Source organism: Legionella micdadei, assembly GCF_000953635.1.
Classification (GTDB): Bacteria; Pseudomonadota; Gammaproteobacteria; order Legionellales; family Legionellaceae; genus Tatlockia; species Tatlockia micdadei.
Genome location: NZ_LN614830.1, coordinates 230,686 through 288,356, shown reverse-complemented (window position 1 = coordinate 288,356; position 57,671 = coordinate 230,686). Strand labels below are relative to the sequence as shown.

Below are 57,671 nucleotides of genomic sequence, written 5' to 3'. Positions count from 1 at the left end.
AGGTTCTTTGCCCAATACATTCACTAGTACATTTAGGCGGCCACGATGTGCCATGCCAATGACAATTTCTTTGACCTTATCTCTTCCGCCCATACGGATGATTTCTTTCATCATCGGAATAAACGCGTCTCCCCCTTCAAGAGAAAACCGTTTTTGTCCCACATAACGCGTACCCAAATAACGTTCGAGTCCATCTGCTGCAATCAAATCCTTAAGAATTTCTAATTTTTTTTTCGTATCGAATTGAGGGCGGCCTCGAGCCGTTTCCATTTTTTGCCGCAGCCATTCGGTTTCGGCATTATCCGAAATATGCATGTATTCAATACCGATACTGCCGCAATAGGTGTCACGCAGCGCTTGGAGTATCTCCCGAAGCGGCATCTCTCCGCCGTTAAAATACTGGCCTGCAAAGAAAGGGCGATCCATATCATTTTCAGAAAGGTGATGGTAAGCTAATTCCAGGCTTGGTACCTGTGTACGTTCCGCCATGTCAAGAGGATCAAGCTTAGCTGCGTGGTGTCCTTGTGAACGATAAGCATTAATCAGATGAGCGACTTGAAATTGTTTACTGTCTGCGCCAGCTACTGCGGGAGCACGTCTTCTGTCTGCACCCTCCAAAAAATGATCTCGGATTGCGCGATGAGATACCTCTTCAGCAGCCCCATCCAGTTTGGGCAAAGCATCAAATGCAGCCCGCCAGTCCTCAGGGACGGAATTTGGATCCGCTAGATAATCTTCATATAAACCATCGACATAAGCCATGCTTCCTCCGGACAAATAGGAAGAAGCCCATTCTTTTTGCAGGTCAGTACCGCTCATTGTTATTCTCTCCAAAGGGACACGTTCCGATACTTAAGATCGGAACGATAAAAAATCGCTATCAAGTTTCCTCTGTTAACATTTGCCTACGTATTTCAGCAATCGCTTTAGACGGATTGAGTCCCTTCGGGCAAACATCCGCACAATTCATAATTGTACGGCAACGAAATACACTGAAAGGATCTTGTAATTTATCCAAACGGTGTTTTGTAGCTGTGTCACGGCTGTCTGCCAAGAATCGTCGAGCTTGTAAGAGCCCCGCCGGTCCGACATATTTATCTGGATTCCACCAATAAGAAGGACAAGAACTCGTGCAGCATGCACACAAAATACATTCATACAAACCATCAAGCTGTGCACGTTCCTCTGGAGACTGTAGACGCTCGCGCGCAGGAGCCGGTGTATCATTTTGCAGATAAGGTTCAATGCGCTCATATTGTTGATAGAACTGGCTCATATCGACCACCAGGTCGCGGATAACCGGAAATCCAGGAAGAGGACGCAAGACAATCTTGTCGGTCTTCAGTTGGGAAATCTTGGTAATGCAAGCTAACCCATTGGTTCCATTTATATTCATCCCATCAGAACCGCACACACCCTCACGGCAGGAGCGTCTATAGGTGATAGTGGAATCTTGCTCTGCTTTCAGCCGCTCAAGCACCGGAAGCAGCATTGGGTCACTTTTAGCCGGAATTTCGATTTCATAATCCTGCATGAATGGTTTGTCATTCACTGCAGGGTTATAACGGTAAATTGACAGGCTCAGAGTTCTAGTATCAGCCACGGCATATCCTCTCTAGTAAACGCGTTCTTTTGGCTCAAATGGCGCGATGTGTTTGGGTGATGTATTCACAGGCCGATAGTCTATGGTATCACCTTGCTCAAAATACAGCGTATGTTTAATCCAATTCGCATCATCCCGATTAGGATAATCTTCCCGACTATGCGCTCCACGGCTTTCCGTGCGAGCAATCGCTGAATGGGCAGTAGCATAAGCTGTTGCCATCAAATTATCCAATTCTAAAGCTTCCACTAGTGCAGTATTAAATATTTTTGATTTATCCTGCAAATAAGCACTAGGTAAGCGCTGACGTAACGCTTCTAACCGGTGCAACCCTGAAGCCATGACCTCCCCAGTACGAAATACACCAAAGTCTTCTTGCATCACGCGCTGCATCTCATCGTGGATTACTGCAGGGCTTTCGCCTTCTTTTGAATCTATCCAGCGATGATAACGAGATAGAGCTGCATCAACATCATCGTCAGAAACGTAAGGCATTTCAGGCATTTGATCTGACTGCCATAACTCTTCCACATGAAGCCCAGCTGCCCTTCCAAAGACAACTAAATCCAGCAGCGAATTGCCGCCTAAACGGTTTGCCCCGTGTACGGATACACAAGCACACTCGCCTACCGCATATAACCCTTCAACGATATGATCTCGACCTTTTTTGTGAGTCACAACTTGGCCATGCATGTTTGTAGGGATTCCACCCATGCTGTAATGGCAAGTAGGAACCACCGGGATAGGTTCAACAATAGGATCTACCCCAGCAAATTTAATTGATAATTCTCTAATGCCTGGTAAGCGTGACTTAATCAAATCAGCACCCAAATGATCGAGCTTTAATTTAACATGGTCAACACCTTTGGGATCAAAGCCTTTCCCTGAACGGATTTCTAGAGCCATAGCGCGTGCTACGACGTCGCGCGAAGCCAAATCTTTAACGCGGGGAGCATACCGCTCCATAAATCGCTCGCCGTCTTTGTTGATGAGATACCCGCCTTCTCCGCGACAACCCTCAGTGACCAATACTCCGGCTCCAGCGATTCCTGTCGGATGAAATTGCCACATCTCCATATCTTGTAAGGGAATACCAGCACGTAAGGCCATTCCAAAACCATCCCCTGTATTAATCAGTGCATTCGTGGTTGATTGAAAAATGCGGCCCGCGCCACCAGTTGCTAAAATACATACTCGAGATTGATAAAAGACAATTTCACCTGTCTCAATAGACATAGCAGTTACCCCAGCTATGCGCCCCTGGGCATCTTTTACCAAATCAAGTGCATACCATTCACTAAACACATGCGTCTTGGCTTTTAGATTCTGCTGATAAAGTGTATGGAGTAGTGCATGTCCAGTTCGATCAGCCGCGGCACAGGTACGTGCTGCTTGTGCACCACCAAAATTTTTAGACTGGCCACCGAATTGGCGTTGATAAATTTTACCGTTGTCCATACGCGAAAACGGCAAGCCCATGTGTTCTAATTCATAGACAGCCTCTGGGCCTGTTTTGCAAAGGTACTCAATACAGTCTTGGTCACCAATATAATCCGCCCCTTTAACTGTATCGTACATGTGCCAGCGCCAATCATCCTCATCTGCATTGCCCAATGCTGCTGTAATTCCTCCTTGTGCAGAAACAGTATGTGAACGGGTAGGAAATACTTTCGATAATAAGGCGACTTTTAAGCCTGAGTTGGCCATTTGTAGGGCAGCTCTCATCCCCGCGCCACCTGCACCAATAATTACTGCGTCAAATTTGTTTCGTGCAATTGCCATGCTCATCGTCCCCATACAATCATTATGCCCCAAATAAATTGCCCAAGCAGCCATAACATAACCAAAGACTGCACAGCAAGCCTAATAGCGGTACATTTCAGATAATCAGTCGTGACAGTCCAGACCCCAATCCAGGCATGTAAGCTCAAGGCAAACAAGGCGATTATAGTGGCTATTTGAAACCAAGCATTATGAAATAGAACATACCACTGCATATAGTTTGCTGGTGGGCTAAACAGCAAATAAACCAACATGAAGATTGCGTAAACCATAAAATAGACGGCAGTTAATCGCTGGATTAACCAATCTTTCAGACCATTACCTGTTAAACTTGTGACGTTAGTTACCATATCCAAATTCCCAGAAAAATTGTCAGAATCACAGCTAAAGCAATAACCCAGATGGCTGTCTGACGCCCTGCCTTAACTCCTTCACCAAAACCCAAATCATTAATCATGTGGCGGATACCAGCAAGTAAATGGTAAACAAGAGCGGCACTGAACGCCCAGAGGAGCAATTTATGAAATGGACTTTGCAAGAGAACTTGCATTTGCATGAACGATACAGCACTGCCAAGTGATTTACTGAGCAAATAAAGAATAAAAGGCAGTAATAAGAATAAAACAAGCCCTGATATACGATGTAAGATCGAGGCAATGGCCATAACTGGAAACCTTATAGTCCCCAGATCAAGATTAACTGGTCTTTTTTGATTCACTGTCAAAATCTTCCTTAAAAGAAAATATTATACCTTTCCGGACTGACAAGGCGGTTTTTTAAGACAAAGCCAATTTTGCCAAGTATTTTTGAAAAATGCGAGTCATAGACAACTTAATTATGACTAGTTTTCAAAAATGTCAACAAATTGCATAACCTAGCCTGAATTCAGTCATTGATGAATACCGCATAAAGAGCGTAAAAAAAACAAAACACCTGTGCAGTATAACACTCTGTTTTTTTGGCGCAAAGGATCAAAATTCATTGGTTTGATCCCTTCAGTTCGCTATCCCACTCAACCCATACTATTCTTTTACTAGAGAGGTAATAAGGACATACCCATGCTTGTTAAGCGCCCAATCTATAATCCACGACTTGAGTGTGTGGGCATAGAAATCATCGCCAATCGACATGCGAAGGAGCATCAACAGTTATTTGATCATTTTTCAGCGCTATTGCGCAATATTGAAGAGCACTTCCCACTTTTCATCCCCTATGCCTTTCAATTTTTAATTGAGCAACACCAACCCCCTATCAAGAACCTTATCATATTAAAGCTTCACGCAGCGGATATTAATCAATTGTGCCCTCAAGATGAACTAGAAGCTTCTAAATACCCTATCGCCTTGCTTATCGATAATCCCCAGCAACTTGCTTGGTTAAATTTTGCAGACTACATAGCCCTGACTGAGCACTTGATGTCGGCGGCGGATGTCACTCGGGTAGTGCAATACAGCCAAGCAAGAGAGCGAAAGGTAATCGCTTATGACATTAGTTCCCCCGTTAACTTTGATCGATGCAAAGCCATGTCAATGGACTATTATTGTGGGGATTTTCTTTTTCAACCCAAACAACACGCGCCTGAAACAATTGCCGCCAATAAATTAAATTTATTGGAATTAATCTCTAAACTACAACTTCCTGATACAGATCTAGAAAGTGTGGCTAACCTCATTCAAGCTGATCCCATGTTAAGTTACCGGCTGCTCAGTATTGCAAATTCAGTTGCTTTTTCGGGTTTTCAAGCAATCGAATCGATTCAGCAAGCGGTGATCCGGTTAGGAATTTTAAATCTGAAAAACTGGGTGATGGTGCTATCAATGACAAAGGTATCCAATAAACCAGCAGAACTCGTTGAATCGGGGCTTATTCGTGCGCAAATGGCGCAAAGAATTGCTGAAAATCAACCAGACATCTGCCCAAACAGTGCTTACACCGTTGGACTCCTCTCGGTTTTAGACAGCCTAATGGATGCCCCTATGGCAGAGTTGATTGATAAAATTACGCTGACTGATGAGATTAAAGCAGCACTGCTTTCCCATGAAGGCAAACTCGGCGAATTACTTTCTGTGGTTATTGCCTACGAGAAGGGGAATGTCGATGAGCAACGAGAAGCTACCTATTTAGACTTGGATTTAAATAAGATCTATATTGATTGCCTTGATCAAATTACTCAGAGCAAGAAAGCAATGCACGAGACAAATTAAATGGAGCAGCTCCTCTCTCTAGCGAGAGAAACTTGGGGCCACTGCCACGAGACGGGTTTCCCGAGGCGCAGGGGGTGGGTAACCATATCCCTTGTCGGCCAATCGTTTCACTATTCGTAGGTAATTCTCACCCCATTCACCTGGATCGAAATTCGTTACAACCACATTGTGGGCTAAGTTAATGACCGATTCGAAGGCCTTGCGTTGAGCAATAATATGCCCACCAAAGGCAACCTGTACTTCCGTTTCTTCATCAATGCCACCCGATTTTAGCCGTTCGATCAACAAATAAATCATTTTCTCGATGGTATTGAAAAGTTTACACATTGACATCCCACCCGTGTACATGTCTTCACTTTTAGAGGTAGTTAATTTAAATCCATGATCATGGATGTTATAAACAAACTCCCTTTCATTAGTGCCCGAGACAATTTCAGGTTCAATGATAATAGGTGGTGCAACTGGAGGTATCGAAGGACTGACTACATACAACTCGAAGTTAGCCCAATGCCACCACAATTGGTAGACACGCTCAACTATCGCAACAGGATCGCTGTCGATGTCGACTTCTAGACGGGCTTCAGGAATTTCGCTCACAACATCTGCCATATCAATACCTGCAATCAGCTTTTATACTATCTTAGCGCAAATTAGGTATCTGAGCACGGGCTTAAAACATCAAGAAATTGTAAAAAATGATTAACTTTGTGCCATTTGCCAGTTAAAATAACGATTTTATCAAATAGACTCCACCACTTGATAATAAATCGGAGGCTGTGCCTTACATTTAAAGCAGCTGCTTTGACAAACTGATTTTTCCTGGCAGCATGCGATTACGCCCTTGCGAAGCCAAAGATCCAACATGGGTTGTAACGCCTGAAGATCAATTTGAAACTCTCTGGCAATCTGCTGATTGCTTGCCACTCGTTGGCGACTTAAATAATCACGAATTTGTAACAGCATGAGCTCCTCCTAAATCCAGTGTTCTGTTACGCAACAATCCAAAAGCAATGCCGACCAAAAACAGCATCACCAGTATCCAGGTTATTGATTGCTGCGGGTGGGCAGAAAATGTCGCTATTTGATAAAATAATACGGCTGTGGCATAGGCAATAATAAATGACCAAATAATAGAAAACCACATGAGTTTGCGATTTGCTTCTTGGCGAATTACGGCCATTGTTGAAACACACGGAATATACAGCAAAACAAAGAGTAAGTACGCGTAAGCCCCCACCTTTCCATCAAAACGTTGAACCATCATGCCATAGACAGATTGAGAAAGCTCACTATCTGGGGCACTAGCGATAATTGGATTGACTAATGCTTCTCCTAATTGAGCAAGATTCTGGGGAATTGACCACAGAGCCGCTTGTAAAGAACCCCAAAAATCAAAATGAGCCATAGTCCCTTGTCCCACATGTCCAATTTGCGCATAAAGAGAATTCAAAGACCCAACAACTACCTCTTTAGCCAACATGCCTGTTAATAGACCAACAGTTGCTGGCCAGTTATCCTGATGTAAACCCATAGGTGCGAAAATGGGTGTTAACCACTGGCCTAATAAGGATAATAGAGAGTGGCTGTTAGCTTCACTTGCACTTACTCCTCCATCAACAGTTAACGCATTTAAGCCGCCTAAGATGACACATATTGGAATGATCAGGCGTCCGGCACGAAAAACAAAATGGCGCAGGCGCAAAGCGGTTTCTTTGACTAACCGCTTTAACGCAGGTCTATGGTAAGCGGGCAACTCCAGAATTAATGGTGAAGCTTGACCACGTAAGCTGGTCTTTCGTAAAACAAATCCCGTCAATACCGCCATGAGGATACCGATTAAATAAAGCGAAAAAACAATATTCTGGCCTCCAGTTGGGAAAAAAGCAGCCACAAACACAGCATAAATAGCCAAACGAGCACTACAAGACATGAACGGACTCATTAATACAGTAAGCAGCCTATCTCTTTCCGAATCTAGTGTACGCGCAGCCATAATTGCAGGGACATTGCAGCCGAAACCAACAATCATTGGCACAAACGATTTTCCTGGTAAACCCATAGCGCGCATGGCTTTATCAACAACAAAAGCGGCTCGCGCCATATAGCCAGATGCTTCGAGTAACGATAAAAAGAAAAACATCGACGCAATGACCGGAATGAAAGTCAAGGTCGTATTAATTCCCTTACCAACACCATTAGCAATTAATGCAATAAGCCAATCGGGTGTCTGGAAATAGGCTAACAACTTAGCACTCCCTTGAACAAAGATGGCATCAGTACTGATATCAAAAAAATCCTGAAAAGCGCCGCCAATGTTAATTGCAAACAAAAACATGAGGTACATCATGGCAAAGAAGATGGGAAAAGCCCAATAGCGATGCAAAACAATTCGATCCAATTTTGCAGTAAAATGCTCACTTGCATCACTTTGTTTTTGCTGCACATTTTTTACAATTTGATGTATTTTTTGATAGCGCGCATCCGCAAGAATAATATCGAGATCGTTTTCATCAATTTCAATTTTATCGTTGTTGCCCAAGAGTTCGTTGAGTAACTCCCGATCCCCCTCTATGATGCGTCGCGCATAGTAACTCGTATAATGCGAATCGATATTCTGGGCAAGCAGTTGTTGTTCTAAATGGGTTATGGATTTTTTGATTGATGCAGGTAGGTTTAAATTAAGCGGTTTCGCACCTTGAACAGGGTTAAGAATTTTTTGCCGTAACTCTGCAAACCCAACTTGCTTGTGAGCTTGGATCCCGAGCACAGGGGTATTTAACTCAGTTGATAACCTTTTAGTATCAATCTTTATGCCCCGCTGCCCTGCGATATCCATCATATTAAGCAGAATAATCACAGGCTTGCCTAACTCAAGAAGTTGACTAGTCAGGTACAAATGCCGTTCTAGATGACAAGCGTCGACCACATTGACAATGAGGTCTGCGTCAAGGCTGATAATCGCCTTGGCTGCGATTTGTTCATCTAGGCTTGAGCTTTGCCCAGAAGAAGCTAAAGAATAAATGCCTGGGAGATCAGTTACCTGTATTGTTTGCCCCTCTAAGGAAAAACTGCCAGTTTTCTTTTCAACGGTTACTCCTGGCCAGTTCCCAACTCGCTGGTTTGAACCGGTAAGTGCATTGAATAAAGTGGTTTTGCCGCAGTTTGGGTTACCCACTAATAAAAGCTGCGTCATATCCTTTCCCACTCCAGTAAGCCAGCTTCTTCTTTCCGCAAAGTCAATGAAGTGCCTCGTACTTCTACTTGAACAGGGCATCCTAAAGGCGCTACTCTTACGATTAATAATTCCACACCTCTTGTAATACCGAGAGATAATAACCGTCTTCGGTAGAGTAAATCAGTTCGACCAAAATCAACCAATCGTACTCGATCGCCCTTAACTAGTTCAGTAATTCGCATGATATCCAATCACAAAAGACAGATAGATTAAGTTTAACACAAATGATATCGATAATCATTCTCAATTTAGAAAAAATATGGCCATTCGATACTATCCCCCAATGAAATCATTATTTAAACTTTTCCTACAAGCCGCAGCTTGTCCCTTTGAATTTCCACAAAATTTGAACAACTCACATACGATAGCGTACTCATAGTTCAAATTCTGTGGGGAAGACAAAAGCAATAATAAACCCCACATTCCGCAGTAGAGTTTATTTTTGCTTATAAAGAGGCAAAAGCAATTCGAGCAGCGGAGAATCACTTTTAAGGAAGCATAAATAAAAAAACTACTGCAGAATGTAGGTTAAACATTCTCCTTGAACTTAATCGCTTCCTCTGAACCGGCTGTTGTATTTCCAGCGGTATAAGAGTGGGCGCCTGTCCCTGCAAGTTTCCCTTGATTAACAATCAAATAGACATCGCGAATAGGTCGACCCTCAAACCAACATTCTAATATTTCACGCGTACCTGCAGCATAACGCGCTTGTGCTGAAAGTGAAGTACCAGAAATATGTGGAGTCATTCCATGGTGCGGCATTGTCCGCCAAGGGTGATCTTTGGGAGCAGGTTGGGGAAACCAAACATCCCCTGCATATCCTGCAAGTTGGCCATTTTCACAGGCTCTGACTACCGCCTCACGATTACAAATTTTGCCACGTGCTGTGTTAATCAGGTAAGCACCTCGTTTCATTTTGCTAATCAATTGCTCATCAAACAGATTATCGGTTTCTGGGGTAAGTGGACAATGAATCGAGACTACATCACAAACACGCACTAAAGACTCCACATTGTCATGGAAAACAAGACCCAATTCCTTCTCAATCGTTTCAGGCAAGCGATGCTTATCTGTATAATGTAGTTTTACATCAAAGGGTTTTAGGCGTCTTAATACAGCCAAAGCAATTCGGCCTCCAGCAACAGTGCCAACCGTCATCCCTTCAAGATCATAAGATCGACTTGCGCAGTCAGCAATATTCCATCCTCTATCCACTACCCATTGGTGCGCGGGAAGATAGTTTCTCACTAGAGCCAAAATCATCATCACCACATGCTCAGCAACACTAATGCTATTGGAATAAGTGATTTCAGCAACCGTAATATTTTTATCAATGGCAGCTTGCAAATCCACATGATCTGATCCGATCCCTGCAGTAATGACTAATTTTAAGCTCTTTGCCTTGGCAAGGCGCTCTGCAGTCAAATATGCGGGCCAAAAAGGCTGTGAAATCACAACATCAGCATCAACTAATTCTTTTTCAAAAACCGAATTTGGGCCATCTTTATCTGAAGTCACGATAAAACGATGACCTCCATCCTCAAGAAACTTACGTAAACCCAACGCTCCGGATACGCTACCTAGTAGCTCGCCTGGTTTAAAATCAATCGTTTTGGGTGTCGGCAGGGTTTGACCATCGGGATAGCGTTCAATTTTAGGCAGATCATCTCGTGCGTAAATGCTTGGATAACCCTCGACCGGATCATCATAGAGAACACAAAGAACTTTAGCCATATTTTTTTCCTTAAAATAAGAGCAAGTTAAAAGGACCTCCGGTGAGCTATTACGCGGCAGAGCAACCCTTCTTCACCGGACAACTCACAGCACATTTTGTCGGGCAATTCCAACCACCTCCCAACGATTTAATGAGCTGGACACTTGCAAGCTGACGACGCGTGCGTATGTCCACTAACGAAAGTTCAGCTTGTAACGCAAGGTTTTCGTACACAATGACATCAAGGTAGTTAGTAATACCCCCCACATAGCGGTCATTAGCCTGCTTTAAAGCACGACTAGCGGCAGCAGTCGCAGCTATTTGACTTTGTTCTTCTTTATCAAGCCAACGAATTGCTGCTAGTCCATCCTCCACTTCTTGAAAAGCAGTAAGCACAGTTTGCCGATATTGAGCAACCGTTTCATAATAGCTTGCTTTTGCTGACTTTAATAATCCTGAGAGATACCCGCCATCATAGAGCAATACTTTTGCGAGAGGTTGAGAAAAAATCGCGTTAGGCGGCCCTAAAGACCAAAATATGCTTGGTTTAGTAAACAAATTAGCTAATGATCGGCTTTCAACACCGCCAACGGCTGTAAGTGTGATGGTAGGAAAAAACGCAGCACAAGCCACACCGATCTCAAAATTGGCAGCCTGCACACGTTGTTCGGCAGCAGCAATATCGGGTCTACGCTCTAAAAGAGTCGAGGGAAGTTCAGGATCCACTGAAACTAACTTCATTTTCCTTACCGCCGAAGGCATAGTAAAGTTGGCAGGGATTTCTCCCACTAAGACAGCAATAGCATGTTCAAGCTGGGCCCGATTTAAACGCATGTCGCTTGCTAAGGTTTTAGCATTCTCGAGTTGGGCTTGAGCTTCATCCACATCAGCAATGGGAGCTGCTCCCCCAGAATAGCGTTTACGGGTTAAATACAAGGCTTTTTCATAAGCGACTACGGTATCATCCAGAACTCGTTGGGCAGCCTCATCGCCCCTCAATCTAAAATAATCGGCAGCCAATTCAGCATGCATGCTCAGCGTTAATGCAGCAAGGTCAGAAGCACTCGCCTCCGCGGTGCTTTCACTCGCAGCGACCGTATTGCGTATGCGTCCCCAAACATCAAGTTCATAGCGCAAATCCCCTCCTACTAATAAGTCGCTGTAGCGCCTATGATTGTTAGGATTGGCCACATGCTTAGAGGTTTGCTGAGTGTTCGCATTCGTAAATCCCGATAACCAAGGCACATAGGCTGAACGCGCAACCTGGACTGCGGCTCGAGCTTCCTGGAAACGGGCAAAAGCGGCTTTTAGATCTTGGTTTGCAACGGTTAACTTATTTTCCAGGTCATTCAAGACTGGATCATCGAAAACTTCCCACCAGTGCTCTGCCTTATTTAATGCAGCTAATCCTAAACCAGGTTTCCAGCCTTTTGTTTCTTTATATTGGACTGGAATTGGCATGGGAGGACGCTGATACTTCGGTGCAAAAGAGCAACCAAGCAGTAAGCTGGTGATGAGGCTAAGTAGACTGAATTTTCTAATGCCGTATCGCAAACGCAATTCGCCTCCGTTGTAGAGTTTGCCAAGAAGTCTATTCATTTTGCCGCTGGCTCTTTAAGCCCATCATTATTATCGGGTGCTAACCTTACTTTCTGACCATCCATGAGCGAATCCGGCGGATTTAACACAATACGCTCTCCTGCTTGTAACCCCGTGCTAACTTCAACTTCATTACCAAAATCCCTACTCACAGTGATTGAGCGCAATTTCACGGTATTATTGCCATCAACCACAGCGACTTGCAAATTCTCAGATCTAAAGAGCAGTGCATTCACAGGAATACGAATCAATTTTTGCGAAAGCGGCATCTTAAAATGCATCTCTGTAAAACCGCCTGGCAAAAGCTCCCCATCAGGATTATCTGCCCAGAATTGCGCAAGCAGGGTAAGGGTTACAGGATTTATTGCGTCTGCTGTTTGGTAAAGTTTCGCAGGGAAACTTTTCCCAGGATGCTCGGAGAAATACAAAGAAACTTCCATATCCGGTTTGATATTTGCCACATAAGTTTGCGGGATTTGCACATAAGCACGTAAGCGATGCGCTTGCACAATATGGAACAAAGGAAATACATTTGTTCCACTTCCTGCGTTAATCAATGAGCCAATATCGATAGAGCGTTGGCTAATCACACCATCAAAGGGCGCAACAACCCTTTCGTAGCTGACAAGATCCCTTAAACGATCCCGGTTGGCTTGGGCTGCTAATTTCAACGCTGCTGTCGCTTGTTGGGTACTGATTTTTTCATCGGTTTCTTGTTTAGATACAGAAGCCGATTTCAGTAAGTTAACCCACCGTTTTGCGGTTATGGCTGCTATATTTTCATTCGCGATGGCAGTATTTAAATCAGCCTCTGCTTGATGCAATTGTGCATTGACCTCAGGGGCTTCGATTTCAGCAAGCAAATCACCTTCTTTAACTCGGCTACCAATATCAACATACCAGTTTTTGATATAACCATTTGTACGGGCATAAATGGTAGCATCGTGCCAAGCTTGGACGGTGGCTGGCAAAATGATTTCTTCTGCTGCAGGACCAGGCTTCGTTACGAGGGTTGCAACAACCAGGGTTGATTGAGTATTGGTATACTTTCGTAATTTTGTATTCGCTTGTATACGCGAAAAAATAATGAACAAAGCAAATAATAAAGCGAGACAAATGACCACAAGAATATTGCGCAAGAGCTTCGATTTCTTTGGCAAGTGACTTTCCTCAGTCATTCTTTTCTCCCAGCTCCTTTTTATGAAGATAATTATGAATAATATAAAAAATGGTGGGAACAAAAAACAAAGTAGCTACGGTGGCAAAAGATAAACCGCCAATGACAGCTCGTCCTAGAGGCGCATTTTGCTCACCTCCTTCACCCATGCCAAGTGCCATAGGCAACATACCGATGATCATGGCCAACGCAGTCATCAACACGGGACGCAATCGTGTTCTGCCTGCTTCAAGTGCAGAACTTAGGGGATCGTTTCCTTCCCTCATGTGTTGTCTTGCAAAGCTAATAACTAAAATACTGTTTGCTGTGGCCACTCCCATACACATGATTGCCCCTGTTAAGGCGGGAACACTTAGCGTGGTATGAGTAAGGAATAACATCCACACAATACCAGCAAGGGCAGCAGGCAAGGCGGTGATAATAATAAACGGGTCAAGCCAGGACTGAAAATTTATCACAATCAGTAAATAAACTAAAACGATAGAAAAGATAAGTCCAATGTATAAACCTGTGAACGCTTTTTCTTTCGTGTCTATTTGTCCCCGAACAACCACCGATGATCCCAGAGGGACATCCTTCTTTGTCTCGTCAAGAATTTTATTAATCGCTTTAGCCACTGTTCCCAGATCAGTATCTTGTACAGAAGCAAAAATATCAATAACAGGCTGAACATTGTAATGAGAAACAACCACCGGAACTGATAACCGTTTATTTTTGCTCAGCGCACCTAAAATCTGTGCCTGCACTCCTGTCGTTGCATTAGTAATGGGAATATTTTTTAGCGCTTGCAGCGAATCCAGGTAATATTGCGGTGCCTGTGTAGCAATCGAATAAGAAACATGATTTTTGGGGTTGACCCAAAAGTTGGGTGTTGTTTGGAAACTACCCGAAAGAGTAATCAACAAATTATTAGCAATATCAAATTGACTAAAACCTAGCTCACGCGCCCGGCTACGATTGGCTTCCACTAAAATATTTGGATAATTAAACGCTTGGCGAAAATGCGCATCGACAACACCAGGAATATGTTTTACCCGGTCTAATAACATCCTTGCGTGACGACGGTTCTCTTTTTCTTTCCAGCCGATTATCTGAATGTCGATCACGGAAGGCAAGCCAAAATTGAGGATTTGGTTCACGATATCCGCGGGCAAAAAGGAGAAAGTTACACCTGGAAATTTTTCCTGTAATTGCGGTCTTAGTTCGCGGATATAATCTTTTACTGGTTTATGGTTTTCCTTGAGAGAAATCAAAATATCAGCATCACTGGCACCATTAGTCGCTGAGTTGCTGTATGACAAGTTGATCCCGCTGGTTGGCAAACCAATGTTAGCAACAATACTGCTTAACTCATTTTTTGGAATAGCTTTACGGATTAATGCATCAATTTCCCCTGCTAAACGTGCAGTTTCCTCAACACGCGTACCTGTAGGAGCCTGAAAATGCAATTTAATTTGCCCGGCATCCACATCAGGAAAGAAATTGGATCCAAGCCAAGGGGCCAAAAGGATAAGTGAAACTAAAATGAATCCAAGAAAAGCAATCACAAATAATTTACTATGGCTTAAGGCTTTTTCCAGTAAAGAATGGTAACCATGACGGAACTGTTCAAACCGCTTTTCGAAACCTTGGTGAATACGTACAAGTGGATTGCGGATGCCGCTTTGCGATTCTTCAGGCTCATGTCGCTTAAGTAAGTATTTAGCTAATGTTGCAACAAGAGTACGTGACAAAATGTAAGACGCAAGCATTGCAAAAATAACAGCCTCAGCCAGTGGCGCGAATAAATATTGGGCAACCCCCCCAAGGTAAAACATCGGCACAAAAACAATACATATCGAGATTGTGGAAACCAAAGCAGGAATTGCGATTTGCTTCGCACCATCAAGTATTGCCGTATCCACATCCTTGCCCTGCTCCAAATTCCAATTGATGTTTTCAATAGCCACTGTGGCATCATCAACCAAAATACCCACCGCAAGCGCTAAGCCACCGAGAGTCATGATGTTAATCGTTTCACCTAAAGCAGATAAAACTGCAAGCGAAGCAAGAATCGATAATGGGATAGATAGGGTGATAATAAAAGTACTGCGCAAACTGCCTAGGAAGATGAGAATCATTAATCCAGTCAAACAGGCTGCGATAACCCCCTCACGAATGACCCCTTTAATTGCAGCAGTCACAAAGATGGACTGGTCGCCGAGCACTGATAGTTTTAATGCAGGCGGCATCATATCGCGCAACAAAGGAATGAGTGCTTTTACCCGATTCACTATATCTAAAGTTGACGCCTCACCTGTTTTAATCACTGACATCATTACTGCCCGCTGCCCATTCACAGTGACTACGTTCGTTTGGGGTGGAAATCCATCGCGAACATGAGCCACATCGCGAACATAAAGCACGCCGCCTGGAATTGCCTTTACAGGAAAATTATTCATTTCATCAACAGACTTAGGACTTGCATTCAAGGTCACATAATACTCATACAATCCTATTTTTTGTGTTCCTGCAGGCAAAATTAGGTTTTGTGCATTAATTGCCTGATTAATATCCTGCGCAGAAACGCCGTAGGTTTGCATTTTTTTAAGATTCAAATCAACTTGCACCTGCCTTAATTTACCCCCATAGGGGAAAGGCAGCGCAGCCCCCTGCACTGTAGCAAGTTGAGTGCGGATAAAATTATTCCCTAAATCATTCAGATCTTGCTCAGGTAGCGTTTTACTCGATAACACCAATTGCAAAACAGGAACCGAAGATGCGTTATAGCTTAAAATTTGTGGTGGCGTGGTTCCGGGCGGCATCATCTTTAGCAGCGTTTGACCAATCGCAGTGACTTCACTCAGAGCGTTTGCAATCTTGACACCGGGGTGGAAAAATAATTTCGTCACACTCACTCCAAGCAGTGACGAGGATTCTATGTGTTCAATATCGTTGACTGTGGTTGTTACCGCTCGTTCAAAAACACTGGTTAAACGATCAGCCATATCTTGTGGAGGCATTCCAGTATAAGTCCACAGTACGCTGACCACCGGGATATCTATATTAGGAAAAATGTCGGTGGGAGTCCGTAATATCGCTAACGGGCCAATAATTAACAGCATTAAGGCCAACACGATGAAAGTATAAGGCCTAGATAAAGCAACCCATACAAGCCACATAGCAATCCATGCAATGAAATAATAATAACAACTTAGGAACAGCTAAGCTTATCATTATACTCAGCAAATTTACAATAAACTCGTTAAATCATGTTCGTGCCGCCAAGGGTGGCGCCGCAAATAATCCACTGCCTGCATTTCTTGCAACCGGCTTAAAGTGCGCTTAAATTCCTCTTTCACCTCCCCCTGAACATACAAACTGTCTAAAGGTACAGCTGCCGAAATAATTAATCTTATGCCGCGATCGTATAGCACATCGACAAGATGGATTAACAAAAGCGCAAACACTGTATCTTTTTCACCTAGTTGGGGAATTCCGCTGACAAACACCGTATCAAAACGCTCAGCTATTTCTAAATAATCCAGATTACTGCGCGGCAAATTGCAAATCACTTTAAAATCGAACCATATTTCCTGTTTGCCACATTTGATAAACGGGATACCGCGATTTTGAATTTGCAATACACCATTCTCTTGCACAATTTTCGCTAATTGCTCGAACTGCGCAGCTAAAATTGCATCGTTCTTTTCGTTTAAGGGGCATAAATAGGTCTCAATCAAAGGTTCTCTGCCAAGACGATAATCCCTTTGATGACTTAAGCTAATCACTTCACACCGATTTTGGATTAACTTGATTGCCGGAAGAAACCGCTTACGTTGGACCCCGTTTAGATATAAATCTTCCGGCCGAGTGTTCGCAGTCACGACCAAAATGACCCCGTTCGACAATAAGGCCTTTAAAAATTCGGCTAAGATCATCGCATAAGCCACATCGTGAACAAGGAATTCATCAAAACAGAGCAAACGAATACTTTTGCCAATATCTGCAGCAATGTGGCGTAAAGGATCTTTTTGCCCTTGCCGCAATCGTAATTGTGAATCAATTTGTTGCATGAAGTGGTGGAAATGAAACCGAGCCTTCTGTTGTTCGGAAGCATATTGATAAAACAAATCCATCAAATACGTTTTCCCTACACCTACTGGGCCATGTAAATAAATTCCCTTTATTTTTTCTTTTCGCCAAGGAAGCCAAGACTTAGGCCGAGCTAAATCATCAACAAGTCGCTGCATAGACAGTAAAATCTGCCGCTGTGCCGGATCATCAGCAATATCGCCGCGCGCAACAGCAGCCTCATAGTGCTCTATCAAAATCATCGTTTGACAACCTGTGCTAAAATCGATTTAACGAGTTGCTCTTTAAGTTCAATCAACTTGCCATGGAAAAAATGGCTTGTTTCCGCAAAACGATGCGTCGGTAAAGGAGGGGAAATTTCGTTTGCAAAATCAAGGACAAGCGATAAAGGCACAACTTCATCCTCGTCCCCCTGCATAATTAGCCAGGGATGAGGAGGAGTAAATTCGCGGTAATTATAGTGGTGCACCGGAGGAGCAATTGTGATTAAAAGCTTAGAGTCTGCATGGGCTGCGGCGCGATACGCAACATAGGATCCAAATGAAAACCCAGCAAAAATAAATTGGGCTGTCGGTATTTCCTCCTGGCAAAGGTGCATTAACGCCAACATGTCTTCGCTTTCTCCTTGGCCTGCATCATATACTCCCTCTGACAGGCCAACTCCGCGAAAATTAAACCGTAAACTGGGAATCGCCAATTCCTTACACGCACGCGCCATAGTCGTGACGACCTTATTATTCATTGTGCCGCCTTGCAATGAATGCGGGTGTCCAAGTAAGGCAATACAATTCGTCATTGCATTTGCCGGCATGGTTATAACCCCTTCGAGCTGGCCAATTAAACCCGAAAAAACAAAAGGATGGTCTCCTGGGGTGTTTAATTTATCAATCAGAATCATAAAAATGCCTAATTCACAAAAAATGGAAATCATAACCCATCTTGCATTTTCATGCGCGTCATTTATGATCGCAGTCAGCAATTACAGGGTTTTCTTGGTAATTGTAGCGCATCGACTTATTCATAAGCGGTGACCCTTTAATATAATCCCTACGGAGGACTTGATCCATGAGACAGGTACCTGTTTTTTTATGCTCCCCTGCCTTTCATCTGCCATTTTCAAATTTAAGGAGGTCAGCATGAAAGTCCATGATTTCAAACGAAAAAAGCAGCAAAAATCGAAAATAAGCATGCTGACTTGCTATGATTATCCCTCTGCCCGCATCATCGCTGAATCAAATATTGATTGTGTCCTCGTTGGCGATTCAGTAGCTATGGCAGTGCATGGTCACGAAACGACGATCATGGCAACGATAGACATGATGGAACTACATACCCAAGCTGTGGCGCGTGGTTTGGAAAACCATTTTTTAATTGCGGATCTTCCCTTTTTAGGCCACCGCGCATCGTTATCGGAGACCATTGCTAATGTAAAGCGTCTTCTGCAAGCAGGAGCGCATGCGGTAAAAATAGAAGGGGGCGACCCAAATACTTGTCAAACCATTTCCTACCTTGTTGCGGCTGGCGTACCAGTTATCGGACACATTGGTTTAACGCCACAATCCGTCCATCAATTAGGCGGTTATAAAGTGCAAGGAAAAGAGCAAGAACAAGCTGCGCTTTTGATGCAACAGGCCAAAAATTTGGAGGCCTCAGGATGTTTTGCTTTGGTCATTGAGTGTGTACCTCAACAATTGGCAAAGGCAATTACCGATTCTTTAGCAATTCCCACTATCGGTATTGGTGCGGGAGTCGATACAGATGGGCAGGTATTGGTTTGGCATGATCTCTTAGGCTTACAAACAGAGTTCAAACCCAAATTTGTAAAACATTATTCGCAAACTAAAGAAATAGTGCTAGCAGCAATCAACGCTTATGCATACGAAGTGCACCAAGCCGAGTTCCCAACTGCAGAGCAAGCATTCTAGGTAAACCCAATCCACTGAGTAGGTTGGGTCGCGAACCTAATCTACTCCTTCACAATTACCATACGATTCATCAGGAGTTTTTATGCAAGTTTTTCATGATGTTAACGAATGGATAGCCTTTCGTCAGTCTATTTCACCGAATTCATCAATTGGCTTTGCTCCCACTATGGGGAATTTGCATGCAGGCCATCGTTCATTGTTTAGTATCTCTAAGCAAGAGAATGATTATACGGTTACTAGTCTCTTTATCAATCCAACCCAGTTTAATCAGCGCGAGGATTTCGCTAATTATCCTCGGACGCTCACCGGGGATCTGGAACTTCTTAAGTTAGCAGGTGTCGATTTTTGTATACTCCCCAGCGAACAAGCCATGTATGCAGACGGTTATCGCTACCAATTACAAGAAAGTAAACTTTGCCAACTTATGGAGGGAAAACAAAGGCCTGGGCATTTTACCGGTGTTCTTACCATAGTGATGAAATTACTTAACCTTGTAAGACCAAATCGAGCTTATTTTGGCGAAAAAGATTATCAACAGTACTTGTTAATTCGTGATATGGTTAAAGCTTTTTTTATGACTACCGAAATCAAAGCCTGCCCTACAATTCGCGAAGCGAGTGGCCTAGCTTACAGTTCTCGGAACAATCGCCTTTCCCCTGCCCAGCGTGTTGAGGCAGAAAAATTTGCTGGAATTTTTCATCAAGGAAAATCCTGCGAACAGATTAGCGAAGAACTTAAAAACCATGATATTACCGTTGAATACGTCGAAGAATATGAAGGCCGACGCTTCGCTGCAGTAAGAATCGGTGATATTCGTTTGATCGATAACTACGACTTAAATTCTGTATTTTAAGTTTATATTCCGCATTCGAAGTCTTGAGATTTCGGGAATAGGAGAATTAACTCTTTACTGATTTAGCATACGTAGCAATCGCCGCAGCAATCACTGCGGCCTTGTGTTGGGGAAGGGATTTGTTCGAGTAGCGTAGCCACTCGGGATGTGTATCAACTAAACCAGTATGCAGCTTACCTTGCTGGAATTCCTCTGATTTTAGCATCTCGAGATAATACGGAATTGTTGTTTTCACTCCAAACAACCTCATTTCTTCAAGTGCTCTGCGGGCGCGGCAAATTGCTGTAGGCCAATCTAAACTCCAAACAGTAAGCTTAGCGCATAAAGAATCAAAATCTGGAGGAATTACATAGCCTGTATAAATTGCACTATCCGTTCGAACCCCTGGACCTCCTGAGGGGTAATACCGAGTAATCCGACCAAAACTCGGGAGAAAATCATTTTGAGGATCTTCTGCATTGATACGGAATTCAATAGCGAAACCCCGCTGAGAAATTTGTTTTTGCGTCATGGCCAGTTTTTCCCCTGCAGCAATGCGGATTTGTTGCTGCACGATATCAATGCCCGTAATTTGCTCAGTAACAGGATGCTCAACCTGTAAGCGCGTATTCATCTCTAAAAAATAAATCCGGTTATCCTCATCTAATATAAATTCAACCGTACCGGCATTTGTATAACCCGTCGCTTTGGCTGCTTTGATAGCATAGGTGTAAAGTAACTGTCGAGTAGCACCATCCATCTGCGGGGAGGGAGCTATTTCCACTAATTTTTGATGACGGCGTTGGATCGAACAATCTCGTTCGAATAAATGTAAAACGTTACCGTAATTATCTGCCAGTATTTGCACCTCAATATGACGGGGATGATTGATGTATTTCTCCATGAACACCTGGGCTACCCCGAAGGCTTTATTCGCTTCAGACTGGGCACGTGCATATTGTTGGCGTATCTGGTTAGCATTCTGGCAAAACCTAATCCCACGCCCGCCCCCACCGAAAGTTGCCTTCAACATCACAGGATACCCTAAATGTTCTGCACAAGCGATTGCTTCATCCACCGAGCTTAAACTTTTGTCACTCCCTGGAATAACGGGAATCCCAGCCCGCTCCATCGTTTGTCTTGCGGCTACTTTCGAACCCATCATTGCAATAACCGTAGGAGATGGGCCAATAAACACAAGTCCAGCGTTCTCACAAGCTTCTGCAAAATCTGGATTTTCGGATAAAAAACCATAACCAGGATGAATCGCCTCACAGCCAGCTGCCTTAGCACATTCGATAATTCGATGGCCATTTAAATAAGCTTCCAGAGGGCTTGCGCTTAAACAATGTGCATGAGAGGCACGTTTCACATGCAAAGCAAAGCGATCGATTTCACTGTAAATCGTTACAGCGGCAATTCCCATTTCTTTACATGCGCGCACAATACGCAGAGCAATTTCCCCGCGATTGCTCACTAGAATCTTCTTAAACATTTGGCACCTAGCTATTGTTCTGATCCAGAGAACCCACCACCACTGCAAAGTTTGATTCTATTCTTGATGGCAGTGAATCACTTTTCAAAGTGCATCGTCTTCTAGTATAGCAAGCGATTTGATTGGGATTAGCGATACCTCACCAAGCCATTATGGTTTGACTATAATAATTTATAAGCCCTAAAGAAAGCTATTTTTAACCTGGAGGCTAATTCATTAATGGACCTAAATTCTCTCAAGAAAGTAGCCTTCTTTTCTAAGCATAAAGACGGAAATTCATCCTTAGCCAACAAGATTCTTGCCGACCAAATTCGATTGTTTTATAAGCAAAATTCCTTTGGAATAATTATCCATTTTTTGGCGGCAATTTTTCTTGCAGTATCGTTATGGAACGTGAGTGCAAATTATCTAGTCATATCGTGGCTTTTTTATATGTTTCTGGTCTATACATCCTGGTATGTCATTACCCATTATTACCGACAAAATCAGAATTTAGCGACCAAGTACATTTGGTTCTGGTTACTCGCATTTTTTGCCTTTATTGCTGGTGTAGGATGGGGGTTTGCCGGTTCAGTATTAGTTCCTGCGAACAATCTTCTGCATCAAACTTTTGTGCTAATTATTATCTTTGCCATTACAGCCGGCTCAATTCCATTTTTCTCCCCAATTACATTCATTTATGCGCTGTTTCTTTTCCCCACTATCATCCCATTTGTTGCTTGGTTATTTTTCCAAGGCGGCGTTTATATTCTTCTAGGATTATGTGGACTAATCTATATACCCATCATTTTTGCCTGTTGTTATTTCGTTAATAAATTTCTGATTAATACATTGACGTTACGTTATAAAAATATCAACCTTGACACCCTTAATCAACTACTCGAAGAGCGTGTCAGTAACCGTGCAAACGAATTAGAGAGAGCGCTGGCGATTACTAAATCGACACTAGAGTCAACCGCAGACGGCATTTTAGTTATTGATCTTAAAGGTCATGTGGAATACTACAATCAAAAATTTTTGGATATGTGGCAAATCCCTCAAATCTTTATTACAAATCCAAATTTACAATTTTTTATTAGTGAGGCCTTAAAACAAATAAAGAGCCCAAATGAATTCCTGAAAATTTTAGAAGAAAATACAAGCAGTCCATCCCATGAGATTTTTGATGAAATCATTATTGACGAAAATAGGGTTTTTGAATGGTACTCTAAGCCTCACTGGATGCGTAATATAATTGTTGGTAGAACATGGAGTTTCCGTGATATTACGTTAAGAAAACAAATGGAACGGCAGTTGGCTTTTCAAGCCACGCATGATCTTCTCACTGGATTACCAAATCGAACTTTATTATTCGATCGAATTAATCAAGGAATTGCTTATGCCAAACGCTATCAAACCAAATTATTTTTGCTATTCCTTGATATCGATAACTTTAAATTAATTAATGATAATCTTGGTCATAACATAGGTGATATTTTATTAAAGGAAGTCGCCAAGCGATTAACCCAAAATACACGCGAAAGTGATACAGTAGCACGCTTTGGCGGCGATGAATTTATTATCTTATTTATCACGAATAAATACAGTGATGTAATAAAATTAACCCAAAAAATGCTCGATACAGTCACAAGGCCTATGCAGCTTTCGCATCAGGAAATAGTCGTGACCGCAAGCATCGGTGTGAGCCTTTATCCCAAAGATGGCACAGACGCAGCAAATTTACTTAAAAATGCAGACATTGCAATGTACCTTGCTAAAAACCAGGGGCGCAATAACTACAGACTTTATGATCAATCAATGAAGAGACACACTGAAAAAAGCCTGGCAATGCAAATTGAGCTGCGTAACGCCTTAGCCAATAATGAATTTTTCTTGCTTTATCAGCCAATCATTGACTTAAAAAGCGGACAAATTGTTGGTGTTGAAGCGTTAGTTCGCTGGAAACATCCCAGAAAAGGAGTTATACATCCCCTGCAATTCATTCCTATCGCTGAAGAATCGAGAATTATTGTGCCTTTAGGGGAATGGATTTTTCGCAACGCCTGCTTGCAAAATAAAGATTGGCAAAATAGGGGACTTAAACAAATTTATGTGGCTATTAACGTATCTGGAGTTCAATTGACGCGAGAGAATTTTGTCGATCAAATTGAACTTGCTTTAGATGAGTCAAAACTCGATCCCAAATACGTGGAAATCGAATTAACAGAAACTACTATTATGGATAATCGGAAACAAAATTTACAAACCCTGCAACAATTAAACAAAATTGGCATTAATTTAGCTATTGATGATTTTGGTACAGGTTATTCAAGTCTAAATTATTTACGAGCATTTCCTATCTCAAAGCTTAAAATTGATCAATCATTTGTACAAAATTGCATCCACGATTATAGTGATGCTTCTCTTGTCGAAGCAATTATTGCAATGGGGCATGGCCTAAAACTTAAGGTACTTGCTGAGGGTATTGAAACGGTTGAACAACTACGCTTACTAAACCAATGTGCTTGCGACGAGGGACAAGGTTTCTTATACGGCCAACCGATGAGCGCAAAAGCCTTTGCTAAACTTTTAAGTAGTAATTTGCAATATGACCACGAGAATTAGAATCTGTTGATAATTGGTTTTGCGAAGCGAAAAGCGCTTATTGCAGCTTTGAAATATTAATTATAAGTAGCCCCTAATATTCCTCTTCTACCCCCGGGCAAATGTCTCTTTCGCCAAAGTTAGGCGCTTTTCCACTTCACCTAATTCAACCTTCAGTTGCAAGACGGCTTCGATATTACCTTTAATCTGTAGCTGCAGCAGTGCTTTTGCCATTGCTTCTCGCTGTGCTGTTAATCGATTAATCTCTTGTTCTAAGGATTGTAGCCATTGTTGACGGGTGCTTATGCTGTTTAAACCGAAACTTGGTTTTTCTTCAGTTTTTGGCTTATTTTCCTGCAATTGGCACAAAGTCACTAAGATATTAATTTTTTGCCTGATTCGATACGCGAGATAGTACGCACTCGATGCCGTTCTTTTCTCAGATAATGCTTGGATATCGGCTTTGATTTCGTTAATGCAGGTTGCAGCATTCATTTCTAAGCGTGGGCGAAATACACCTTTAGGAAGCGATGACGGCGAAAGTGCAACTTTGAGAGTGCTTATTTTCCATTCCAGCTCGGGTAACCGCGAAGACAATTCTCGCAATAAGGCCTCATTATCCATATCTGAACTAGTGCTTTAAGCAGGCTCAGATTCTAATTGCCGTTGCTGTTGCAAAGCCAATACCCTCGATTGACGCCAAGAACAAATAAAAGGAGGCAAGCACATCAAAATAAGCCCCACAACCAGAGTGGCTTCATAACGGCTGATGCTACCCACATTAATGCCTTCCGGGGGCATAAAGCTCACACCCAAAGTGGTTAATGCGCCCACAACGCCAATACCACCAACAAGCAGCATACCAAATATTCCCCCAGGAATACGGAACGCCCTCGGTTGATCAGGTGCGCTGAACCGCAATTTAATTGCAGCCGCAAACATAAGCAGATACATCAACATGTACAACTGGGCAGCTAAGGCTGTTAATAACCAATACGACCCGTTGACTGTGGGCATAAAGAGAAATAGGGCGGATAAAATCGTTACAATAATCGCCTGAGTAAGCAGCATCATCACCGGCGCACCTTGGCGGTTAGCACGTTGGAACAACTCCGGTAAATTACCATCTTCTGCGGCAACTAATAATCCTTTTGTCGGCGCAATAATCCAATTACTTACACCGCCGAGCCCCCCTAGTACTAACATCACCGCAACGATTGGCATAAACCAAACTAAGTTGTATTTGGAGAAAAAGGCATCAAAGGCCTGCATGATGCCTGCAACCAAATTAATGTCTTGTTGGGGCAGAACCACTGCAATAGCAAGTGAGCCCAAAACTAAGGTACTTAAGATAATTAACACCGAGTAAACAAGTGCACGTGGAAAAGCGCGCTGGGGATTGTCCACATCGTTGGCGTGTACCGTGGCGATTTCAATACCACAAAAAGACATCATGATGGCAGTAAGCGAAACCCAAAGTGATCTGTCTTGCCAATGTGGGCTAATACTTTGTGAGTCAAATTGCACTTGCAAAGGATTACCACCAAGCACCCAAGCAGCCCCTAAGCCAATAATTAGAGCCATGGGCAATAATAAACCTGACAGTGCACAGATGTTGCTGAATAAAGCTGAAGAACGCATGCCTCGCAAATTGACCAGGGTAGCCCCCCAAAAAGAACTCACAATGACCGTCCAAAGAAACCAAGGGTTGGATGCCATGGATGGATTGATAAGATAACCCACAGTTCCTGCGACGAAGGATAAAATCGTTGGATACCAGATGACGTTTTCTATCCATTGCAACCATATTGCGAGAAACCCTGTTTGTTTTCCGAAGGCTTCTTTAACCCAAATATAAATTCCACCTTGTTTTGGCCAACCTGAAGCAAGTTCGGCTGAGACTAGCGCTGTAGGAATTAAGAAAAACAATGCCCCTAAAATGAAGAAGGAAATTAACTGGCTGCCAAACAAAGCTGTGGCAGGCAAATTACGAATACTATCCACCGAGCCTACAGTAATCATTGTTAAGCTAAAAATGGTCAATGCGTGCTTGTTAGAATTCATTGCATTCCTTCTTTTGCTGTTGCAAATACTGCATACGTCCCTTTATACAGGACTTATATTTTACAGGGCGATCAGTAAGTTGGGCTAAGGCCAAGCCAGCGCTGTAAACTGTATTGTACTGGGACAAGCTTAAGGTAACCTTAATAATCGTGTAAAAAATAATCAAAACTGCCTTACTGTACTCGAGTCTGATTAGTTTGTAAATCACAAGTTTCGAAATAGAGAAACACAATGAGGCCCTTCTGTCTATAAAAAGAATTCCTCATTGTGTTCGCAGAGGTAATGCTAATTCAATTTAACTTCCAATGCATCCTGGAAAACTTCGGCCAGTTCACTACGGTTATAACTCTCACCCTCTCTCACATCGAGTTGGCGTGCATAAAAACGACCAGCATAATAGTAGGCATCAAGCCCATACCCATTTTCGGATGAAGTGCTTGGTTGCGGGCGTTCAATATAGCCTCTTCTTTCTCTAAGGTTATAATGTTTTTTGCCATGATGCTCACTTATGAGGGCATGAGTCTCTTGATCAGTCTTAAGAGTATCGATAAGCTGCCCATAGCTTCCAGAGCAATCCTGTACGTCTTCTATGACTGTTTGCGCAAAAGCCAGTTTTTCCTCAGAGAGATCCTTTTTGCGGAATATCGCGGTGATTATTTTCTGCAGCCAGCTGGTCCTGGAGAGAATATAATCCAAGAAAGGTTGATAGAGTTTTTGTTTAACTTCACGAGAAACTTCGCCTCTTGCTACCATTGATTCTTGGCCGTACTCTCTCTTTAAATGAGCAATAAAACGGACTGTTTTATCATTTAGGATTTTTGCACCTTCCCAGCGATCTATTGCCTCTTCAACAGTACCCTCAGTTTGAGTTAATAATGTCTGTTTTAACCCTTCTAAAGCAGGAATGTCCGCTCTCGCTGGGTTGAACCAGTTCCAAATTGAATTTAACTGTTTTAGACGTTGATTAATTTCATCGATTGCAGCAAAAACGGGGTCTTCTATAACAAAAAGCTCTTTTAACCCGTGGCCAAGCTGTTGTGCAAAAGCTTCCTCTTTCGCCTCTCCCGCTTCATTTGCTTGCCTTAAAGCAGAATCGTAGAGTCTATAAGCAACAAAAGCATCATATTCCTCTCTCTTCTGGTGAAGATGCGCTTTTTTATAAGCATCTAAAAAAGGGATATTATTTTCCACTTTCTTACCAGCGCGATAACCTTCTTTTGCCAGCTCAATCATTTTAGCAAAATCTTTTCTCGATAAATGGGCCATTTTGTTTTCCTTGCAATCTAGAACAATTAAATCAGGAGGGCATATTTTACCTCAAAAGCTACAAAAAAACCTAACTATTTATTATTTGCTATTTTTGCAATAATTTTAATCATTTTTGTGCGTCTTTATTTGCTTTTTTTTTTTTACTTTTTATGAGTACATTACCGCCCAATTTAAGCGGCAATTGACTCTTACCGCATTTGGATATAGTTTGTTTCGACAATGATAATAATTAAGATTCAAGCCTTAAACAGGCATTAAAAGTGGTGCCAAATAAATTTCACTCATCACTATGGCAACGTATATTCAATGAATAATCTTCTCTTTCATGTCTTCATCTTTCTTGCCGCCGCTTGCATTATTGTACCTATTGCCAGTCGTTTCAAACTTGGCTCGGTCTTGGGCTACCTCATCGTTGGGATACTCATCGGACCGTTTGGCTTTAAATTGATTGGCAATGCTGAGCAAATCATGAGTTTTGCTGAATTCGGTGTCATCATGATGCTCTTTCTCATTGGCCTAGAACTTGAACCAGAAACATTATGGCGATTGCGCAAAGCGATAGTCGGCTTAGGAAGCCTGCAAGTCCTTTTCACCACAGCAATTCTCACAATTTTTGGCATCCTTTTAGGTTATGATTGGCGCGTGAGTATAGCAATCAGCATGGCCTTATCTTTATCCTCAACTGCCCTCGTTTTACAGATGCTGCAAGAAAAAAATTTAATGCGCACGACAACAGGCGAAACCGCCTTTGCGGTGCTATTATTTCAAGACATTGCGGTGATTCCCATTCTCATCATTATGCCCTTACTGGTAGCCAAAGGAATTACTCCGGTACACCAAAGCGGCTTGCTTGATGCCCTCCCAAGCTGGATTCAGGCAGGAATTATTGCTGGTGTCATTGGCACTGTGATTATAGTAGGCCATTATTTATCCCATTATTTTTTCTACATGATTGCCCAAACCAATTTACGCGAAGTATTTACCGCGACATCTTTGGCTCTCATTGTCGGCATCACCTTGCTCATGGAAGCCATCAGCATTTCACCTGGACTCGGTGCGTTTATTGCCGGGGTAGTGCTTGCCAATTCAGAATACAAGCGCACTTTAGAAACTGATATTGAACCTTTTAAAGGGTTATTGCTCGGATTGTTTTTTATCTCCGTTGGCATGAGAATGGACTTTAGCATTCTCGCCCAAAACCCAAGTTACCTATTAAGCATTGTCTTCTTCCTGATTTCAATTAAAGCAATAGTCCTTTTATTGCTGGGCCGTTTTTTTAGATTAACCCGGCTACAAACAATAGGCATCGCCCTTTCTCTCTCCCAGGGAAGCGAGTTCGCTTTTGTTTTATTCCAATTTGCTCATACTTCCAGAGTAATCAGCGAGGAGACTGCGAATTTTTTTATTCTGACAATTGCCTTATCCATGGCTGCGACTCCTGTTCTGCTATTAATTTACACTCGCTTTATCATTCCGCGATTTATGAGCAGTTTGCCTCCTCGATATGATTCAATCAATGAGCAAAATTCAGTTATTCTTGCAGGTTACGGCCGTTTTGGTCAGATCATTGGCCGCTTTCTTACTGCCCAAGGAATTAAATTAACCATCTTAGAAAATGACCCAGAGCAAATCGAATTATTGCGCAAATTTGGCTATAAAGGGTATTTTGGTGATGCCTCACGTTTAGATTTGCTTAAAAATGCTGGCGCGGATAAAGCCAAACTGCTTATTGTCGCCGTGGACGACGCAGACACCAGTTTAGAGATAGTAAAGCTCGCGAAGGAAGAATTTCCTCATCTCACTATCTATTCTCGTGCGCGCAACAGGCGTCATGCTTATGAGCTGCATAAAGCAGGGGTTGATTATTTTAAACGCGAAACGTTCGATTCATCATTGGCAATGGCGCAAGAGGTCATGAAATTTTTAGGACATAATCCCGAAACCATGCGCAGAAAAGCAAATGCTTTTAAACAACATGATGAATTAGCTTTAGTTAAATCGTTCGATTTTTTTGAAAAAGAACATGAGCTTATCAGTTTTTCCCGACAATCGGCGGGCGAACTTGAACGTATACTGCAAGAAGATCGTGATTCTTCGATCAAAACAAGGAAGCAATAGTAAAATAGGTGTATTAGGATAAGCTGGATGGGGTTTGAAAGCGTGTAGCTACAACCCCATCTTATTCACTAAGGCATTTTGATTAAGCATTATCCTGTTTATTATACCGCTCGACGCTCGATATGATTTCCTGATGAGCCGCTTCTGGACCTTCCCAGCCGTTTAATTTTACCCATTTTCCTTCTTCTAAGTCTTTATAATGTTGGAAGAAATGTTCGATTGTCAGCAGCAAATGGCGAGGTAAATCTTGATAAGTCTTAACTGAGTCAAACATTTTAGTCAACTTGCTCGTGGGAACAGCCAATAATTTTGCATCAACACCAGCCTCATCAGTCATCTTAAGCATGCCAACCGGACGGCAAGGAATTACACCCCCACTGATCATAGGGACTGGAGTAATAACCAAAACATCAACTGGATCTCCATCCTCCGATAGGGTATGGGGAATGTAGCCGTAGTTTGCAGGATAAAACATTGCTGTTGACATGAACCGATCAACAAATAACGCTCCAGTTTCTTTATCAACTTCGTACTTTACCGGCGCCCCATTCATGGGGATTTCAATGATAACATTAACTTCGTTTGGAACATTACGACCGCTTTTAATCTCCATTAAGCCCATTGTTATATCTCTCAGTTTAAAAAGACTCGCTATTATGCGCAAAATGAGAATAAAAGGCAAAATCTAACCTATTTTTTATTGTTGGGCTTTGAATTTCAAATAAGGTCTGTTGTCAACTCTTTTGTCAGGGTATAATCGCCAGTTTAGCTAAAAACCTTCAGGACGATCATGAGCTGCTTATTTTGCAAAATTGTTTCAGGGGAAATTCCAGCTACCGTGGTATTTGAGGATCCAGAAATAATCGTGATTCGAGATATAAGACCACAAGCGCCAACCCATTTATTGGTACTCCCTAAGCAACATATTGCTACAATTAATGATACAGACAGTAAGGATGAACAACTTTTAGGGCGAATGATCCTCACTGGCAAAAAAATGGCTAAAGCCGAACAGATCAGTGAGAATGGGTATCGTCTGGTTTTTAACATTAATTCCGGTGGCGGGCAGGAAGTTTACCACATTCATTTACATGTATTAGGTGGACGTCAAATGACATGGCCCCCTGGTTAGGACAAGAGACATGCAAGAACTATACAAACAAATTCTAGAAGCAATTGGTGAAGATGTTGAACGGGAAGGCCTAAGAGGCACTCCTGATCGCGCAGCGAATGCGTTTCGCTATCTTACAAAGGGCTATCACGAAAATCTTGATGAAATAATAAATGATGCCTTGTTTGACTCCGATATGAGCGAAATGGTCATTGTCAAAGAGATTGAAATGTATTCCATGTGTGAACATCATTTGCTCCCTTTTTTAGGTAAGTGCCATGTCGGCTATATGCCGAATGGCAAAGTTTTAGGCTTGTCTAAAGTAGCACGAATTGTCGACTATTTTGCACGTCGCTTGCAAATTCAAGAGCGATTAACCATAGAAATAGCTGATTGCATTTCATCGATTACTAATGCCCGTGGCGTAGCGGTAGTCATTGAAGCAAAGCATCTTTGCATGATGATGCGTGGTATTGAAAAACAAAATTCAGTGATGACCACTTCTGTCATGCTCGGTGAAATGCGAGACAATTCAGCCAGTCGATCTGAGTTTTTGCGCTTAATTTCTAAAAGTTAAAATTAGTGAGGAAGCAGGATGCTTCTTCCTAGCCCATCAAACGAACTCACATATAGTTAAATTAATTTAAATCCATTTTGATCAATTTATCTCATTGTTTTCTATACTGATAATAAATCACCTCATTTCAATTTGAGAATTTATCTTTACAAGGAGGTTGCAAATGCAAAAGTTAAGCATTGCTGCACTATCTTTTGTTTTGATTGGATGTACAACGGCCGGCACTGGAAATCAGGCGTTTCCTGGCCCGACCGTTTCTCCAGTTTTGTTCGATAAACCATATGGCTCCTCTGCTCCTTTAAGCAAACCAAAGGTAGTTTTTACCGATCAAAATGAAAAACCCTTGGATATGAAAGACATTAATGCCATCAATGCCGCAATTGCTGCTGAGCGAGGCCAGGATTGGGCTCCTCAGGAAGATGTCATGCAGCAACTCATGACAGACGAAATCTAACCGTTTCTACTAATTCGGTGGCTATCAAATTAATCATCCTTAACTTGTAAGCCATCGGAACATTTAAATTCCGCAAGCATCATTAACAAAGGATTGCATGAACACAATCTAAATAATGCATTTTCGTCTCACCAGTTAGGGTTGCTTGGATATAGCGCAGCCGTAACCCAGGATTCAATCTTTGATTTCCTCAGGTTAGGCTGCACCTACAATCAGCTAACTCGCTACTCAGCATTATTAGGATGAGATGAAATTACTCTTCTGAAGTAGATTGAGGTTGCGCATCCTCTGAATTTGCATCAAGTTCTGCTGAACTCTCAACTTCCTCTTGGACAACTGGCGTTTCCACTTGAGCCGCTTGCGGTTTATCCTTCCATTCCAGTTTTACTCTTCCTTGCTTATCGATACCAGCGACATATACTTCAATCTCTTGACCTTCGCTCAGCACTGCTTCAACTTTTTGAGAGCGATCAGAACAAATTTGTGAGATATGCAAAAGGCCGTCTTTGCCCGGTAGCAAGTTTATAAAGGCGCCAAAGTCCACAATTTTACTTACCTTGCCTTTATAAGTTTGCCCAACCTCAATTTCTGCAATTAATGCTTTAATTTGTCGCTGCGCCTCTTCCAAAGCTTCTGCATCGGGAGAAAATAATTGCACTACACCACTGTCATCAATGTCAATGGCAACACCGGTACTTTCAATTAGCCCTTTAATTGTAGAGCCGCCTTTGCCAATGATGGTTCGAATCTTGTCCTCAGCAACCTTCATTGTAGCAATTCGGGGGGCATGCTTAGATAATTCCTCGCGATGTTCGGACAGAGCACTGTTCATTACTCCCAGAATATGGGTTCGACCTGCTAGAGCTTGATCCAGTGCCTGCTCCATAATTTCTTTGGTGATTCCTTTGATTTTAATATCCATTTGCAAGGCTGTGACCCCTTTTTCAGTGCCTGCTACTTTAAAATCCATGTCACCTAAATGATCTTCGTCACCGAGTATATCAGTCAAAACAGCAAACCGATCCCCCTCTTTAATCAACCCCATCGCCACACCAGCAACTGGCGCTTTAAGAGGAACACCTGCGTCCATTAGTGCTAAGCTGGTTCCGCAAACTGTAGCCATTGAACTTGAGCCATTAGACTCAGTAATTTCTGATACAACTCGGAGGACGTAAGGGAACTCGCTTGCTGAAGGCAATACTGCCATTAAGCTGCGTTTGGCTAAACGGCCATGGCCAATTTCCCGTCGTTTCGGGCTACCTACCATACCAATCTCACCAACTGAGAAAGGTGGGAAGTTGTAATGCAACATAAATCGATCTTTAGATTCCCCGGTAAGGCTGTCTAATAGTTGCGCATCACGCTCGTTGCCTAAGGTTGCGGCCACAATAGCCTGTGTTTCGCCGCGTGTGAACAATGCCGACCCATGAGTTCTTTCCAAGAATTTTGTCCGAATTGCAATTGGACGGACTGTTTTTTGATCACGTCCATCGATCCGTGGTTCGCCATCAAGAATGCGGTTACGCACTATTGATTTTTCCAGAGAGCTAAGGACTTCAGCAATTTGATCCTCTTTAAGTTCTTCACGCTCGGCAATTAGTGTATCAACAGTTTGCTGCCTAATTTCGCCAAGCCTTTGATAGCGTTGTGTTTTATCTTTTATCAAATAAGCTTCGGTAACTTTATCAGTCGCCAACTCCATCACGCGAGCTGTGAGTGCTGTGTCAATCGGTGGAGGCGTCCAATCCCAAGGTGTTTTACCAGCTTCTGCTGCCAGCTGGTTAATCGTTTTAATAACACCTTTCATCATTTCATGGCCATACAAAACCGCCCCAAGCATAATTTCTTCGCTTAATTCACGGGCTTCTGATTCAACCATGAGAATCGCATCTTCGGTACCGGCAACAACTAAGTCAAGCTCAGAATCAACCATTGCTTTAAAGCCAGGGTTCAACAGATAGATTCCGTCTTTGTAGCCAACCCGTACAGCTCCAATAGGACCATGGAAAGGAACTCCTGAAATGGCTAACGCGGCAGAGGCACCAATCATAGACAGAATATCAGGTTGCACTTCTGGGTTTAATGACATGACAGTCGCAATAATTTGCACTTCATTATGAAAGCCGTCGGGAAATAGCGGTCTCAATGGTCTGTCCATTAAACGGGAAATTAAAGTTTCCTGTTCGCTTGGACGCCCTTCCCGCTTGTTGAATCCTCCAGGAATTTTACCTGCTGCATATGATTTTTCCTGATAATTCACTGTCAGAGGGAAGAAGTCATTGCTCTCAGCACCTTCCTTCTTGGCAACAACAGTAACTAGTACTTGTGTACCTGCCATACTCACAAAAACAGCACCATCTGCTTGTCTTGCTATTTCGCCAGTTTCGAGCACAAGGGTGTGTTCGCCGAATCGTATTTCTTTAGTGATTTTAGCCACGTAAGTCACCTCTTTAAATTGAATCCCTAAATCGCAGGACAATCTTGCTAAGGAGCTGAAGTGCATCTTAAAGTTTTTTTGATAATTTCAGTGGTATAACCTTTGGAATTATCAAAAAAACTCTAATCTCACAGCTTCCGCTTCCTCGCGTCAATTCGTACGCGGCAATTAGGGTAGTAATAACAAAAAAAGGCGCAGATCTGCGCCTTTCACGAAATTAGAAAACTGAGCAAGTTAATCCTATTGCACATATTCTTGAAATCAATAGGAGTCTCGCAAACCCAGGTTTTGGATCAGCGTTTGATAACGCGCTTGATCATTCTTTTTCAAATACTTAAGCAGCTTGCGGCGCTTGTTTACGAGTTTTTGCAAGCCTCTTCGTGAATGAAAATCTTTTTTATTGTCTTTAAAATGTTCTGTTAAATACTTTATGCGACCTGTCATCAATGAGACTTGTACCTCAGGCGAACCCGTATCATTTTCAGCTCGCTTGTATTCATTAATTATTTCTGCTTTTTGTACGCTAGTTAGCGACATATTCACTCCTGGAGATAAGCTATGTATGTTCTTTCAAAGGGGAGCATTCTACCAAGGCAAGAACACAGACACAAGTGTTAGTTAATAATTTGTGCAATATTTTACGTAAGTGCCCAATCCTACTAAGGGATGCCCGTATTAGGCCCGTCATAGACAAACCATTAACTCAAACTCGTAGCCCGTAGGATCAAAGATGTCTAATCCCTTGATCGTTTGATAGTCCCATAAATCAGAATGCTAGCAGGCGTTTAACGCTTAAATTGCCTGCGTTTAATTCACCTAAGCCAATGAAACAGTTGTTATTATAAAGACGAACACAGCCACTTGCTTCATTTTTCCCTATCCAATCTAAAGCTTTTCCTTGGCGCAATGCGGATATTTCATCATTACCTAAATCTAATCGAGGTAAATAACTCACCGCTCGCTCCATTGGTAACAAACAATCAACTAATTCCTCTGGTGATTTTTGTTGTAGTTCGTCTAAAGTATACATTTTTGCATTGCCAAAACCTGCTGTGCTCAAACGGTGAAGCTTAGTCACATGGGCTCCGACACCCAATAAGTCGCCAATATCTTCGACTAAATTACGAATATAAGTTCCCTTTGAGCAAGAAACCTTGATTTCAAATTGATTCCCGCTAAAAGCAATTAACTCCAATTCATGGACGGTAATTTCCCTCGCTGGACGCTCAATGGTGATCCCCTCTCTTGCATATTTGTAAAGGGGGGTTCCTTTATGTTTTAGAGCAGAAAACATGGAAGGAACTTGTTTAATTGTGCCTTTAAATTGTTTCAAAGCAATCAGTAAATCTGACTCATTTAATGTAAAGGGCGGTGTTGTTTTAATAACTTCACCTAACACGTCCCCGGTATTGGTTTTAACTCCGAGAACCCCAGTAGCTTCATAGCATTTATCTGCATCCAAAAGGTATTGGCAAAATTTCGTTGCCTCGCCAAAACAAATCGGCAACATGCCTGTCGCTAGGGGATCCAAACTTCCAGTATGCCCTGCCTTTTTTGCCCTATACAAGCGCCTGACTTGTTGTAAAACCGCGTTGGAGGACAATCCCTGGGGTTTATTTACCAATAAAATACCATTGATTACTCTATTACACTCAACTTTGGTCATCTTTGTTATCAGGAGAGTTTAAATCGTCAATTAATCGGCTTAGCCGTCTGCCGTACTCAATGGATTCATCATAAACAAAATGAAGCTGTGGCACCGTGCGCAATTTCACGCTTCGCGCTAACGCTGTGCGTAGATAACTTGCTGCCGAATTCAAAATGGACGCGGTTTTCTCTTTATCCGCATTTAATGCGGTAAAATAAACTTTTGCGTGCCCTAAATCCGCGGTTACCTTTACTGATGAAATAGTGATAAAAGCAGGTAGGCGCGGATCTTTGATTTCTTGCTGAATAATTTGCGACAGCTTGCGTTGCATCATTTCTGCAACGCGATCTATTCGCTTAAACTCGTTACTCATAAATCCCGCTTAATTTCAATAGTCTCAAACACTTCAATTAAATCGCCAGCCTTAACATCATTATAGTTCTTCACCCCAATACCGCATTCAAGACCTTGACGTACCTCAATGACATCATCTTTGAATCGTCTTAGTGATTCCAATGTGCCCTCATAGATAACAACGTTATTTCTAAGCACACGGATCGGATTATTCCGCTTCACTGTTCCTTCTACAACCATGCAACCGGCAATAGCGCCCAATTTCGGTGAACGGAACACATCTCGCACTTCAGCAATACCGACAATTTCTTCTTTAAACTGTGGTGCGAGCATACCAGAGAGAGCCCCCTTAACTTGATCCACAATATCATAAATCACGCTGTAATAATGTAAGGATACGCCTTCTTGTTCAGCTAAGCGCTTAGCTCCACCGTCAGCACGAACGTTAAATCCAATTAGCAATGCATTGGAAGCAATAGCCAAATGAACATCAGATTCGGTGATACCTCCCACTCCGCTGGCGATGATTTCGACCTTGACTTCATCCGTTGATAGCTTAACTAATGCATCAGCAATAGCCTCGACAGAACCTTGTACATCGGCTTTCAAGATGACATTAAGTACCTTAGCCTCTGCAGTTGCCATGGTCTCAAAAATACCTTCGAGAGTGGTTTTTTGGCGTCTTGCCAGTTTTACGTCTCTGTATTTGCCTTGTCTGAATAGAGCTACTTCACGTGCACGTTTCTCATCGGGAACAACAACTGCTTCATCACCTGCATGAGGAATGGCAGAAAGACCGAGCACCTCAACCGGAATAGAAGGGCCAGCACTATCGACATGAGTGCCATTGTCGCTTACTAATGCACGAACACGCCCGTATTGTAATCCAGCAAGTAAAATATCACCTTTGTGAAGGGTTCCACTCTGGACCAAAATTGTTGCCACGGGCCCACGACCTTTATCGAGCCGTGATTCAATGACCACTCCTTTGGCAGCACCATCAGTATTGGCTTTTAACTCCAAAACTTCAGCCTGTAGCAGCACGCCATCGAGGAGCTCATCAATACCTGTTCCAGATTTCGCGGAAATTTTGATAAACATGGTGTCACCGCCCCATGCCTCTGGAATCACATCGTAACCCGATAGCTCATTCATAACCCGGTCAGGATCCGCATCCGGCTTATCCATTTTGTTAATAGCAACAATAATAGGCACATTGGCTGCTTTCGCATGCTGAACTGCCTCGATTGTTTGCGGCTTAACCCCATCATCCGCTGCCACAATCAAAATTACAATGTCAGTGGCTTGCGCACCGCGTGCACGCATTGCAGTAAAAGCGGCGTGACCGGGCGTATCGAGAAAGGTAATCTTGCCCTTCGGTGTCACAACGTGATACGCACCGATATGCTGAGTAATTCCACCTGCTTCGCCTGCAGCAACCTTAGTTCTACGAATGTAGTCAAGCAATGACGTTTTACCATGGTCTACATGGCCCATAATAGTCACAACGGGAGCACGTGATTCCACATGGCTACCTTTGCTTAGAACATCATCAAGATTTTCTTCGATTGCATCTTCTTTAATTGGCCGTGGCCTATGTCCCATTTCTTCAACCACAATGATTGCAGTATCTTGATCAATCACCTGGTTGATGGTAGCCATCGCTCCAAGTCCCATCATTACTTTAATGACCTCAGCAACCTTGACGGACATACGCTTGGCCAATTCAGCAACAGTAATGGTTTCGGGTATAAGGACATCTCTAACTACAGGAGCTGTGGGCATCGCAAAACCATGCGTCAAAGCCTCTTCTGCCTCACGGTATTTTTCTGATTTTTCATTTACCTTTCGCTTTTTTGCCTTACTACGTTTATGGCGAATTTGCAAGCCATGCTCATCCTCATCACGCTCAGGCACTTGGTATTTGCTCTTTTTCTTCCCTTTTCGATATTCCATATCTGAGTCCACGTCAGCCTTTTCCATATGCTTTTTCCGGGAACTTTTTTCAATCTTTTCTACTGGAATATGTGCTATAGGCTCTTCAATTGCACCAAGCTCAAGATCCATGATGTCAGTAGCAATTTCAGGTTCCGCGCTCTCAATTGAGCTCTCTTCTACTTGCTCTTCAGCAGCTTGTTCAATAGGCTCAGGCATATTTTCTTGTGTCGGAGGTTCCGACTCTGAGGAAATGTTCGCTTCGTGGGCTGGTTCTTGAATAGTTTCAGCTTCAACGCTCGTAGGTTCAACAGCTAATACCTGTTCTTCTTCTTGCTCTGCTTCGTGCTCCGCTTGTTGATCGATGAGTGCACTGCGCTTAACGTAAGTACGTTTTTTACGAACCTCGATGTTAACTGTTTTTCCACTATGGACATCGTGGCCAATTTTGACCTGCGTCAAACTTTTACGCTTAAGTGTAATGCGCTCTGGAGTCGTGCGTAACTCTCGGTTAGCGCCACTCTTTAAATGAGTTAGCAGGATTCGCTTCTGCTCTTCATTGACCGTTTGGCTATCACTGGTAAATGATAATCCTGCTTCCTGTAACTGGGTCAATAGGCGCTCAACAGGGATACCAACGACCTGCGCCAATTGTTTAACCGTCACATCCGCCATAAATTTAACCCCCTTTCAGCAATTCGAAAACATTGAATTGCTCAATTCAAATAAATCATACGCTGGATTCAGCGCAAGAAAAGTAAGGCTGATCGGTGCCTCAATGATCTTAGTTAATTATACTATTCAAACCAAGGAGCACGGGCTTTCATGATTAATTCACCCGCTTTCTCTTCAGTCATTCCTCGAATATCAAGCAATTCATCGACAGAGTGCTCAGCCAATTCTTCCATCGTGGTTATTCCTTTAGCTGCTAAACTCTCGGCTAATTCTTCTGTCATTCCTTCCATTGTTAGAAGGGAATCTGAAGGACCAGCTAAACCTTGTCCAGATGTTAGCGCTTGAGTCAAAAGAGTATCATTAGCTCGATTTCGTAACTCTTCGACAATCTCTTCATCGAATTCTTCGATGGCCATTAATTCTTCTTTCGGGACATAGGCAATTTCTTCAAGGGAAGAGAATCCATGAGCAACTAAAAGATTGGCTATTTCTTCATCAATTTCTAGAGCAGAAGTGAATAAATTAACGATTTTATTAGATTCTTCTTGAGTTTTGCTGTTGAATTCTTCAACAGTCATCACGTTTAGTGTCCACCCTGTAAGCTGGCTTGCTAACCTTACATTTTGACCGTTACGGCCAATAGCCTGTGATAATTGATCCTTTTGTACGGCCAAATCCATCGTATGGCTATCTTCATCCACCACGATTGATGAAATTTCGGCTGGAGCCATTGCATTAATTACTAGCTGAGCAGGATTATCATCCCAAAGGATAATATCAACTCGCTCGCCGCCTAGCTCACTGGAAACCGCCTGTACCCGAGCTCCGCGCATTCCAACACAGGCCCCTACAGGATCGATACGCCCGTCATTAGTCTTAACTGCAATTTTAGCACGATTCCCTGGCTCACGCGCAGCCGCTTTGACCTCAATCACATTCTCACCGATTTCTGGAACTTCTATACGAAATAGTTCTACCAGCATTTCATTACGAATACGGCTCACAAACAGCTGTGGTCCACGGGCTTGTGGAGTAATTTCATATAAATATGCACGAACCCTATCATTCGGCCTAAACATTTCATTAGGTAGCATTTCGTTGCGCGGCATGAACGCTTCTGCTTTTCCACCTAAGTCAATGATAATGTTATCTCGAGTAACTTTTTTAACCGTGCCATAAACAAGCTGGCCTAATTTACTTCTAAATTGGTCAACAATCTGTTGTCTTTCAGCTTCACGAACCTTTTGCATAATGACCTGTCGCGCGGTTTGAGCAGCAATTCTACCAAATTCGATAGAAGGCATTGGCTCTTCAATACGCTCACCAACCCCGATCCCTGGTACACGCTCTCTTGCCTGTTCTAAAGTCAATTCCCTTTCTGGGTATTTAAGTTCATCTTCTGTTACTACATCCCAGTACCTAAAGGTTTCATAATCGCCGGTCCGTGGATTAAGCTTAACTCTAACACCAATATCTTTATCAGTGAGTTTGCGAGTAGCAGATTCAAGGGCCGATTGGATTGCTTGCAGAACAACTTCTTTAGTGACCCCTTTTTCGTTTGATAATGCCTCAGCAACTAATAACAATTCTTTGCTCATTGTTCGTCTCTCACTCACCTATCAAGTTTGCTTTTACTATGTGGGAAAATGGTATCTCTAGCTGCTCTTCTCCCACTTTTAGCATCAATACCTCTTCATCTACATTTACAATAGTGCCTGTTAGTTTACGACTGCCATTGATTGGCTTGAATAGTTTTACCTGAATGTCTTGTCCTAAATACCGCCCATATTGCTCTTTATAAAATAGCGGGCGAGGTATACCTGGGGAAGAAATCTCCAAACTGTAGTTTCCCGAAATCGGGTCTTCAACATCCAGGAAAGCGCTTATTTGTTTACTTACTCGTTCACAGTCGTCAATGCCAATACCATCTTCTTTGTCAATGTATACTCGTAATAGAGAGTGTTTTTTTTGCGGTATGTATTCGCATCCCCATAATTCGTATCCGAGATCATTAATAAGCGGCTTTAGCATTGCTTCAATTTCATTTCGTATCATATGCTACTCATTGCCCCTATTCTCTTACCCACATGCTTAGAAGGCCAATTTTTGTTTTTATCAGAACCATTCACTCATTATTCATGAATAAGCTGCGTTGCTTGGATCTTCCTTCCATAGAAGCTCTACTGCTGAGAAGAATTGCGTCTGCGGCACGGGGTGACTCATCTCATTTACCGACGTGTACATTCGTGTTCCACACTCTGTTTTTTCGCATTTCTCCTTGCAGCGGCATCCGCATGAAATCTATTTTTTGACTAAACAAAAATATTTCTGCACAGGAATATGGATCCTCAAGCCAGGTTACACTCAATACTATTTAGAACCGATTGTTTTAACGAGTCTTCTCTTGAACCTGGTAACGTGTTAATTGATTCCCCTATCGACTGTCTGACTAAATTCAACGCTGGGACTAAACATCAACATGTAGCACCCAAAACCACTGAATTAAGCATAATAAAAAACCCCAATAATGGGGTTTTCAATAACTTGGTAGCGGGGGCAGGATTTGAACCTACGACCTTCGGGTTATGAGCCCGACGAGCTACCAGGCTGCTCCACCCCGCATCAGTTGAAGGCAAGTATACTCACCCTTCCTTAATTTATCAAGTTTTTTATAGAATACCACAAATTAATCAGCCACTAACTCTGATCAGTTCACTTTTAGTTACAAGATGGGGTAGCGTTTCGCTCAATAACAGCATAAAAATGAGCGCAAAGATAGAGAGAAAGTTTGTCTCTCTTATAAGGCCACAGCTGCGTTGTACTTTTTCTGCATCTGGTATGGCTCCTGAAAGCCAAATTCTAAGGCCGCGGCAATTCACCTTTCAGCTAATTACCTATGAAACCTAAACTCTGATGTCAAACCCCTATCCTCCAGAGAACGCATTCATGCACACAGTAATTAAACCTGAAGGGAATATACCAAAGTATAGCAAAGCGAGGCAGTTAACAGAGAAAACAAGATTCATTGCGACAGACAGCTTAACAGGGGTGTTATCTGTGGCCTCATCAAAGTACATGACTTTAACGATCCGTAAATAATAATATGCACCCATCACAGCAAAACAAAGTCCAAGTACCGCTACCCAAGTTAAATTGACATCGACTAAGGCTTTTAAGACAAGCAGCTTAACAAAGAATCCAACAGTGGGTGGCACACCAGCCATTGAGAACATGACAATTAACATCATAAATGCAAGCCATGGATTTCTTTTATTCAGTCCTTTCAAATCATCAACATTCTCAATCTCTAAGCCTTTATTAGACATTAAAATTATTAGTCCAAAGGCTGCGGCTGTCATGATCGAGTAAATCAGTACGTAGTATAAAGCTGATGCGTATCCTTCAGCGCTTGCGGATAAAATACCAAACAAAGCGTAACCGAGATGCGATATCGCTGAATAGGCTAAGAGTCGTTTTATATTATTTTGTACGATGGCAAATAAATTACCTAATCCTGTAGATAAAAGGGCCATCACAAGCAGCAACTGTTGCCATTGGGCAGCCAAATCCGGTAATCCCAAACCTAAAACTAATAGCCGCATGGTCATACCCACCGCTGCAATTTTTGGTGCAGTACTAATGAACAAGGTCGCTGATGTTGGCGCGCCTTGATATACATCAGGTGCCCACATATGAAAGGGAACTGACGCTAGCTTAAAACCGACTCCGGCGATTATAAATACGAGTGCGAAAGATAATAACGAACTTTGTTGTTGAGCCCAGTTACTGGCAATGACATTGGCGATTTCCGTAAGTTCTAATTTGCCTGTTGCCCCATAAATTAAGGACATTCCATACAGCAACATACCAGAGGCAATAGCCCCCATGACAAAGTACTTAAGAGCAGCCTCTGTTGCTTCGCTGTTTGTGCGGCGAATAGCGGTCATTGCATAAAGAGGAAGGGACAATAGTTCGAGCCCTAAATAGATCGTTAATAAAGAATGTGCTGACACGAGGATCATCATGCCGAGAGCTGAAAATAATCCGAGTACATAAAAATCACCGGAAGGCATTTGTCGCTCTGTAATATAATACCTTGAATAGAAAAAGCTTAGAAAAACTGAAATATAAATAAATATTTTCATTAATTGAGCAAGATCATCGCTTATAAATTGACCGCCAAGTGTTATGATTTTAAAGTTGCCCACAAACAATATACTAATGAAGGTCGCCAAAGCTAAACCGATCGAAGCGCATATCAATGTAAGCGATGGGTATCGATGGCGAAAAAAAAGATCAACGAGCAAAGCAAGGCAAGCTGTGACCAATACCACTATCTCAGGTAAAGCAATATGCACGTTTTCAAGTAATGCTGTCATCATGTTTGTTTAACCTTATTGGCTAACAGTCTAAAAGGATTGAACTTTTAGACTGGAGTTAATTTTACAGAGTCGTCCAATTCCCCTACTGGAAACAGCCCAAATTAGCCGCTTACACAAAATCCGAAACGGGGGACTTGATTTAGCAAAAAAATTACAGCTTTGTTTTGCCAGCCTGTGCTAGTGTATGGCTCACTGATTGATGCACATAATCCAGCATTGGCTTAGGATAGACACCTAATGCTATAACCATTAACGCTAATAATGCATAGGCACTTATTTCAAAACCAGAAAGATCCTTTAACTTTGCAACTTTTTCATTAGCTATAGGACCAAAAATTACTCGTTTATACATCCATAAAGTGTATGTGGCACCTGTGATTAATGTGGTTGCTGCCCAAAAGCCAATCCAGAAATTGGATTTGATGCTGCCTAAAATCACCATAAATTCACCAACAAAACCTGAAGTTCCTGGCAATCCGGCATTTGCCATGGCAAAAAGCATGAAAAAGGACGCGAAAATTGGCATTGTGTTAACAAGTCCACCCAAATCTTTGATTTGTCGCGTGTGCATTCGATCATAAATATAACCTACACCAGCAAAAAGGCCGCTTGAAACAAACGCGTGAGAAATAATAATCACAATTGCCCCTTCGAGGATAAGTCCAGCATTATTCAAACTCGACTGATGTGCAATATTGAAGATTGCAAAGCAACCCAATGTGACAAAACCCATATGCGAAATTGACGAATAGGCGATTAATCGTTTCATATCCTTCTGTATAATTGCAACGAGACCTATATAAACGACAGCGATAAGTGATAGAGCAATCATTACCATTGCATATTTACTACAAGCATCGGGAACGATTGGCAATGCGAAGCGAATAAACCCGTAAGCACCTAGCTTCAACAAAATTGCAGCTAGTACAACTGAACCACCCGCTGGGGCTTCAGTATGCGCATCCGGCAACCATGTGTGCACAGGAAACATCGGTATTTTTACAGCGAAACCGAAGAAAAAGCCGATTAATATCAAGGTTTGCGCTGTCATACTAAGTTTAAGCGCATAGAATGTTTCAATTTTGAAAGTTCCAGCCTGATACCCCATGTATAGGAAAGCGGCAAGCATAAGCACAGAGCCTAAAAAAGTATAAAGGAAAAATTTAATTGCGGCATATACTCGGTTTGATGATCCCCAAATACCAATGATTAAGTACATAGGAATTAGTGTTGCTTCCCAGAATATATAAAAGACAATTGCATCTGTTGCGGAGAATACTCCGACTAGCAAACCCTGCATAATAAGGAATGCGGCCATGTATTGGCCAACTCGATTTTGAATACTATCCCAGGTAGAAAGAATCACGATAAGGTTAGTAAAAATACTTAACACAATAAGGAGCAGGGATAAACCATCAATGCCTAGGCTATAGGTAATTCCCAAGGCTGGCATCCAGGATATTTCATCGATATATTGCATACTGTAAGTATTAATATCAAATCCAGAAATCAATGGAATGCACATGATTAACGTTAAAATAACCGTGAATAACGATAAATAACGCGATACATTAGGATTCTTATCATCGCCGGTAAGAAATACGAATACTCCCCCGATGATAGGTAACCAGATCAATAAATTGAGCAAATGATGCATACCTTCACCTTATAATCAGCCAAGTAACAACCAGCATAGGAAAATAAAAAGACCTAATACCATAAAAGTTGCATAATGGTATACGTATCCACTTTGTATGTTCCGTCCTATTTGTGCAAACCATCTAATCGTGCGGGCTGCGCCATTAACGACCATTCCATCGATAAGCCTTTGATCACCTGTCTGATAAAAAAGCCCGCCCAGCGCTTTAGTACCTCTAACGATCACATGATCATTAAAAGCATCAAACCAATACTTGTTTATCAAGGCACGGTAAATCCAAGAAAAGGTTTCAGTTAACTTAGTTGGAATTCTAGGCAGGGCAATATAACAAATCCATGCCACAAAAATTCCAGCTATCACGAGCCAAAAGACTGGAGTTAGGATGGCATGTACAGCGGACTCCATTGGTGAACTTACTTCACGGGAAATCTCTGACAGAACATTGTACTGAGGTAGTACAAATAATGACTCACCGAAAATTGAAGGCGTATTAAAAAGCATCGGCATATAAAGAATATATCCGATGATTACTGAGGGAATGGCTAACAGGACCAGTGGAACCCAAACTACCCAGGGGGATTCATGGACGTGTGATAAGGTATGTTCATCCATGCGTGGCTCACCATGAAAAGTCATAAATAGTGCTCTAAATGTATAAACGGCCGTTACAAATGCACCGATTGCGACACAAAAATAGGCATATCCGGAACCTGGAATTTCTGATAATTTTGCTGCTTCAATGATTGTGTCCTTTGAATAAAATCCTGCGAATGGCGGTATCGCGCAGAGTGCCAGGCATCCAATGACAAATGTAACGTAGGTGATTGGCATTTTACGCCATAAACCTCCCATTTTGCGCATATCTTGCTCATGATGCATGCCGATAATCACTGAGCCCGCCGCTAAAAATAGCAAGGCTTTAAAACAAGCATGTGTGAGCAAATGGAAAATACCAGCACTAAAAGCAGATGCACCCATCGCCACCATCATATAGCCAAGTTGCGATAAGGTTGAGTAAGCAACCACCCGCTTAATATCATTCATTACTATGGCTAAAATACCAGTAAACAGGGCCCCCGTGGCGCCGATGACTATAATGAAACTCAGTGCTACTGTTGATAGTTCGACCATTGGAGAAATCCTAGCTACCATAAACACGCCTGCAGTCACCATTGTTGCTGCGTGGATTAATGCAGAAATGGGCGTAGGGCCTTCCATTGACTCAGGTAACCAAACATGAAGTGGAACCTGGGCAGATTTACCCATTGCCCCAACAAAGAGCAATAAGCAAGTTACAGTGATTACCGACCAAGGATGACCGTTGAATAATTCAATCGATTGACTAGCTAAGCTATTAGCACTGCGAAAAACAATATCATAATCCAAACTTCCGGTATAACTTAAAACCATTCCTATCCCTAGGATAAAACCAAAATCCCCTACGCGGTTTACAATAAATGCCTTCAGACTCCCTTGAATAGCAGACTCCTTTTGATACCAGAAACCGATCAGCAGGTAAGAAACCAACCCTACACCTTCCCAGCCAAAGAATAATTGCAGAAAATTATTGGCAGTTACCAGCATCAGCATCATGAACGTAAATAGGGAGATGTAACTAAAGAAACGTTGATAACCATCATCATCAGCCATATAGCCGATGCTGTAGATGTGCACCAAAAAAGATACAAAGCTAACGACTACGAGCATAATCGTTGTAAGCGGATCAATTAGGAATCCTATATTAAATGTATATGGGAATAAATCACCGCCATTTGCCCATGTATAAATATTGACGTTAACAGGTTGAGAGTTACCGCTAAAAATTACCGCAGCAACATAAATGGATAGTAATAGCGAGATTCCCACACCAGCAATAGTGACTGTATGAGCACCAGTACGGCCTATTTGATTACGAAAAAAGCCTGCAATTATTGACCCAAACAAAGGTGTCAGTACAATTATTAGACATAGTTGTTGTATGCTCACGTTGTTAACCTTTTAATTGATTCATCTTATCGACATCGATATTGCCCCTATTACGGAATAGCAACACCACTATGGCCAACCCTATAGCCGCTTCCGCAGCTGCGACTGTTAATATAAAGAAGACGAATGCTTGCCCTGCGACGCCACCATAAAAGTGAGAAAAAATAATAAAATTAGTATTTACTGCTAATAGCATCAATTCAATGCACACCAACAAAAGTATGACATTCTTACGATTTAACATGATGCCTACGAGGCCTAGGCCAAATAAAATCGCTGCCAATATCAGATAATGGTTTACTGGTATCATTTATATTCCTGGTGTTATTTCTCTGGCTTCATTTTGATAAGTTTTACTCGATCTTTTGGATCTGTCATGATCTGCTTTACGATATCCTGGCGCTTAGAGCGAGTTGCACCTCTGTGGGCTAGTGTCACAGCAGATATTATTGCAACCAAAAGAAGAGCCGCAGCAATTTCAAATGCAAGTACATAATCGGTATAAAGCACCAGCCCCAGTCTTTCCGTGTTAGAAGGCGGATTTACAGGCGCTACATACCCTTCATTCTGCGTCGTTTCATGGTAAATTTCCGCGGCACTGCTTTTCTCAACGCTGGTTGTAAAGCTGCCTTCGGGTACGGCAATTAGTAATAATCCAACGAGCAAAGCAACTAAAATGAGTGCAAAGGGTAGATATCTAAGAAAATTGGTTTTCATTGACTCAGTATCAATATTTAGCATCATCACCACGAACAGGAATAGCGTCATCACTGCCCCGACATATACCAACACGAGGATAATCGCTAGAAACTCTGCCTCTGCCATGATCCAGATAGCAGCACTTGCAAAGAAGGTGACTACCAGAAAAAGCACACAGCGCACAGGGTTCCTTTGAGTAATGACCATCAATGCCGACAGAACTGCCAATCCTGCGAATCCATAAAAAACAATTTGTGTAAGTAAATCATGCATTTTTGAACCCCGTTAGCGCCATTTTTTATCAGCTTCTCTGTCTGCAGCTAATTTTTTTTCCATTAAATCACCAACTGCAAGTAATTTTTCCTTGGTCATGATGTTTTGCCCACGTTCGCTGATGTGGTAATGGTGGATTGGTGTAACAACGATTGAATCAACTGGACATGATTCTTCACACAATCCACAGTTGATGCATTTAAACATGTCGATATCATATCGTGTGGTACGCCGTGAGCCATCTTCTCGGGGCTCGGATTCTATTGTAATTGCAAGTGCGGGGCATATCGCTTCACATAATTTACAAGCAATGCACCGTTCCTCGCCATTTGGATATCGGCGTAATGCGAGTAATCCACGAAAACGCGGTGATAAAGGGGTTTGCTCTTCTGGGAACTGCACGGTCACTTTTTTCTTGAAGAAATACCACCCTGTCACTTTCAAACCGGACAGTAATTCCAGTAGCAGAAAGCTGCGAAGATAATGTTTGATGTATCGGTATGCTCTTTTCATTAGCCTGCTCAGTTAACTGGTTAAAACCACGGTTTCAGTTGTGTCATGACCATTAATGCGGTAACGATGACCCACACGATAGTCAATGGAATTAACATTTTCCATCCTAACCGCATTAATTGGTCATAGCGGTAACGAGGGAAGGTTGCCCGAATCCACAAATACACAAATAAGAAGAATGAGATTTTAGCCAATAGCCACACAAATCCTGGTACAGGATAGAAAATTTCCTGTAGAACGGGTATACCTTCAAAGGGAGAAAGCCATCCACCAAGGAATAGTAGGGACATTGTTGCTGAAATTAGGATCATACTGGCATACTCAGAAAGGAAGAATATGGCAAACCCAATTCCCGAATATTCCACATGGAAACCTGCAACAATCTCAGATTCGCCCTCAGCCAAATCGAAAGGAGCTCGATTCGTCTCGGCGATTCCTGAAATCCAAAACGCCATGAAAAGAGGTAACAGCGGGATAAACCACCAGTGCCAAATGCCGCCGTGTTGTGACATGACGATATCGGTTAGATTCAGGCTACCTGCAGCCAGTAGGACACCTACAATAGAGAAACCCATTGCGATTTCGTAGGATACTGTTTGTGCCGCACTTCGCAATGAGCCAAACATGGCGTATTTTGAATTTGATGCCCAGCCAGCAATCAGCACTCCGTACACACCTAACGAGCTCATAGCAAATAGATAAAGCAAACCGGCATTAATGTTGGCAAGAACTACCCCTTGGGAAAAGGGGATCACTGCCCAGCCAGCTAAGGATGGCGCTAGCGCAAACAATGGCGCAATGATAAAAAGATATTTGTTCGATTTCGTTGGGACAATAATCTCTTTTGTGATCAGCTTGAACAAATCTGCAAAAGGCTGTAGTAATCCTCTGATGCCAACGCGGTTAGGCCCTATCCTAACTTGAATATAACCAATCACCTTTCGTTCTGCATAGGTCAGGTATGCAACTCCAATAAGAAGTGGAATTACAATGACTATAATCTTTATTATTATCCATAGCAAAATGCCAATGTCTTGTAGCATATCGTTACCTGTCTAGCGCTTGATTGTTATTGCAGCAAAGGAATGTCCTAAGTCTGCGGTTTCTGGCATTGCATTAGCCACCCATACCACGTCAGGTGCTATGCGCTCATCGCGTTTAAGCGGCAATGTTATCTCAATATCACCTTGAGATACAGTAGCAACTTCATCTAATTTCAACCGATTAGCTGTGCTTGGGTGTATTCTTATACAAGCAGATTCGGATGCTGCGCAAATTTGTAATGCTTGGGCATTCCGCACGATCTGGTCGCAACGGTATAGTGGCCATTCGCCGACCCTAACCATATGCTGGTTACTTGGCGGAAGCGACTCAGGGAAGTAATGCAGACCTTTCACCTCTGGGGTTATCAACACGATTGATTTAATCTCATCCCGGACTTCTTCTGATGAGACGTAATCAAAGCCCTTACATTGAAGTAAATTTCCAAGAACTCTTAAAATCTTCCATGCTGGACGGGATTCTCCATGAGGCTTTTGTGCCCCCTTAACCGATTGCCATACTCTGTCAACATTGATGTAAGTTCCTGATGTCTCTGCATACGGTGCCATTGGTAAAATCACATCGGCATAGTCGTGCATTGATTCATTTTCGAATGCGCTCAGCATAACCACAAATTCGGCGCCTAACATGGATTGTCTTGCGCGATAAGGATTTGCAAAATCAAAACCAGGCTCTAAACCCAAGAGAAAATAACCTTTCAATTTAGCATTTAGCGCGCTTTGTACATCCATACCAATCGTGTCAGATGACTTAGCAGCAACTGTCCGATGGGGCAGCATACCGGCTAAGCAGGCTCCAGCGGTATTTGCGCCAGTAGTTAGCCTTAACACTTTAACCTGATTTTTCTCTTCTATAACATGAATTAAAGTGCGCAATAAGGCCGCATCAGGATGATTTTCACAAAGAGCTCCGGTAACGATGGCAGCATTTGGTTGTTTTAACGTTTTCGCAATGGCAACTGTTGCCCCATCAGGCTGTAGACCTATGAGTAACTTTTGCACTTCGTCTGGCAACTCTGTTACGTTCTCTGTCATTGCTAAAAGCAGTTTCGCTAACTGCATTGGCATGTCTTGTGGAGAAACAATTATTTTCTCAGTCACATCAAAGCGGTATTCATAGTCCACCGGATTAATTGCAAAAAGCTTTGCCCCATTCCTAAATGCTTTGCGCGCTCGAATTCCAGCGAGTGGTACTTCCCTATCGATATTGCATCCAAAAAGAAGGATTGCCCGCTGATTTTCCAATTCACTGTATTTCAATGAACTACTCGGCATTGTTGGCTGATGATCCTGATCACGAAAATCAGTTTGTTGAATACGATGGTCAAGGTTATTTACGCCAATCTCACGCATTAACTTTTGTAATAAATAAAGCTCTTCAAGAGAAGATGAAGGCGAAGCAAAAGCAGCGAATTGCTCTGGTCCATGTTGCTTAATGATGCGGCTTATACCCTCGGCAGTAAATTTGAGAGCTGATTCCCAATCGACTATTTCCCACTGGCCATTTTTCTTTATCCGTGGCTGGCTTGCACGGGCCTCGCTATTTAATCCTAAATAGCTAAACCGATCCCTGTCTGAAAGCCATGTTTCATTAATTTCTTCGTTTTCTCTTGGCACTGCTCGCATCAATTGATTTCGGCGAGTATGTAAATAGACATTTGAACCCAAGCAATCATGAGGTGCAAGACTCTCATGTTGAGTCATTTCCCATGCTCTTGCCGTAAACCGGTAAGGTTTAGACGTGAGCGCGCCTACTGGGCAGAGGTCTATAATATTTCCAGAAACTTCTGAGGTAATACTGTGTTGCACATAAGTACCAATTTGCATATGTTCACCGCGGCCTGTTGCACCTAGTTCACGCAAACCAGCAACCTCTTCCCCAAAGCGTACACAGCGCGTACAGTGAATGCAACGGGTCATTTCTGTTGCAATCAGAGACCCTAGGTCATCATCAGCAACGGAGCGTTTTGACTCCTTATACTCGGAAGCATCGTGTCCGAATCCCATAGAAAGATCTTGCAACTCGCATTCACCGCCCTGATCGCAAATCGGACAATCTAAAGGGTGATTAATTAGAAGAAACTCCATCACAGCTTGTTGTGAACGCACTGCTTCTTCTGATTTAGTGTGCACTTTCATCCCATCAGTAATGGGGGTTGCACAGGCAGGAACAGGCTTACGGCTATTCTCAACCTCAACCAAACACATGCGGCAGTTAGCTGCAACCGATAGTTTTTTGTGGTAACAGAAGCGTGGAATATAAATTCCAGCCTCATCTGCAACCTCAATGATCATCTTGCCGTTTTCTACTTCGAATGTTTTACCGTCGATTTCAATGGTAGCCATTGTTTAACCTTCTCAATTATGCTGCGACGACCGAGCGTTTGTGCTTAATGAAATATTCAAATTCGTGATAAAAATGCTTCACAAAACTTTGTACAGGCCATGCAGCTGCTTCACCTAAAGCGCAAATAGTTCGACCTTCTATTTTGTCAGCAATATTTGCTAATTTCTCAATGTCACCGGGCTCGCCATGTCCCTCTTTTATCCGATGTAATAGACGGACTAACCACCCTGTCCCCTCGCGGCAAGGAGTGCATTGGCCACAGGATTCCTCCATGTAGAATTCTGAAATTCGATAAAGTGCATCAACCATGCAAGTGGTTTCATCCATCACGATAACTGCACCGGAACCTAGACCAGATCCTGCTTTTTGAATGCTGTCATAGTCCATATCGAGGTTCATCATGACATCACCTGGCAGCACCTTCATTGACGATCCGCCAGGTATAACTGCTTTGATCTTCCTGCCGTTGCGAACACCGCCAGCCAATTCCAAAAGTGTTTTGAATGGCGTTCCAAGAGGAATTTCAAAATTTCCAGGATTATTGACATGACCGCTAACACTAAAACACTTAGTACCCCCATTATTGGGTTTGCCTAAAGTTAAGAACCATTCTCCCCCTTTCTCCATAATGACCGGAACTGAGGCGAAAGTTTCTGTGTTGTTGATTGTCGTAGGTTTCCCATATAAGCCATAATTGGCGGGAAAGGGCGGCTTAAATCGTGGCTGCCCTTTTTTCCCTTCAAGGGAGTTAAGCAATGCAGTTTCTTCTCCGCAAATATATGCACCTGCACCTAAATGATTATAAAGCTCAAAATCAAAACCGCTGCCTAAGATATTCTTACCCAGTAATCCTGCCGCATAGGCCTCTTTTAATGCCGACTCCATCCTCTCGAATGGAAGCCAAAATTCGCCTCGGATGTAGTTATAACCAACAGTAGCACCCATCGCATAGCCGGCGATTGCCATGCCTTCGATTAACTGGTGCGGATTGCGGCTTAAAATTTCACGATCTTTACATGTTCCCGGTTCACCTTCGTCTGAGTTGCAGACCACGTATTTTTGTACCGGGGAATTACGATTCATAAAACTCCATTTAAGTCCCGTGGGAAAACCCGCACCACCTCGGCCCCGGAGTGCTGAGGTTTTGACTTCCTCGATTATTTCATGAGGGGGAGTTTTATCCTGTAGAATTCGGCGCCATGCACTGTATCCGCCTATACTTTCATAGGCTTTAAGCGTCCAAGATTTCTCTAAGTGGAATGTTCGGTAACAGACCTGATTTTGTTCAACCATGACAACTACCTCTATCGTTCATTCGTACTGTTCCAAAACTTTGTCAATTTTCTCGGCGGTTAGATTTTCATGGTAATCTTTATCCACCTGCATCATAGGGGCATTAGCACAGGCAGCGAGGCATTCAACTGATCGTAGTGTAAACCGACCGTCTGTTGTTGTCTCGCCTAGTTTGACACGTAATTTCTTTTCCAGATAGCTTACCACTTCGGATGAACCACAAAGCTTACACGAGATATTAGTACAAACATTAATCAAATGACGACCAATGGGTTTATGCTCATACATGGTATAAAAGGAGGCAACCTCATAGACAGCAATAGGTGGCATATCTAAATATTCAGCAACTGCATCCATTAGCTCTGGAGTTAAATAACCATGTTCCTCCTGAACTATTCTTAAAGCCGCCATAACCGCTGATTGCTTTTCCTCAGAGGGATATTTTGCAATCCAATGGTCAATCTCATCGACACGTGCCGATGTTATTAGCTGACGAAGTAATTTTGTTGAATTATCGGGCATTCTTTCTAACCTTTAATGCGATAAATTAACCATCTAATTTATCGGTCTATCTCACCAAATACAATGTCCTGGCTTGCTAGGATTGCAACACCATCAGCAATCATGTGGCCTCTTGTCATCGCATCGTAGCTGGATAAATGAGCAAAGCCTGGAGCTCGAATTTTCATACGATACGGCTTATTGGCACCATCTGAAACCAGATATATACCAAACTCTCCTTTAGGAGCCTCTACTGCACTATAAACTTCACCTTGGGGCAAACAAAAACCCTCTGTAAACAGTTTAAAATGATGTATGAGTGCTTCCATATCATGCTTCATTGTTTCTCGTGGAGGCGGTGTAATTTTATAATCATCAACCTTAACTGGACCTGGATTTTGGCGAAGCCACTCTATGCATTGCCGGATGATACGATTTGCTTGACGTAATTCTTCAACCCGTACGAGGTAGCGATCGTAGCAATCGCCTGTTTTTCCTACTGGAATGTCAAACTCAACCCTGTCATAAGCTGCGTAAGGTTGTTTTTTACGTAAATCCCAAGCTATACCAGAACCCCTTAACATGGGGCCTGTGAATCCCCACTGCAGCGCTTCCTCAGGCGATACTACACCGATGTCCACTGTACGCTGCTTCCAGATTCGATTCTCGGTCAATAATGCTTCGTACTCATCAACTCGCTTTGGAAAACGCTCGGTAAATGCCCAGAGAAAATCAAGGAGTGATCCCTGACGGTCTTGGTTCATTTTGTCAACTTCGCGATCATTGTGCCAGCGTGAAGGCTTATACTGGGGCATTGTGTCTGGGAGATCACGAGCCACACCGCCTGGTCGGTAATAAGTTGCATGCATACGTGCACCGGATACTGCCTCGTAGCAGTCAAATAAATCTTCCCGCTCCCGGAAACAGTACAAGAATACAGTCATCGCACCTATATCTAAAGCGACAGCTCCTAACCAAAGCAGGTGGTTAAGTATTCTTGTTACTTCATCAAACATGGTACGAATGTATTTTGCCCGCAGAGGGATATCAATCCCAATCAATTTTTCGATTGCCATCACATAAGCATGCTCGTTACACATCATAGAGACATAATCGAGCCTATCCATGTAGCCAATACTTTGCAGATATGGTTTGGTTTCTGCTAATTTCTCGGTAGCGCGATGCAATAATCCAATGTGTGGATCCGCACGTACAATTGTCTCGCCTTCTAGCTCTAATACTAAACGCAATACACCATGAGCGGCAGGGTGTTGAGGGCCAAAATTAAGGGTGTAATTTTTTAACTCTATCATTTTGCCCCCCCTTTGTTCTTAATATCGAGATAACGGTTATCGTGTCGTATCACTTTAGGTACATTGATTCTCGGAACGATATCAACGGGCTCATAGATTACCTTTTCTAATGTTGCATCATAACGCATTTCCACATACCCGCTAAGTGGGAAATCTTTTCGGAAGGGATGACCGATAAACCCGTAATCAGTTAGAATTCGTCTTAAATCAGGATGCCCATCAAATAAGATACCAAACAGATCATAAGCCTCACGCTCAAACCAATTCGCAGCTTTCCATATCGTATGCACCGAAGGCACAACAAGGTGCTCTTCGTCTACGTAAGTTTTCACTCGTAGACGATGGTTCAATTTTGTAGATAAAAGATGGTAAACAACTGCAAACCGTGGTTTAGACCAGATAGAAGCCTTTGCTTCTAGTGGCTCTGAGCCCCGGGAAAATCCGCTTTCTGTCGCAGATTCTGTTTCCCAGTCGTAGGCTCCATAATGCAAATAATCGACTCCACAGAGATCAATAAGTTGATCGAAAGCGAAAGCTTCATGGATGCGCAATTGATGCAGTGCATCTTTTAAATGCCCAACCTCACATTCCAGGGTAATCTCATCATTTGCTATTGAGATACTTGTGATTAATGTATTCAATTCTTTTGATATTTTATCAGCCAAGTTGGTCAATTTTGTCATCGGATAGTTACCTGTGCTGGTCTTTTAAACTTCAATCACTTTTTTGCGCCTGATTTTGTTCTGCAACTGGATGATACCGTAAAGTAGAGCCTCTGCCGTTGGTGGGCACCCTGGAACATAGACATCTACAGGAACAATCCGATCACAGCCGCGCACCACTGAGTATGAGTAATGATAATAACCACCGCCGTTAGCGCAAGAACCCATTGAGATAACCCATCTAGGTTCAGGCATTTGATCATACACCCTACGTAAGGCCGGGGCCATTTTATTGCACAAGGTTCCTGCTACAATCATGACATCCGATTGGCGCGGGCTGGGACGAAAAATTATTCCGAAGCGATCTAAATCATAGCGGGCAGCGCCTACATGCATCATTTCAACAGCACAGCATGCCAAACCGAAAGTCATTGGCCACATCGAACCACTTCGAGCCCAACCAAGCAGTTTTTCTACTGATGTTGTAACAAAGCCAGTTTTCTGCAATTCAGCAACAGCCATAGCAAGCCTCTAATAGTTTTTGGATTAATATAGCACCATCGATTAATTTTGATTGAGAAACAGTCGGATCTACTCCCATTCAAGAGCGCCCCGCTTCCATTCAAAGATAAAACCAATTACCAATAGGCCAAGGAAAACCATCATCGCGGAAAACCCGAACCAACCAATCTTCCGCAATACTACAGCCCACGGAACAAAAAAAGCCGTCTCTAAATCAAATATAATAAATAATATAGCAACTAGATAGAATCTTACATCAAAAGGAAGATGCGCATTCTCGAAAGGACCGAAACCGCACTCGTAAGGTGAGTTTTTTGCAGCATCAGGATTGTGCGTGCCTAGTAAAGCACCAGCTCCCAGCATCGCGAGGCCGATAATAAGGGCAATTATAATAAAAACGAGTATGGGCAAATATTGTGATAGCATCATTTCGTATCGCTCGGATCTAATGGTGCCGAAGGTCGGACTCGAACCGACACGGCTTGCGCCACCGCCCCCTCAAGACGGCGTGTCTACCAATTCCACCACTTCGGCATGTTAATTATTGTTTTCCGTTTTTACTGCTATCAACCGGCACTGGAACTTTCGATTCCGGTATATTGGTTTGTTGAGGTATGACTTGTTGCCCTGCCTTTTGGTATTGAGAGGATACCATATAAGAGAGAGATAAACTTGTAATAAAAAAAGTCAAAGCCAAACCGCCGGTTAATTTGAACAAGAAACTTCCTGTACCTTGGCTTCCAAACACCGTGTTAGAGGCGCCAGAACCAAATGCCGCCCCGATGTCGGCACCCTTACCATGCTGTATCAATACCAAACCTATCAAGATGATAGCAACCAGCACGTGAATCATTAAAATCAATTGATACATTTTACGATTTCCACAAACTGTTGTGCATTAAGGGATGCACCCCCAACCAAGCCGCCATCTACATCCGGCATAGCAAATAGCGAGGCAGCATTTTTTTCATTTACGCTGCCACCATACAAAATTGACACCTGACTCGCATCGTCTTGATCAAAATCAGCGATTAATGCCCTGATCACTGTATGCGCTTCTTGAGCTTGCTGTGGTGTAGCAGTTTGCCCAGTTCCGATTGCCCACACAGGCTCATAAGCGATAACACAATTTTTAAAACATTGCTTACTGTTCTCTGTAATGGCCAATATCTGCTTAGCCAAAATCCTTTCTGTAAGCCCCTGTTCCCGCTCTTCTAGCGTTTCGCCTACGCAAAGAACCGGTATCATACCATGTTCTTTTACGTGGTGGAATTTTTCAGCAACAAAATTTTCACTTTCACCAAATATCCGTCTTCGCTCTGAATGCCCTACTAACACATAACGGCAATTATAATCCTTGAGCATTGGCGCAGATATCTCTCCAGTAAATGCACCTTCATCCTTCGGGTACACATTTTGTGCTCCCCATTTGATGCGGCTTTCATTTAAGTATTCTTTAACCAGGGGTAGGTAAATCGATGGCGGTATTACTACACATTCTGCGATTACCTGTTCATTTAATGAGTCGAGCAGCTGCTGCAACAAAGACTTGACCTGTTCGATTCGGCCGTTCATCTTCCAATTACCAGCTACA

The 57,671-nt window shown here is 42.6% G+C and carries 50 protein-coding genes, 2 tRNA genes and 2 pseudogenes (2 of these 54 only partly in view); 8 read left to right on the top strand and 46 right to left on the bottom strand.

What is annotated here, in order from left to right:
- From LMI_RS01330 to sdhC, 5 genes are all read right to left on the bottom strand, one after another.
- Window positions 1-819: the 5' portion of a 2-oxoglutarate dehydrogenase E1 component gene (locus LMI_RS01330; protein ID WP_045098200.1), read on the bottom strand. Its footprint begins 1,989 nt before the window's first position; 819 of the gene's 2,808 nt are visible here — the first part of the coding sequence; it begins with the start codon at window positions 817-819; its stop codon lies off the left edge, out of view.
- 61 nt (window positions 820-880) lie between these two features.
- On the bottom strand, window positions 881-1,603 hold the full coding sequence (locus tag LMI_RS01325) for a succinate dehydrogenase iron-sulfur subunit (protein WP_045098199.1): 723 nt from the start codon (window positions 1,601-1,603) through the stop codon (window positions 881-883).
- A gap of 12 nt (window positions 1,604-1,615) precedes the next feature.
- Window positions 1,616-3,385 carry a succinate dehydrogenase flavoprotein subunit gene (sdhA, locus tag LMI_RS01320; protein WP_045098198.1) on the bottom strand — a complete coding sequence of 590 codons (1,770 nt, stop codon included), beginning with the start codon at window positions 3,383-3,385 and terminating at the stop codon, window positions 1,616-1,618.
- A gap of 2 nt (window positions 3,386-3,387) precedes the next feature.
- Window positions 3,388-3,735 (bottom strand): succinate dehydrogenase, hydrophobic membrane anchor protein, encoded by a 348-nt coding sequence (gene sdhD / locus LMI_RS01315; RefSeq protein WP_045098197.1) that lies wholly within the window; start codon window positions 3,733-3,735, stop codon window positions 3,388-3,390.
- Complete coding sequence (gene sdhC, locus LMI_RS01310) at window positions 3,729-4,103, bottom strand: succinate dehydrogenase, cytochrome b556 subunit (protein WP_045098196.1); 375 nt, start codon at window positions 4,101-4,103, stop codon at window positions 3,729-3,731. The genes sdhD and sdhC overlap by 7 nt, the downstream gene beginning before the upstream one ends.
- Before the next feature lie 340 nt (window positions 4,104-4,443).
- Here sdhC and LMI_RS01305 point away from each other — a divergent pair, with 340 nt between their 5' ends.
- Window positions 4,444-5,589 (top strand): EAL and HDOD domain-containing protein, encoded by a 1,146-nt coding sequence (locus tag LMI_RS01305; RefSeq protein WP_045098195.1) that lies wholly within the window; start codon window positions 4,444-4,446, stop codon window positions 5,587-5,589.
- Between the two features lie 18 nt (window positions 5,590-5,607).
- On the opposite strand, the gene LMI_RS01300 is transcribed toward LMI_RS01305, so the two are convergent.
- The 10 genes from LMI_RS01300 to LMI_RS01255 all read right to left on the bottom strand — a co-directional run bounded on the left by LMI_RS01300 (window position 5,608) and on the right by LMI_RS01255 (window position 18,286).
- Window positions 5,608-6,198: a hypothetical protein gene (locus LMI_RS01300; RefSeq protein WP_045098194.1), complete on the bottom strand. Its 591-nt coding sequence runs from the start codon at window positions 6,196-6,198 to the stop codon at window positions 5,608-5,610.
- 129 nt (window positions 6,199-6,327) lie between these two features.
- Window positions 6,328-6,552, bottom strand: coding sequence for a FeoC-like transcriptional regulator (locus tag LMI_RS01295; RefSeq protein WP_045098193.1), 225 nt, complete (start codon window positions 6,550-6,552; stop codon window positions 6,328-6,330).
- Entirely contained in the window at window positions 6,533-8,782 is a 2,250-nt protein-coding gene (gene feoB / locus LMI_RS01290) for a Fe(2+) transporter permease subunit FeoB (RefSeq protein ID WP_045098192.1), read from the bottom strand. The genes LMI_RS01295 and feoB overlap by 20 nt, the downstream gene beginning before the upstream one ends.
- Window positions 8,779-9,006, bottom strand: coding sequence for a FeoA family protein (locus LMI_RS01285; RefSeq protein ID WP_045098191.1), 228 nt, complete (start codon window positions 9,004-9,006; stop codon window positions 8,779-8,781). Before LMI_RS01285 ends, feoB begins: the two co-directional genes overlap by 4 nt.
- Before the next feature lie 346 nt (window positions 9,007-9,352).
- Window positions 9,353-10,558 (bottom strand): NAD-dependent formate dehydrogenase, encoded by a 1,206-nt coding sequence (locus tag LMI_RS01280; RefSeq protein WP_045098190.1) that lies wholly within the window; start codon window positions 10,556-10,558, stop codon window positions 9,353-9,355.
- Between the two features lie 49 nt (window positions 10,559-10,607).
- Window positions 10,608-12,137: an efflux transporter outer membrane subunit gene (locus LMI_RS01275; RefSeq protein WP_082050680.1), complete on the bottom strand. Its 1,530-nt coding sequence runs from the start codon at window positions 12,135-12,137 to the stop codon at window positions 10,608-10,610.
- The gene (locus tag LMI_RS01270) at window positions 12,134-13,315 is read right to left on the bottom strand and encodes an efflux RND transporter periplasmic adaptor subunit (protein ID WP_045098189.1); all 1,182 of its coding nucleotides are present in this window, start codon (window positions 13,313-13,315) and stop codon (window positions 12,134-12,136) included. The genes LMI_RS01275 and LMI_RS01270 overlap by 4 nt, the downstream gene beginning before the upstream one ends.
- Window positions 13,308-16,475, bottom strand: a complete 3,168-nt coding sequence (locus LMI_RS01265; protein WP_045098188.1) for an efflux RND transporter permease subunit — start codon at window positions 16,473-16,475, stop codon at window positions 13,308-13,310. The genes LMI_RS01270 and LMI_RS01265 overlap by 8 nt, the downstream gene beginning before the upstream one ends.
- A gap of 69 nt (window positions 16,476-16,544) precedes the next feature.
- A complete protein-coding gene (gene zapE / locus LMI_RS01260) occupies window positions 16,545-17,630 on the bottom strand; it encodes a cell division protein ZapE (protein ID WP_045098187.1) in 1,086 nt (361 codons plus the stop codon).
- Window positions 17,627-18,286, bottom strand: coding sequence for an alpha/beta hydrolase (locus LMI_RS01255; RefSeq protein ID WP_045100491.1), 660 nt, complete (start codon window positions 18,284-18,286; stop codon window positions 17,627-17,629). Before LMI_RS01255 ends, zapE begins: the two co-directional genes overlap by 4 nt.
- A gap of 238 nt (window positions 18,287-18,524) precedes the next feature.
- Between LMI_RS01255 and panB the strand changes: the two genes are divergently transcribed.
- Together panB and panC are read left to right on the top strand one after the other, a co-directional pair.
- The gene (gene panB / locus LMI_RS01250; protein WP_045098186.1) at window positions 18,525-19,313 is read left to right on the top strand and encodes a 3-methyl-2-oxobutanoate hydroxymethyltransferase; all 789 of its coding nucleotides are present in this window, start codon (window positions 18,525-18,527) and stop codon (window positions 19,311-19,313) included.
- Window positions 19,314-19,395: 82 nt separating this feature from the next.
- Entirely contained in the window at window positions 19,396-20,166 is a 771-nt protein-coding gene (gene panC, locus LMI_RS01245; RefSeq protein ID WP_045098185.1) for a pantoate--beta-alanine ligase, read from the top strand.
- 46 nt (window positions 20,167-20,212) lie between these two features.
- Here panC and LMI_RS01240 read toward each other — a convergent pair whose 3' ends face one another.
- Window positions 20,213-21,640, bottom strand: coding sequence for an acetyl-CoA carboxylase biotin carboxylase subunit (locus tag LMI_RS01240; protein WP_045098184.1), 1,428 nt, complete (start codon window positions 21,638-21,640; stop codon window positions 20,213-20,215).
- Window positions 21,641-21,859: 219 nt separating this feature from the next.
- On the opposite strand from LMI_RS01240, the gene LMI_RS01235 reads away from it, so the two are divergent.
- Window positions 21,860-24,244, top strand: coding sequence for a putative bifunctional diguanylate cyclase/phosphodiesterase (locus tag LMI_RS01235; protein ID WP_045098183.1), 2,385 nt, complete (start codon window positions 21,860-21,862; stop codon window positions 24,242-24,244).
- Between the two features lie 87 nt (window positions 24,245-24,331).
- On the opposite strand, the gene LMI_RS01230 is transcribed toward LMI_RS01235, so the two are convergent.
- From LMI_RS01230 to LMI_RS01220, 3 genes are all read right to left on the bottom strand, one after another.
- On the bottom strand, window positions 24,332-24,847 hold the full coding sequence (locus LMI_RS01230; RefSeq protein WP_045098182.1) for a hypothetical protein: 516 nt from the start codon (window positions 24,845-24,847) through the stop codon (window positions 24,332-24,334).
- Window positions 24,848-24,862: 15 nt separating this feature from the next.
- Window positions 24,863-26,287 (bottom strand): APC family permease, encoded by a 1,425-nt coding sequence (locus LMI_RS01225; RefSeq protein ID WP_045098181.1) that lies wholly within the window; start codon window positions 26,285-26,287, stop codon window positions 24,863-24,865.
- A 285-nt stretch (window positions 26,288-26,572) separates the two neighbouring features.
- Complete coding sequence (locus LMI_RS01220) at window positions 26,573-27,553, bottom strand: hypothetical protein (RefSeq protein ID WP_045098180.1); 981 nt, start codon at window positions 27,551-27,553, stop codon at window positions 26,573-26,575.
- A gap of 309 nt (window positions 27,554-27,862) precedes the next feature.
- On the opposite strand from LMI_RS01220, the gene LMI_RS01215 reads away from it, so the two are divergent.
- A complete protein-coding gene (locus LMI_RS01215) occupies window positions 27,863-29,674 on the top strand; it encodes a monovalent cation:proton antiporter-2 (CPA2) family protein (RefSeq protein ID WP_045098179.1) in 1,812 nt (603 codons plus the stop codon).
- 82 nt (window positions 29,675-29,756) lie between these two features.
- On the opposite strand, the gene ppa is transcribed toward LMI_RS01215, so the two are convergent.
- Window positions 29,757-30,296, bottom strand: a complete 540-nt coding sequence (ppa, locus tag LMI_RS01210; RefSeq protein ID WP_045098178.1) for an inorganic diphosphatase — start codon at window positions 30,294-30,296, stop codon at window positions 29,757-29,759.
- Between the two features lie 168 nt (window positions 30,297-30,464).
- On the opposite strand from ppa, the gene LMI_RS01205 reads away from it, so the two are divergent.
- The 3 genes from LMI_RS01205 to LMI_RS01195 all read left to right on the top strand — a co-directional run bounded on the left by LMI_RS01205 (window position 30,465) and on the right by LMI_RS01195 (window position 31,816).
- Window positions 30,465-30,806 (top strand): histidine triad nucleotide-binding protein, encoded by a 342-nt coding sequence (locus tag LMI_RS01205; RefSeq protein ID WP_045098177.1) that lies wholly within the window; start codon window positions 30,465-30,467, stop codon window positions 30,804-30,806.
- A 10-nt stretch (window positions 30,807-30,816) separates the two neighbouring features.
- A complete protein-coding gene (gene folE, locus LMI_RS01200) occupies window positions 30,817-31,362 on the top strand; it encodes a GTP cyclohydrolase I FolE (RefSeq protein ID WP_045098176.1) in 546 nt (181 codons plus the stop codon).
- Window positions 31,363-31,525: 163 nt separating this feature from the next.
- Window positions 31,526-31,816 (top strand): hypothetical protein, encoded by a 291-nt coding sequence (locus tag LMI_RS01195; protein ID WP_045098175.1) that lies wholly within the window; start codon window positions 31,526-31,528, stop codon window positions 31,814-31,816.
- Window positions 31,817-32,069: 253 nt separating this feature from the next.
- Here the strand turns inward: LMI_RS01195 and pnp are convergent, their stop codons facing one another.
- The 26 genes and pseudogenes from pnp to tpiA all read right to left on the bottom strand — a co-directional run.
- On the bottom strand, window positions 32,070-34,253 hold the full coding sequence (gene pnp, locus LMI_RS01190) for a polyribonucleotide nucleotidyltransferase (RefSeq protein ID WP_045098174.1): 2,184 nt from the start codon (window positions 34,251-34,253) through the stop codon (window positions 32,070-32,072).
- 261 nt (window positions 34,254-34,514) lie between these two features.
- Window positions 34,515-34,790: a 30S ribosomal protein S15 gene (rpsO, locus tag LMI_RS01185; protein ID WP_045098173.1), complete on the bottom strand. Its 276-nt coding sequence runs from the start codon at window positions 34,788-34,790 to the stop codon at window positions 34,515-34,517.
- 229 nt (window positions 34,791-35,019) lie between these two features.
- Window positions 35,020-35,919 carry a tRNA pseudouridine(55) synthase TruB gene (gene truB, locus LMI_RS01180; protein WP_045098172.1) on the bottom strand — a complete coding sequence of 300 codons (900 nt, stop codon included), beginning with the start codon at window positions 35,917-35,919 and terminating at the stop codon, window positions 35,020-35,022.
- Window positions 35,906-36,274 carry a 30S ribosome-binding factor RbfA gene (gene rbfA, locus LMI_RS01175; protein ID WP_045098171.1) on the bottom strand — a complete coding sequence of 123 codons (369 nt, stop codon included), beginning with the start codon at window positions 36,272-36,274 and terminating at the stop codon, window positions 35,906-35,908. The genes truB and rbfA overlap by 14 nt, the downstream gene beginning before the upstream one ends.
- Window positions 36,271-38,268, bottom strand: a pseudogene (gene infB / locus LMI_RS01170) (translation initiation factor IF-2); the annotation flags it as partial. The gene rbfA and the pseudogene infB, both read right to left, overlap by 4 nt.
- 239 nt (window positions 38,269-38,507) lie before the next feature.
- Window positions 38,508-38,865: pseudogene (locus LMI_RS15785) on the bottom strand (translation initiation factor IF-2 associated domain-containing protein); the annotation flags it as partial.
- Window positions 38,866-38,987: 122 nt separating this feature from the next.
- The gene (nusA, locus tag LMI_RS01165) at window positions 38,988-40,463 is read right to left on the bottom strand and encodes a transcription termination factor NusA (RefSeq protein ID WP_045098169.1); all 1,476 of its coding nucleotides are present in this window, start codon (window positions 40,461-40,463) and stop codon (window positions 38,988-38,990) included.
- Between the two features lie 10 nt (window positions 40,464-40,473).
- Window positions 40,474-40,920, bottom strand: coding sequence for a ribosome maturation factor RimP (rimP, locus tag LMI_RS01160; protein ID WP_045098168.1), 447 nt, complete (start codon window positions 40,918-40,920; stop codon window positions 40,474-40,476).
- A gap of 490 nt (window positions 40,921-41,410) precedes the next feature.
- Window positions 41,411-41,487 (bottom strand) — tRNA-Met (locus tag LMI_RS01155).
- A 302-nt stretch (window positions 41,488-41,789) separates the two neighbouring features.
- On the bottom strand, window positions 41,790-43,244 hold the full coding sequence (nuoN, locus tag LMI_RS01145) for an NADH-quinone oxidoreductase subunit NuoN (protein ID WP_045100490.1): 1,455 nt from the start codon (window positions 43,242-43,244) through the stop codon (window positions 41,790-41,792).
- A 154-nt stretch (window positions 43,245-43,398) separates the two neighbouring features.
- On the bottom strand, window positions 43,399-44,904 hold the full coding sequence (locus LMI_RS01140) for a complex I subunit 4 family protein (protein ID WP_045098166.1): 1,506 nt from the start codon (window positions 44,902-44,904) through the stop codon (window positions 43,399-43,401).
- Between the two features lie 15 nt (window positions 44,905-44,919).
- Complete coding sequence (gene nuoL / locus LMI_RS01135) at window positions 44,920-46,893, bottom strand: NADH-quinone oxidoreductase subunit L (protein ID WP_045098165.1); 1,974 nt, start codon at window positions 46,891-46,893, stop codon at window positions 44,920-44,922.
- Window positions 46,894-46,897: 4 nt separating this feature from the next.
- Complete coding sequence (gene nuoK, locus LMI_RS01130) at window positions 46,898-47,203, bottom strand: NADH-quinone oxidoreductase subunit NuoK (RefSeq protein WP_045098164.1); 306 nt, start codon at window positions 47,201-47,203, stop codon at window positions 46,898-46,900.
- A gap of 14 nt (window positions 47,204-47,217) precedes the next feature.
- Complete coding sequence (locus LMI_RS01125) at window positions 47,218-47,865, bottom strand: NADH-quinone oxidoreductase subunit J (RefSeq protein ID WP_045098163.1); 648 nt, start codon at window positions 47,863-47,865, stop codon at window positions 47,218-47,220.
- A 12-nt stretch (window positions 47,866-47,877) separates the two neighbouring features.
- Entirely contained in the window at window positions 47,878-48,378 is a 501-nt protein-coding gene (nuoI, locus tag LMI_RS01120; protein WP_045098162.1) for an NADH-quinone oxidoreductase subunit NuoI, read from the bottom strand.
- Between the two features lie 20 nt (window positions 48,379-48,398).
- Window positions 48,399-49,421: an NADH-quinone oxidoreductase subunit NuoH gene (gene nuoH / locus LMI_RS01115; protein ID WP_045098161.1), complete on the bottom strand. Its 1,023-nt coding sequence runs from the start codon at window positions 49,419-49,421 to the stop codon at window positions 48,399-48,401.
- A 12-nt stretch (window positions 49,422-49,433) separates the two neighbouring features.
- Window positions 49,434-51,785 carry an NADH-quinone oxidoreductase subunit NuoG gene (nuoG, locus tag LMI_RS01110; RefSeq protein WP_045098160.1) on the bottom strand — a complete coding sequence of 784 codons (2,352 nt, stop codon included), beginning with the start codon at window positions 51,783-51,785 and terminating at the stop codon, window positions 49,434-49,436.
- Window positions 51,786-51,801: 16 nt separating this feature from the next.
- Window positions 51,802-53,079: an NADH-quinone oxidoreductase subunit NuoF gene (gene nuoF, locus LMI_RS01105; RefSeq protein WP_045098159.1), complete on the bottom strand. Its 1,278-nt coding sequence runs from the start codon at window positions 53,077-53,079 to the stop codon at window positions 51,802-51,804.
- Window positions 53,080-53,097: 18 nt separating this feature from the next.
- Window positions 53,098-53,601 carry an NADH-quinone oxidoreductase subunit NuoE gene (gene nuoE, locus LMI_RS01100; RefSeq protein WP_045098158.1) on the bottom strand — a complete coding sequence of 168 codons (504 nt, stop codon included), beginning with the start codon at window positions 53,599-53,601 and terminating at the stop codon, window positions 53,098-53,100.
- 38 nt (window positions 53,602-53,639) lie between these two features.
- The gene (locus tag LMI_RS01095) at window positions 53,640-54,893 is read right to left on the bottom strand and encodes an NADH-quinone oxidoreductase subunit D (protein WP_045098157.1); all 1,254 of its coding nucleotides are present in this window, start codon (window positions 54,891-54,893) and stop codon (window positions 53,640-53,642) included.
- Window positions 54,890-55,576 (bottom strand): NADH-quinone oxidoreductase subunit C, encoded by a 687-nt coding sequence (locus LMI_RS01090; RefSeq protein ID WP_045098156.1) that lies wholly within the window; start codon window positions 55,574-55,576, stop codon window positions 54,890-54,892. The genes LMI_RS01095 and LMI_RS01090 overlap by 4 nt, the downstream gene beginning before the upstream one ends.
- Before the next feature lie 24 nt (window positions 55,577-55,600).
- Entirely contained in the window at window positions 55,601-56,077 is a 477-nt protein-coding gene (locus LMI_RS01085; protein ID WP_045098155.1) for a NuoB/complex I 20 kDa subunit family protein, read from the bottom strand.
- Window positions 56,078-56,146: 69 nt separating this feature from the next.
- Entirely contained in the window at window positions 56,147-56,503 is a 357-nt protein-coding gene (gene ndhC / locus LMI_RS01080) for an NADH-quinone oxidoreductase subunit A (RefSeq protein WP_045100489.1), read from the bottom strand.
- A gap of 23 nt (window positions 56,504-56,526) precedes the next feature.
- Window positions 56,527-56,611 (bottom strand) — tRNA-Leu (locus tag LMI_RS01075).
- Between the two features lie 7 nt (window positions 56,612-56,618).
- Window positions 56,619-56,948 carry a preprotein translocase subunit SecG gene (secG, locus tag LMI_RS01070; protein WP_045098154.1) on the bottom strand — a complete coding sequence of 110 codons (330 nt, stop codon included), beginning with the start codon at window positions 56,946-56,948 and terminating at the stop codon, window positions 56,619-56,621.
- A protein-coding gene (gene tpiA, locus LMI_RS01065) for a triose-phosphate isomerase (protein WP_045098153.1) crosses the window boundary here: on the bottom strand, window positions 56,936-57,671 show its 3' portion. It continues 14 nt past the right edge of the window; 736 of the gene's 750 nt are visible here — the last part of the coding sequence; its start codon lies off the right edge, out of view; the stop codon is at window positions 56,936-56,938. The genes secG and tpiA overlap by 13 nt, the downstream gene beginning before the upstream one ends.

Excerpts from the sequence above, each read along its gene's own strand:
- sdhA (WP_045098198.1), bottom strand. The coding sequence starts at position 3,385 with ATGGCAATTGCACGAAACAAATTTGACGCAGTAATTATTGGTGCAGGT.
- sdhD (WP_045098197.1), bottom strand. The coding sequence starts at position 3,735 with ATGGTAACTAACGTCACAAGTTTAACAGGTAATGGTCTGAAAGATTGG.
- LMI_RS01305 (WP_045098195.1), top strand. The coding sequence starts at position 4,444 with ATGCTTGTTAAGCGCCCAATCTATAATCCACGACTTGAGTGTGTGGGC.
- LMI_RS01300 (WP_045098194.1), bottom strand. The coding sequence starts at position 6,198 with ATGGCAGATGTTGTGAGCGAAATTCCTGAAGCCCGTCTAGAAGTCGAC.
- LMI_RS01295 (WP_045098193.1), bottom strand. The coding sequence starts at position 6,552 with ATGCTGTTACAAATTCGTGATTATTTAAGTCGCCAACGAGTGGCAAGC.
- feoB (WP_045098192.1), bottom strand. The coding sequence starts at position 8,782 with ATGACGCAGCTTTTATTAGTGGGTAACCCAAACTGCGGCAAAACCACT.
- LMI_RS01285 (WP_045098191.1), bottom strand. The coding sequence starts at position 9,006 with ATGCGAATTACTGAACTAGTTAAGGGCGATCGAGTACGATTGGTTGAT.
- LMI_RS01280 (WP_045098190.1), bottom strand. The coding sequence starts at position 10,558 with ATGGCTAAAGTTCTTTGTGTTCTCTATGATGATCCGGTCGAGGGTTAT.
- LMI_RS01275 (WP_082050680.1), bottom strand. The coding sequence starts at position 12,137 with ATGAATAGACTTCTTGGCAAACTCTACAACGGAGGCGAATTGCGTTTG.
- LMI_RS01270 (WP_045098189.1), bottom strand. The coding sequence starts at position 13,315 with ATGACTGAGGAAAGTCACTTGCCAAAGAAATCGAAGCTCTTGCGCAAT.
- LMI_RS01265 (WP_045098188.1), bottom strand. The coding sequence starts at position 16,475 with ATGTGGCTTGTATGGGTTGCTTTATCTAGGCCTTATACTTTCATCGTG.
- zapE (WP_045098187.1), bottom strand. The coding sequence starts at position 17,630 with ATGATTTTGATAGAGCACTATGAGGCTGCTGTTGCGCGCGGCGATATT.
- LMI_RS01255 (WP_045100491.1), bottom strand. The coding sequence starts at position 18,286 with ATGATTCTGATTGATAAATTAAACACCCCAGGAGACCATCCTTTTGTT.
- panB (WP_045098186.1), top strand. The coding sequence starts at position 18,525 with ATGAAAGTCCATGATTTCAAACGAAAAAAGCAGCAAAAATCGAAAATA.
- panC (WP_045098185.1), top strand. The coding sequence starts at position 19,396 with ATGCAAGTTTTTCATGATGTTAACGAATGGATAGCCTTTCGTCAGTCT.
- LMI_RS01240 (WP_045098184.1), bottom strand. The coding sequence starts at position 21,640 with ATGTTTAAGAAGATTCTAGTGAGCAATCGCGGGGAAATTGCTCTGCGT.
- LMI_RS01235 (WP_045098183.1), top strand. The coding sequence starts at position 21,860 with ATGGACCTAAATTCTCTCAAGAAAGTAGCCTTCTTTTCTAAGCATAAA.
- LMI_RS01230 (WP_045098182.1), bottom strand. The coding sequence starts at position 24,847 with ATGGATAATGAGGCCTTATTGCGAGAATTGTCTTCGCGGTTACCCGAG.
- LMI_RS01225 (WP_045098181.1), bottom strand. The coding sequence starts at position 26,287 with ATGAATTCTAACAAGCACGCATTGACCATTTTTAGCTTAACAATGATT.
- LMI_RS01220 (WP_045098180.1), bottom strand. The coding sequence starts at position 27,553 with ATGGCCCATTTATCGAGAAAAGATTTTGCTAAAATGATTGAGCTGGCA.
- LMI_RS01215 (WP_045098179.1), top strand. The coding sequence starts at position 27,863 with ATGAATAATCTTCTCTTTCATGTCTTCATCTTTCTTGCCGCCGCTTGC.
- ppa (WP_045098178.1), bottom strand. The coding sequence starts at position 30,296 with ATGGGCTTAATGGAGATTAAAAGCGGTCGTAATGTTCCAAACGAAGTT.
- LMI_RS01205 (WP_045098177.1), top strand. The coding sequence starts at position 30,465 with ATGAGCTGCTTATTTTGCAAAATTGTTTCAGGGGAAATTCCAGCTACC.
- folE (WP_045098176.1), top strand. The coding sequence starts at position 30,817 with ATGCAAGAACTATACAAACAAATTCTAGAAGCAATTGGTGAAGATGTT.
- LMI_RS01195 (WP_045098175.1), top strand. The coding sequence starts at position 31,526 with ATGCAAAAGTTAAGCATTGCTGCACTATCTTTTGTTTTGATTGGATGT.
- rpsO (WP_045098173.1), bottom strand. The coding sequence starts at position 34,790 with ATGTCGCTAACTAGCGTACAAAAAGCAGAAATAATTAATGAATACAAG.
- truB (WP_045098172.1), bottom strand. The coding sequence starts at position 35,919 with ATGACCAAAGTTGAGTGTAATAGAGTAATCAATGGTATTTTATTGGTA.
- rbfA (WP_045098171.1), bottom strand. The coding sequence starts at position 36,274 with ATGAGTAACGAGTTTAAGCGAATAGATCGCGTTGCAGAAATGATGCAA.
- nusA (WP_045098169.1), bottom strand. The coding sequence starts at position 40,463 with ATGAGCAAAGAATTGTTATTAGTTGCTGAGGCATTATCAAACGAAAAA.
- rimP (WP_045098168.1), bottom strand. The coding sequence starts at position 40,920 with ATGATACGAAATGAAATTGAAGCAATGCTAAAGCCGCTTATTAATGAT.
- nuoN (WP_045100490.1), bottom strand. The coding sequence starts at position 43,244 with ATGACAGCATTACTTGAAAACGTGCATATTGCTTTACCTGAGATAGTG.
- LMI_RS01140 (WP_045098166.1), bottom strand. The coding sequence starts at position 44,904 with ATGCATCATTTGCTCAATTTATTGATCTGGTTACCTATCATCGGGGGA.
- nuoK (WP_045098164.1), bottom strand. The coding sequence starts at position 47,203 with ATGATACCAGTAAACCATTATCTGATATTGGCAGCGATTTTATTTGGC.
- LMI_RS01125 (WP_045098163.1), bottom strand. The coding sequence starts at position 47,865 with ATGCATGATTTACTTACACAAATTGTTTTTTATGGATTCGCAGGATTG.
- nuoI (WP_045098162.1), bottom strand. The coding sequence starts at position 48,378 with ATGAAAAGAGCATACCGATACATCAAACATTATCTTCGCAGCTTTCTG.
- nuoH (WP_045098161.1), bottom strand. The coding sequence starts at position 49,421 with ATGCTACAAGACATTGGCATTTTGCTATGGATAATAATAAAGATTATA.
- nuoG (WP_045098160.1), bottom strand. The coding sequence starts at position 51,785 with ATGGCTACCATTGAAATCGACGGTAAAACATTCGAAGTAGAAAACGGC.
- nuoF (WP_045098159.1), bottom strand. The coding sequence starts at position 53,079 with ATGGTTGAACAAAATCAGGTCTGTTACCGAACATTCCACTTAGAGAAA.
- nuoE (WP_045098158.1), bottom strand. The coding sequence starts at position 53,601 with ATGCCCGATAATTCAACAAAATTACTTCGTCAGCTAATAACATCGGCA.
- LMI_RS01095 (WP_045098157.1), bottom strand. The coding sequence starts at position 54,893 with ATGATAGAGTTAAAAAATTACACCCTTAATTTTGGCCCTCAACACCCT.
- LMI_RS01090 (WP_045098156.1), bottom strand. The coding sequence starts at position 55,576 with ATGACAAAATTGACCAACTTGGCTGATAAAATATCAAAAGAATTGAAT.
- LMI_RS01085 (WP_045098155.1), bottom strand. The coding sequence starts at position 56,077 with ATGGCTGTTGCTGAATTGCAGAAAACTGGCTTTGTTACAACATCAGTA.
- ndhC (WP_045100489.1), bottom strand. The coding sequence starts at position 56,503 with ATGCTATCACAATATTTGCCCATACTCGTTTTTATTATAATTGCCCTT.
- secG (WP_045098154.1), bottom strand. The coding sequence starts at position 56,948 with ATGTATCAATTGATTTTAATGATTCACGTGCTGGTTGCTATCATCTTG.